Source organism: Pseudarthrobacter phenanthrenivorans (assembly GCF_036455295.1).
Taxonomy (GTDB): domain Bacteria; phylum Actinomycetota; class Actinomycetes; order Actinomycetales; family Micrococcaceae; genus Arthrobacter; species Arthrobacter phenanthrenivorans_C.
Genome location: NZ_JAYXNX010000024.1, coordinates 1 through 50440, shown reverse-complemented (window position 1 = coordinate 50440; position 50440 = coordinate 1). Strand labels below are relative to the sequence as shown.

The following is a 50440-nucleotide window of genomic DNA, read 5'->3' as shown; positions in this document are numbered from 1 at the left end:
ACGTTAAATCCGGCAAGTTCGGTCCTCTCGACTGGCAACACGATGCCACCATTCTGCGCCGTCCAAGCAAAAACAGACAGCTCCCCAAAACATGATTGCCCCGGCCCATCGACAGAGGACCACAGGGAACTCGAGTCATCGGCCCATGCCAGCCTTCGCGTGCCAGCGCTAACCGACTAAGCGTCACCTACGCTCATATCGGGACACCCCTGCTGCTACTTCTTACCAGCAGTGGGTTAACCGCCGATCTCTGATGCCAGGAGATCTGGTACTTTGACAAACCGAACCCGGTCTTGAGCCAATCTTGTGCTGATCCTCGAAGGCCATTGGGGGAACAGCTCCTACCGTAGAGATCAAGATCCTGCCGCTAAGGCAGGGACTTACAAATGGGGGTAAGGGCCGGTGGCCAGGGCATCCCGGAGATCTGGATGCCGCATGGGACGGCCGCCGGCCCACCGCCCCGGTCCTCGTCCGCCCGTACCAGCCGGATCCTGCCGGAGCGGCGGCCGAGGATAATCCCCGCCTGCGGGCGAAAACTTCGCCGTGGTTGCTGCTTCAGGCCGGCGTGTGCGGATTAGAGTGACAAAGACCTGCTACCTCCTACCAAAGGACCGCACGTGCCAAAGCCAACCATCGCTCCTGGCGATCCCTGTTGGATCGACCTCACAAGCTCCAATATCAAAACCTCCCGCGCGTTCTATTCCAGCCTGTTCGGCTGGACATACGAAACAGGGGACGATGAAACCTACGGCGGATACGTCATGGCCTACGCCAAGGGCGCCCCGGTGGCAGGAATGATGCAAAACGAGCCCGGCTCCGGCCAGCCCGACGCCTGGACCACCTATCTGCGCGTGGACGACATCCACTCGACCCAAAACGCGGCCGTGGCAGCCGGCGGCCAGGTCCTGATGCCCGCAATGGAAGTACCGGAGCAGGGCCACATGGCGCTCTTCACCGACGCCGGCGGCGCCGTCGTCGGTGCCTGGCAATTCGGCGGACACACCGGCTTCCAACTGGCCGGCGAACACGGCGCCCCGTTCTGGCACGAGCTGCACACCCGGGCGTACGAGCCATCGGTGAAGTTCTACCAGGACGCCTTCGGCTGGGACACCTCCGTCATGAGCGACACCAACGACTTCCGCTACACCACCCTCGGATCCGGATACGAGTCCCGGGCCGGCATCATGGACGCCTCCTCCTACCTACCCGAATCCGTGCCCTCAAAATGGCAGATCTACTTCGGGGTAGACGATGCCGACGCCGCGGTCGCCACCGCTGAATCCCTCGGCAGCACCGTCATCCACGCCCCGGAAGACACGCCGTTCGGGCGGATGGCTACCCTGACGGACCCCACTGGTGCCGTCTTCAAAATCGCCCAACGACTCACCCAGCCTTAAACACAACGAGCTCACCAGGTAGCGTCCCTGCCGGCAGTCTTCCTTCCGCCCGACAGGGAGGCTGCCGGCCCAACCGACGGGTTCGTGTTATGCCGCACGGCACGGTCGCGCCGGTGGTAAATCCAGTTTGGCCGCACGGTTGTCTCCCCCTGGCGGCAGCAGCCAGGCGGCTACAGCCTCCGTCAAGGTCCGTGCCCTACCATGACTTCCATGGTGCTGACCCGGCTTTACCGCAACGGCGAACTTGAACGCGAGGATGTCGCCCTCGACGAGCTGGATGACCTCATCCGTCAGGAAGGCGTCACAATCTGGGTCGATTACACCTCCCCCACGGCCGAGGATCTGGCAGGGACCGAAAAGGTATTCGGCCTGCACCGGCTTGCGGTGGAGGACTCAGTTCACGAGCATCAGCGGCCGAAGCTGGACCGGTATCCCACCCACCTGTTTCTCGCCGCCTACCACGCAGAACTCGGCAGCGACTCCAAGGAACTGAAAGTCTCAGAGATCAAGGCCTTCATCACCAAACGCGCCTTGGTGACAGTATACGGGCCTGACATGGACCCCAGGCAACTGACCGCGCACTGGGACGCCGAACCCGACCTGACCCGCCACGGTACCTCGTTCCTGCTGTGGGGCCTGCTGGACCTGATTGTGGACGGGCACTTCGACACAGTCCAGGAACTCGATGCCCGCATCGATGCCCTCGAAGAAGTCCTGTTCGATGACGCAGCCCCAGACCATAACCTGCAGCGCCGGTCCTTCGAACTCCGAAAATCCCTCGTCCAGCTCCGCCGCGCCGTGCTGCCCATGCACGAAGTCCTCAACACGCTCCTCCGACGCGACCTTGAAATCCTCGACACAGAAATGCAGCCGTTCCTGCAGGACGTCTACGACCACGTCCTGCGGGTCTCAGAATGGACCGAATCCCTCCGTGACCTGGTCACCACCATCCTTGAAACCCACATCAGCATCCAGGGCAACAGGATGAACCTGGTCATGAAAAAAGTGACCAGCTGGGCAGCAATCATCGCCGTGCCCACGGCCGTCACCGGCTTCTTCGGCCAGAACGTCCCCTTCCTGGGCTTCCAGGCACCACTGGGCCTCGCCCTCTCCCTGGGCCTGATCATCGTCGCCTCAGCCGCGCTCTACCTCACCTTCAAAAAGAAGGAATGGATCTGACCCCACATGAGGAAGGAGCCTCCTCATCGTTATCCCTCCGCCGGAGCAACATCGAGTGAAGAGAGCCTATTCCACGAGGAATTCTCACCGACCAACTTCTCGCGGCTACGTGCCTCCGACGACAACTGCCGCATCGGCAGGGTCCCAACCGCCACCACACAAACGGCATCACCGTGCTTCCGCCCTGCACCGATGCCGGAGACGGGCCAGCCAGGGCCCGTGGTCAAGAAGCGTAAGGGATAGGCGCAGCCTCCTCCCTGTTCACTCCTCCTACTTGAGGAGGCACACAATCTCCGTTTCAGTTTTGGCCGGATCCGGCGTCGGATCTCCGTAGATCTCCCAGGAGTGCCCGGCAGCCTCCCGGCGATTCGTCACCATCCACTCGTCGATCGCGCTGTACGCCTCGCTCAGGAGATCGTGCTGGCCGTGAACCGCCACAGCAGCCCCGGCGCCTGGTGTTCCGGTCGCACAGGCCTCGCCCGCCGTTTCAAAGGTACGCGTGACTTCAACGCCGAAGTCACTGCATGTTAGTGCTACGCCTTTTACCTTTGTCCACGAGTGGGAGGGCCAAGTCGCTGGTCATGTCTTTATTCAGTGGGCTTCTCCACCAGATGCGCGACTCTCGGTGCTGAGAGTAGCCCGCCACTCGCGGAGCCAGGTGGTCACCCATGATCCGAGGCTTACATCCGCGTCATGCCAACTACCGGAGGCTTGTCTTCGGCTCTTCAGTAGCCCCTAATCCCTGATTAGGGGCCCCTTGCGCTCGATCTGCCTGTCCTAGTGCCCCTAGTATCGGAACAAGTCGCACGAGAATATTCCCGATCTGGGTGGCGGGTCTGGTTGTGACCGGCGTCGAGAGGGTTCCTGTTGAGATTCGTCTCCGGAGACCCAGGGCCCCACCCCCAGCTGGCGCCGGTCACCTTGGGACCGGTTGAGCTGACGCACCCGCAGAAGTCAACAGGGCGCGGAATTGCTTGGGCGCGAGATCGGTCCGACTGTGACGATCGTCAAAACCCTCAGCCGATCCATACGCAGCCGCACGCGTTCGCCCCTCCCCTGCAGGTGCAACACTCCCGCGTGACCGATGTGCCGGCAGGGTAATGGCTGGTGGTCGCGGGCAGCCTCAAGGGCGCTTTGGCGCTGGCATCTGTGGACCTGTAGGTTCTGAAGCCGTGAACCTCACGTACAAAAGTTGGCATGATGGTAGATACGGATACGGTGTGGTTCTAGTCCAGGTGGCGTGCGGGAAGCGGAAAACCCTGACCGGATCGAGGCCGGCTGAACAAAGGATGGTTCAAGAGGATGGCTCTCAAAGAAGAGTGGGACCGCCTTGATGCCGCGACCCGTAAGTGGCTGATGGAAAACCCGGGATGCGTTCTGGTGCCCTCCGCGGTAACCGACGCCATCCAGAGGGCCTCAGCGGGCAAGATCGACGTAGACGTGCATGGGCAGATGATCCTTTCCCGCCAGGACCTCGACCTCATCCGCGTAAAGGGTGCGGGCATCGATGAACGTCAACCTAGCGAGTAATTCCGCTTCTTCGATGCATCCCGGCCCAAATAACACCACGACTAGCTACATGGCCAGCGAACCGGGATAAATTCATCCTTGGGTAGCCGAAGACTGACGCTTCGCTCCAGAGTCCTGGGCTATAGCCTGAAGGCCGCCGCATTGGGTCGACGCCACCCTTTTGCCGACGCAGGATCCGTGGTTTACCCCCGCAGCAACCCGGACGTCTAAAAGGTGATGTCGGAGATGGGACAAAAGGCAGGACGTTAAACACTGCCGTCGCCACCTTTGCACATCTTTACTATCGGCTTTCGATAGCAATGCGGTATGCCTGCACCAGTGGTGGCTTTGCTGACTTCGGCGCCGAGTTATCGGGTTAGACGGCGATAGTGGTGGAGGTGGTCAGCAGGGCTCCGTTCTTGTTCAGTGCTTGTACGGCGAGGTACGGGGCTGCGGCGATCGCCGTCGACGTCTCGAATCCGCGTTTCGGGAAGGTTCCGGCCTCATGGAGTTCGTCGGCGGTGGTTCCCGTGAGGAACCGCCAGTGTGTGACTTCCGTGGCGCCGTTCCAGCTGGCGTACACCTGCATGGTGGATCCGTTTCCTGGTACGGCTGCCAGGTCTGGGAGCGTTTCGGGTTGGGCACTCCAGGGGCTGCGGTGGGCACGGTATGATCCGGTGCCTACCCTGGTGGCTTCGTAGACGGCGGTGCCGTCTGCTGTGAATTCTGTGACGGCGGGGTCTGTTCCCCAGCCCACCAGAACGTTTCCGTTGGGCAGGTGCTGGACGCTGCCCATGGCGTTGCCGCGGTGACCGGCATGGGTGAACTGCCGCTGCAGCACAGCTGTTCCTGTTGTTTCGCTGACGGTGAGGACCAGGCCGCGGGAAGTTCCCGTGGTTCCGGAGTCGTAGTGGTTATCGAACATGCTGATCGAACCGTCTGGTTGTCGGCGCGCGTCGTGCTGCCAGGCGAATTGGGCGTCCGGTCCAAGGCTGAAGTCGCTGTGCTTGCCACCCATGCGCCATCTGACGGTCCCCGTGGTCCGGTCCACCAGATAGAGGGCGTGTGTGTGGCGTGCGGAGATCAGCAGCGAGGCTCCGTCCTCGTCCACGGAATTGAGGTGGTAGGGATCGTACGCTTTCGCCGCTGTTGTTCCGTCGCTGTTCGGGTCGTCCTGTGGGCGCAGGTAAGAATCGGTCAGCGGTATGTGGTCCTGGGCATTCCAGTCCAGCAGGACTGTCCCGGTGCGCACGTCCACTTCCTGCACATGGCAGTTGTACATGTAGCCGGCCGAGGGGCCACCTACCGCCCCGAGGTCCTGCTGGATGGTTGGGTAGGACGTCAGAAGGGCTGTCCCGTTGGAGGTCAGGGTGAATTCGTGGAGGTCTGCCTGAAGCCCGTTTCCCGTGCGGACTTCGTGGATTATGCGGTAGGCGGTGTCCATGATCACGCCCTTGCCAAGCCCATGGCCACCGATTCCTGTGCCGGTCCAAAAGGTGAGCACAGGCTGGCCTTTGAAGGTCTGCACCCTCAGGTCCATGACGCCTGCCCCTGTTGGCTCCATCCACACCGGTTCACCGGCATCATTCATGATCAGGCCGTTGGAGCCATGCCCCATAGGGCCGGTAAACAACAGGCCAGGTGCGGGGTCGGCAGTCGACCAAGCGGTGACATGGGGTGCTGTCAGGTGGGTGCTAAGGAACGTTCGGTCAGGTGGGGCGGAGGCTACTTCTGCAGTAGGCGAAGGAGCCGGGGTGGCAGGAGTACTGGGGGCTGCTTGGCTCACTGCGCCACTGGTTAGGGCAGGGAGCAGGCCCGCCTTTGAGAATCCTGCGCTGACCAACGCCCCCGTTCCGACAAGACCAGCGCCGTGAAGGAACCTGCGCCGGCTCAGGCGCGGCCAGCCTCTGACTACTTTTCCAGCCGGATTGGGGAAAGATCTCCCGTGTCCGGTTTCGCTTGCCGGATCTTCTTCCACATCCACGCGCTCAACGTACGCTGCAAGGCTATGTCGGAGCCTCCGACAACCTTTGGATTCCCTGTGACGTTGCGGGGCTGATTCCATCGAGCGACAGTCGCACGCCTGGTTGCCGGCGATGGTCCGGGATGTAGGTTCTTCTGCTGGGGTCCTGCCAGCCAACCCCCGTCGGCTCCGGACCGTCTTGTAATCCCTGTGCCGCGGTGGCCCCCTCAAGTCGCTGGCACAGGGGTTACAACCCAGCAGGCGATCGCGCCGGGGACAAGCCGGGTCGGATGCCCACTTTCGGCATGTTCCCGGCGTCGTCCCAAGTTATAGCCCGCCACATGGTACTGACAGAGTCTTGATCCACTGCATCGCTCCCTGCCCGGTTGGGGCTCGGAGGTTACCGAGGGTGACGTGGAGGATTTGCACTCATTGTCATCGCTGAACTGTGATGACTGCTGCCGTTCCCGGCTGACGCTCCCTGGGCGACCGGGCTGCTGGGTCACGGACGTGGATGGTCGTCCCGGTGGGCAGGGCTCCCTGTATCAGAGGACGATCCAAGGTTTGCTGCCGGGTCATGAGTCGGGAAAAACGTCGCCCGTCACGGCCCCAGTGATCTGGTGGATGATGTCGGTGCGTTCCCCGACGCTGCCCAGGTCATCGCCCTTGGTATAGACGACGAGGGCGTAGGCGCGGCCGTCCTCTTCGAGGATGCCGGCATCGTGCAGCTCCCCGCCCAGCTCCCCGTACTTGTGATACACGGTAACGCCCGCCGGAACGGCGGCCGGGATCAGCGTTTCATCGTTCGTGTCCTGCATGGTGGACAACAGCTGCTGGGTGTCCGCAGCGTTCAGCAGGGTACCGGAGTAAAGTCCTGCGAGGATGCGGGCCATGTCTGCCGGGGCAAGCGTGTTGCTCTCAGGGTCGTACTGCACGCCCATGGAATTCGCGTAGTCCGTCAGCTCCTGATGGCCGACCGCGTTCATGATCAGCGACCACGAGTCGTTGTCGCTCTGCTGGATCATGGCCTGCAGCTGGAAGGACGCGGGATAGGCTCCCAAGAGCTCGTCCAGCGAGGCCGCGCCAGTTTCCACGAGGTGGTAGTACGCTTCCGCTGCAAGGACCTTGGCCGTGCTGGCGGCCTCAAACGGGTTCCCGACCCCGTACTGATGAACCTCTTGGGCGCTCCCTCCGGCCGTCACATCCATGAGCGCCACCCCGATCTGATACTCGGGGTAGGCGTCGATGATGCCATTAATTTTCGTGTCCAGATCCGGACCGATTACCTTCGCCGACCCGGCGGCGCCTGAGGCGGCGGACCCAGTCCGCGAAGTCCCCTTACGCCTCGCGGCAGGCATTTTCGTCGTGCTGCCGGACTGGACGGTGGACGGCGAACCCGCCTGCGCCATGGAATGGACGCCGACAGGCAGCGCCACGGCCAGGAGGCCGACGGATGCTGCCATGATGAGCGCGCGGCGGCGTCGGAACGCCCGGGAGCGGACCCGGGCGCCCCCGGGCCCAAAGGGTGGTCGCTCAGGGAGCCGGGGCCTGCGTATTTGCATAGTTCGTCATGCTAGCCCCAGAACCTATGCCGAAGCTTTGAACCCGCTGTACCGGGGTCCGACAAAAGAATCCAATTGCCGCACCCGCTGCCCGGCGGACAAACCCGTTGGCCCGGCTTATGCTTCCCGCGGCTCCCTTCGGAGCGGCTGGCCCATCCAGGAAAAGAAAGCCTTTTGAGGACTTCTCGTCCGGACGTTCAATGCAAAACGTGGCAGGCCGGCCTCAGAAGCCACGGGCGGGGCGTTGAGACAGACGACCGGCGATTGACGGCTACACCTGGCCGCTCAGCTGTGCCGTCACATTTCGTGAGCGGTCCCCCCGTTGGCCTGCGTATAGCTCGCGAGGACTGATCCTTTATCGAAAACAGAAATCGTTGCAGGGGAATACATCAACGTGGCACGGGTGCAGTCGAGGCCCTGCAGAGCCGCATTCGCCTTGGCAAGGACGCTACTGAAGTCGAGACCTTCCACGATGAAACGTCCGGCACCTATCCGGCTGACGTACTCCAGGACGTAAGTCATGGGCACAGCATCGCAGACCGCAGACCTCTCAACTAAGGCCAAAAGACCCCCGAGCTCGGAAGCGCCTTGACAGGGCGACTGGGCCACAAGACCTTGGTGGCCTGCGCCGTTAGAGACCGCTCCGGGCCTCCAGGACTACCTCTCAGCAGAGTCGTCCCCACCACGCGGGTCGCACAAGACCCTGACGCCTGACATGACGCAATTGGGGCAGCGTGTCGACGGACAGCTCCTGCCACCCCTCAAACAGCTGGACCGGCGGCTTTCTTGGGAGAACGTCGCGGGGGACCGCACCCCTGGCCGATAGAGCTGGGCGGGTCTTGCTCGTTTGGCCTGCTCAAAAGACGGCGTAGGCGGGGGGAGATCCCCGAAGTGGTGAGGTCAAGGGGGAACCTTTGAGCACGAACGTTACAGGTGGGGCTAAAGAAACGTCGTCCGGGGGTGCCGTGCCTGTTCCCTGTCCACCCAAGACGCGATTGGCAAGACCTCGTTTTGTAACCCAAGCTCCACGCTCGGCGCGTCGGGAACATGAGATGCAGCGAGTAATGCGCGACCTCGCAGACCTTGCAGCTGCTCGCCGCCCTCACGTCCCGTAGGGGCCGCCACAATTCCAGAGGCGATTCGCCGCTGCTCGCTGTTTGACCGTCCGCCCAGGGTCGACAACACCGCCACGCGGCGCTGGACGTCGTCCCCCGGTCATCGCCCCGAGAGGCGGGACACGATACATCATCATGATGCCGCGCCACGCCCATCATGGGAGCCTTCTCGCAGGCGGCAGACGCGGAAGTCAAGTGCCGCGTGGTGTGACAACGCTAGACTCACAAGCAATTACCCATGATCCGGGTGCCGCGGTGGTTCTGAGGGGACGCAGCATGACAAGTGAAGTTAATGGGCCAGGATCACCACCGGTCCTTCAAGTCCGGCAGCTGAAGGTGGCCTACGCCGACCGCACGGTGGTCGACGGAGTCAGCTTCACTATTCACCGAGGGGAGATTTTCGGGCTGCTGGGCCCGAACGGTGCGGGGAAGACCAGTACCCTCAGCGCGATCGAGGGACTGCTCCGCCCGGCTTCAGGTGCCCTGCTGGTGGACGGGATCAATGCCGAACAGCAGCCGCTTGCGGTCAAGGCCCTCCTGGGTGTGCAGCTGCAGTCCTCCAGTTTCCAGGCGGAACTGAACATCGAGGAGATCGTCAGGTTGTATGCAGGCCTGTATGGGGTGAAGCTCTCCCGAGCGCAGATCCGCGAAAGCCTGCACGTTGTTGGTCTTGGCGAGGAATGGGGTAAGAAATTCAAACAACTCTCCGGCGGCCAACAGCAACGACTCGCGCTGTTCATCGCCACCATCCACAAGCCCCACCTGCTCCTACTGGACGAACCGACTGCCGGATTGGACCCGCAGTCACGCCGAGGATTATGGCGACGCATCGAGGAACTCCGCGCAGAAGGCAGCAGCATCGTTCTGACCACCCACTCCATGGAGGAGGCACAGGCCGTCTGTGACAGGGTAGCCATCATCGACCACGGGGTGCTGCTCACCGAGGGAAGCCCGTCGGACCTCATCGAGAAACACCGGGAAGACCTAGGGTGCTCTCCGTAGCTCATGGGGCGCCGACTTTGGAAGACGTCTTTATCGGACTGACAGGAAGTGAGATCCGTGACTAAAGCCCCCATCCAGGCCGGCCGGCCGCCGCTGGGCCTGGTCATGAAATCCCTGCTCCGGGCTGATTTCATGGTGCTGTTCAACAGCAGAACATCACTGTTCCTGAGTATGCTCCTGCCAATCGTGATCCTGCTCGCCAACACCTTCGGAAAAAGCCAAGGCAGGCTTGGCGGATCCAGCATGGTCATCGGCCTGGCCCTGACCTTGGGCCTGCTGACCTCCGGGCTGTTCGGATACACCCTGGCCCTGGCCCACGACCGCGACGTCGGGGTGCTGCAACGGCTGCGGGTCACCCCCTCACCGGCATGGACGATCATGACAAGCGGCGTCCTGGTCCAGGTAACCGTCAACCTCATCGCTTCCATCATCGTCATCATCGTGGCGGCGACAGCGTACGGGCTGAGCCTCAAACCCTGGCAATACCTCTTGGTCATTGCGGTCGCTATCCTCGGCGCGGCCATGTTCCTCGCGATCGGCCAAGCCATTGTCGGATTGATTCAATCCACCAGCGCCATCAACGCGATCAGCCGCATCCTCCTGATCATCCTGCTCCTCCTCGGCCTCCTGGGCGGAACCGGCATCCTCGGTGACACGATAAAGTCCATCGCGTCCTGGTCACCCGTCGGAGCGCTCATGACACTCTTCGCCGACACACTGAACGGCACCGCATGGAGCGCACCGGACACCAACGCACTCCTGGCCTGCATTGGTTACATCGCCGTGTTCTCCCTGATCGGCGTCCGCTGGTTCCGCTGGACCTCGCGGTAACGCTTAGCCTCCAACCTAAGGACTTATTCCTTCTGCAGCCCCTCCACTGCCGACAGCATGCAGGTGGCGTGGTTCGTGGAAGCAACTTGCACATGCTACTCAGAGCCGGACGTCTTGAAGACGCAGTACATCCGGTGTGGAGAAGTCCACCCGGATTGGGCGTCGAGATAGGTGACTGCTGGGGAAAGCTATCATGTCGGGTTTCGCCGACAACCCCTGTTTTGCAAGCCACCCTCCTCTGCGACTATCAGCCTTAGCTGGAGACCGTTTACCAAAATTTACCTGCGCCAAGACGGTTACCGTGCTCCGGCGGGCTGACAGAATCTCGTCTATCGGCTCTCCAAATCGGCTGGCGCAGTGCGCACTTTGTGGCTGTCAGGGCTGCCCCTGGGGCTCCTGAACGAACGACTTTCGCCCGCACTTAATGGCATTTAAGGATTCTCCAGCCTTCATCTGCCCTGCAGCCGGGGGTGGCGGCCGGCAAGGAACGGGCCGCTCGGGCGGCTGTGATTGATGTGATTCCCCAGGCTGGCTGGCAATCGTGGGCTGCCGACACCACCGGACGGTCCGTTCGTACCGAGGAGTAACATCCCGGGCCTTCCGGCCCTAACGCGAGGCGCCGCGCCAGGTGGACGTTGGAATTGTGCATTCCAAATTGGTCAGCCTGCCAGCCACGCGCGCGGGGCAGTTGCCGTGACAGAGGCTCACTGCCCTGAGTGCGGAGCGCCGGTCATCACCAGGACCCTCGAGAAGCACACTTCGGATGACGGGCTCAAACTCGTGGAGGTCCCGAACCGCAGCAGCAACCCCACCTGCCCTTATCACCACGGGCCGTTCCCATACGGCGCCTTCAGGTTGCGGGACCACCAGGAGTAATGGGCGCTCTATTCTTGACGCGTGGAGACCTACCGGCTCGCATACACGAACGGCGCCGACATAACGATCTTTGATGCAGCCGACAACGTGGAGGCCGTGTCCCTCGCCGATGACTTCGACAAGCGCCACGGCGCCAGCGCGACCACCTTATGGCTTCGGCAAAGCGACGGGAGCTGGGCCGCCGTGGAACGGTCACACTAAAGCGGCAGAGACCCCCCAACTAGGTCCCTCTGCCGCCGAGAAACGCCCAGCGCACGCTGGGCAGTTCCTGGCGCTCATGCCAGCGAACGGATCAGATAAGCAGAAGACCCCGAGTCCTTGGGGGTGGCTCGGGGTCTTGCCGGCTTTCCAGACACCGGTGACCGGTGCCGTACTCGCCTCATCAGGCTACCGCTGAGTATCCCCCTTGGCCAACATGCATATTTGCAGGGTTCACCTGCGCCAGTGCAGAGACGTGGCTGCCGCTTCAGAGCCCGACGCTTGGGGCGAGGGGGTAGGAGGGATTCTCGGGTGAGTTCGCCGCCTCGACCGACAGCGCGCTCCCGGCGCCAGTAGACCAGCGTCCTTGCCGGGACGGGGTGTGCGATCGACAGACGCCCTCCTGCGGCAGATCCCGCGATAACCGGGAAGGCCCCTCGGACAAGCCTTCCAAAATAGCCGAGCAAGGTTGACGGCAACAGGGATGGGTCTCAGCGTGACTGCCGGCTGACTGCAGATCCGGGGAAGCTGATGGGACCGACTCATTCAGAAATATGCCGGCAGCTGAGCCGGTGGAATGCTCCCAGGAGCATTCCACCGAGGCAGGGCGTTGCTAGAGTCGTGATGCCGTAGCTGCCGTTGATAGTGCCAGGGAGGTCAGCAGTGTCCGAGGACCGTGTTTCCTACGGCTTTCCGCTGCCGGAAGGGGAAGTGTGCCCTACCGGCTCGTTTTTGTTGTCGCTGGAGTCGGGCCGCAGCGAGTGGTCTGACGGCCTGTACAAGATACACGGTTATGACCGCGGCGAAGTCGTTCCCACCCGGGAGCTGGTACTGGCCCACATGCACCCAGAGGACCGGGACGCCGCACGACGGCTGATTGAGACCCTGGCCCAGGGCGGCGGGATCTCATCAAACTTCCACCGCATCCTCGACAGCAAGGGGCAGGAACACCGGGTCCTCACTGTCGCTGAAGCGGACCGGGACGAGGCAGGGCACGTGGTTGCCATCCACGGCCTGACCGTTGACCTGACCCGATCCATAGCCATCGAGAGCGGCCACGCCGCTGCCTCGGCGTTGGTCAACGCCTACGCCAGCCGCAGTATTATCGAGCAGGCCAAGGGTATCCTTATGGGCCACTTCCAGATCAGTCCGACCGAGGCGTTCGACCGGCTCGCGGCCTACAGCCAGAACATGAACGTCAAGGCAGCGGCCCTGGCCGCTCAACTCGTCAATGCAGCAGAAAAGCGGTCGATTCCCGTGATTCTCGACGAATGGACAAGGCGTGCAGGCAGAGCCTGAAACCCGTCAGCGGGGGCCCGGCTACACCTCCTCGACGGCCCAGGACAGAATCAGGTCGTCGTACTCGTCGAGCTCCAAAAGGCCGTATATGTAGGCCTCAAAGTCCAAGGGATCGGCGTCGCCGCCGTTGGCAAAGTATCTGAGCCAGAGACAATCGATGCTGACGTGGTCCTGCTGCACCATTCCCCGGGCTGTTTCGCGCGGATCTTCCATGACGGTCTCGTTACTGCCGCAATGACGTTCATGCGGCGGCTTCTGATGTGGTCCTTATCCCCACTGTTGGAGCTACCGTCCACACTAAATATTGCGCGCACCAAAAGTCACCCCCTCCCCTCACCGCCTGCAGCGAAGTGCAGCGGTACAGCCAACAGTCAGCCCGACACCTCTACTACGGCATCGACCAGCCGCCGCTTGTTGGACATGTCGTCCCGGGACGCTTATCCGGCCGACCGGCGGACCGCCCGGGAGGCAGCGACGGCTCCGGCAGCGTCCGGGCGATGGGGTGACGCAGGTTGGGCCGGTTGGGTGAGACGGGGCGGGGGTCCTGACGGGTCGGAGATCGCCGACCGCATTCGCTCCCGGCCCAGCCGGTTCCCTGACGCCTGGGTGGATGTGGTCTACGCGACTGCGAGGCGCTCTGATACCTGGACGGCCCACCACTAACTCGGCCACGGTGGACTCCGCAGGTGCGCCCGCTCGCAAGGAGATGTTCTTGCGTTCTAAGAATCGAAGTTGCGAATAAGAATCCGCATGCAATTTAACTTGCGCCGCGTCCTGATTCGGGGTTGTATTGGCGAGGGCCAGTTACCTGGATCACATCTTTTGATGAAAGTAGGACATTGTGCCAACCTCGGCTCTTTCCTCGAATGCGCTGAAGCACTCGATCAACACCCGTCAACTCACAATGATCGGCATCGGGGGCGTCATCGGCGCCGGCCTCTTTGTCGGCAGCGGAAGCACCATTTCCGGGTCCGGTCCCGGTATTGTTCTTGTTTATCTCTTCGTCGGCCTGGTGATCATTCTTGTCATGCGGATGCTGGCGGAACTCGCCACCGCCAGTCCGGAAACCGGGTCCTTTTCGACCTATGCCTCTCGGGAACTGGGCTCGTGGGCTGGTCTCGCGGTCGGCTGGCTTTACGCCTTCCACTGGTGTGTGACGGTGGCCTTTGAAGCGATTGCCGGAGCCGCCGTTGCCGCACAACTGGTGCCGGGGGTCCCGACGTGGGTTTACGCGCTGGTCTTTATGGTGATCCTCACGGCGGTGAACCTGGCGGCTGTGACGTCGTTTGCCCGCTTCGAATTCTGGTTCGCCATGATCAAGGTTGCTGCCATCGTCCTCTTCATTGTCGTCGGCATCGCAGCCTTCCTCGGTCTGTTCCCCGGTTTCCAATCCCCCGGGGTCGACAACCTGCTGGGACACGGCGGCCTCTTCCCCAAGGGCATGACCCCGGTACTGCTGGCCACGCTGACGGTCTTCTTTTCGTACTTCGGCACGGAACTCGTCACGATCGCCGCCGGCGAAGCCAAGGACCCTGTGCTGGCTGTCCGACGGAGCATGCGGAGCGTCTCCTGGCGGATCCTGATCTTCTACGTTGGCTCGATTCTCATTGTCGTGACCCTGCTGCCGTGGGACGCCACCGAAGTAACCAAAAGCCCGTACACGGCGGTGCTCAACGAACTCCACGTGCCCGGCGCCCAGCTCGTGATGAACCTGGTCGTCCTGACGGCCGTCCTGTCATGCCTCAACTCCGGCATCTATTCTTCCTCCCGCATGCTGTTCTCCCTTGCCCGCCGCGGCGAAGGCCCGCGCGCCCTGGGAACCACCGGGGCGAACGGTGTCCCGGTCAAGGCCGTTCTGGCCGCTTCCAGCGCCGGGTTCCTGGCCGTGATCGCCAACTACTTCCTTCCGACCGGCACCGTCTTCACCTTCCTGCTCAGCTGCTCGGGTTCGGTGGCCATCGTCGTTTACCTCACGATCTGCGCAACGCAGATCGTCGGACGGCTCAAGAAGACGCCGGCCGAGCGGGATGCGCTTCCCGTGAAGATGTGGGGCTTCCCGTACCTGTCCTACCTCGTGGCCGCCATCCTGCTCGTCATCATCGGCGGAATGGCCCTGACCCCGGCCTCGCAGACACCGTTGGAGCTCACTAGCCTCATCACCGCCATCGCGGTGGCCGCAGGTGTGGTGCACCAAAAGAGGACGGCGCGGACCGTCGCCGCCCCGGTCGGCGCCGGTCGTCCCGAACTGGATGACGTTCTCACCAACGACCACTAGCGGCCGGGCATCCCGGCAATCCTCACCTTCGACTTCCAACAGGAGACATCATGACCATGCACTCGGCCACCCTGGCCATCAACGAAGCGATGCAAAAACGCAAAGCCAACGGCGAAAAGCTTCTCCACCTCGGCTTTGGGGAGTCCGGCCTGCCGGTCCCCGAATTCATCACCCAGGTCCTTCGGATCTCCGCTGACCAGAACAGCTACGGAGCCGTCGTCGGCTCTGTAGAGGCAAGAAGCGCCGCCGCAGGCTGGTTCAGCCGCCGGGGACTTCCCACGGACGCAGACCAGATTCTCCTCGCTCCAGGCAGCAAGTCGCTCCTTTTCGCCGCACTCGCCTGCGTTCCCGGCGACCTCATCCTTCCGCGCCCTTCATGGGTGAGCTACGCCGCCCAGGCCGCGCTGCTGAACAAGCCAATCATTGACGTCCCGATCCCCGACGACGCCGGCGGCATCCCGGACCCGGACCTCCTGGAGGCCGCCATCATCCGGTCGCTGTCGAGCGGCGGAAACCCCGGCGTCCTGCTGCTGACCGTTCCTGACAACCCAACGGGAACGATGGCCCGTCCGGAAGCCGTCCAGCGGATCTGCAGTATCGCCCAGAAGTACGAACTGGCGATCGTCTCTGACGAGATCTACGCGGAAGTGGTCCACTCCGGCTCCGCGCCGTCCGCCGCCTCCTACCTGGAATCGCGAACCATCGTCACGACCGGCCTGTCCAAATCCCTCGCCCTGGGCGGATGGCGGATCGGCTTCGCCCGGGTCCCCCAGAACGAGTGGGGACACAAGATCCTCGACGACATGATCGGGGTCGCCAGCGAAGTGTGGTCCAGCCTCGCCGCCCCCATGCAGGCGGTCGCCGCGTACGTCCTGAACGAACCGGAAGAAGTCACGGAGCACATCAGGCGCTCGGTCCGTCTGCACGCCATCGTCGCCAACGCCGTGTATGAGGAGTTCATCGCCGCAGGAGCTGCGTGCCGCAAGCCCACAGCAGGTTTCTACCTCTACCCGGACTTCGAGCCGTTGCGGGACCGGCTCGAAGCCAAAGGCATTTGCTCCGGCAGCGACCTCGCGGGCGTCCTGCTCGACCAGCACGGTGTCGGTGTCCTCGCCGGCGAAGCGTTCGGTGATGACCCGTCGGGGCTGCGGGCCCGGGTGGCAACGAGCCTCCTGTACGGCACCACCCCGGAAGAGCGGTGGGAGGCCCTGGCCTCCGACGACCCGCTGACCCTGCCCTGGATCGCTGCAGCACTCGACCACCTGCGCTCTGCCCTGCACGAACTGACCAGCTAGGACTGCAAAAGCACAAGGGGTGAGGAATGATCGGCTTGCAACTAGAGTTGCGTGCAGACCATTCCTCACCAGGCGGGAGAACCCATGACCGTGGACACCTACCGGGAACTGACACGGGTGCTGCAGGAACGGCTCCCTACCCTGGCGCCGGGTCAACAACGGATCGCCAAGGTCCTGCTCGACGATCCCGACGGTACAGCGTTCCGGACCATCGCCGAAACTGCGGACATCGCCGGAGTGAACCAGTCCTCCCTGGTCAGGTTTTCCGCGCTTCTGGGTCTGAAGGGCTATCCGGCCCTCGTCAAGCTCTGCCAGCAGAACTTGGCCAAAGAAGCGAACCTCATCAACCGGCTGGAACAGTCTGAGAAACACGCCGAAAGCCAGTCGCTGTTCGACGCTGTCCTGGAGCACGAAAAGAGCAACCTGCTCCGGACGTATGCACGGATCGAGGAGGCCGACTGGTCGCGGACTGTCGACCAGCTCAGCCAGGCGCCCCGGATCTATGTAATGGGTTTGCGGAAGTGCTCCGCCATTGCCCAGCTGTTCACTTACCTGCTGCACCTGGTGCGCCCGGGTGTTGAGCAGATCGCCCCTGCAACCGGTGTCATCATCGATCAGCTGCGCGACCTCGACCCGGAGGGCGTCTTCGTCGCCATGTCTATACGCCGCTACACGGCCGACACGGTAAGGGCCCTCAAGCATGCCAAGGACAGTGGGCTCAAAACCATCGCCCTGACCGATGATCCGTCTTCCCCTCTCGCGCGCCTCGCAGAAACCACGTTCTACATCGACACCGAAGGCGTCACCATACTCCGCTCGATGTCAGTCTTCACATCGGTTGTCCAGACACTCGCCACCGCGGTCACCATCCGCAGCGGCGCACGCAGCCGGAACGAACTCATGCTCGACGAGCAGCTCCTCGAGGACTTCAACGTCTACTACAAGGACTGACGGGGCAGCCCGCACCGTTCACCGGGCACCGGCTTCATAGGGGCCGAGTTGCTCGAAGCGACATGCACGCTTTTCCTGACGCCTGGGTCGACGTCGTCTACGCCACCGCACGGCGGTCTGACACTCGGACTGCCCACCACTAGGACGGAGCGTTCCCGCGTTTCTCGGCGCGGCTGATGAGCTTGCTCGGGGCGATCCCAAGGACGGCGGCGACTTTGATCAGGGTCGTGAGAGGGATGGTGCGGTGGCCATTCAGGTATCTGTTCAGAGCGATTGCCCCGACCCCGACGGCGTCCGCCAGGTCCGCCTGGGACATGTTGACCCTAGCGAGTTCATCTCGAATCTGTTCGTTCAGCGCGGGGAGAAGACCAGCCCAGGTTTTGTCCATTTGGATAAGTCTAGTGACGGCGTCCCCCTACTCCAGTGCCCGCCCCTCCCCCAGTTCGGCGTTGGCCATCTCGCAGACGTCGAACCAACCGCGGGAGGTACTGACGAGGACCTTGGTGTAAGCGTCGAGACCGTACCGGCCCATCGCGCTGTAGAGCGCTTCGCATACCTGGGTGCGGATCCAGGCGTGCTCAATCCCTGGGGTAATGGAGGGTTCCCGGCCGAGGTCGATAAGGCCGTGCCACTTCCGGGCGAGGCCGTTGATGTGGATGGTCAGCTCGCCCTCGTCGTCCTTCCAGACATCCACAGCCGCGGCCGGTGTGCGGACCTCGGCGTGGGCGATGACAGAGCTGCTCACAGTCCGGCCGCCTCGTGCAGCTGGACCCATTCGTCCATGGATTCCGGGACGGGCAAGGCCATCTTCAGCGCCGTGTGGTCGTAGGAACCCAGGCGATCGGCGACCCGCATGATCTGGTTGGGCCGCTCTTCGTGCTCCAGGACGATCATGGCCCCGGCGCAGTGCATGGACTGTCGGTGGTCTCCCCGCCGCCGTCCTCGGAAGAATAATCCAAGGTCTTGTGGCAATGGAATGAGTCCCCGGCGTGCAGGTGGCCAGCGATCTCCCGGGCCCGGTCCGGGTCCAGGAACAGGGACCGGTCGGTGCGGAACGGGCAGGCGCCGCAGGGCTGCTTGAGGTTGAAGGCGGTGACGGGTGAGGTGGCCATGGTTCCTATGTGTGCGGAACCGGCCCTAGCCTGCGCCACACAGCTTATGCTTTCAGCCATGGGGGACGCAGAATCAGGTGCCGGGACCACTCCGGTGCTGGGGCGGGTCGCGGTCGGGATTTGCGCGGCGGCCGTCCTGACCATCGTGGGCGTACTCACCGCGGACGCCGCGTCCAGCAGCACCGCCGCAGTGCTGACTGCCACGGCGCCACCATCGGGACCCCTCGGGCTGCTGGCGTTCGGGCTCGGGGCTTCCGTCATCCTCGGACTCATCGTCGCGGTGAACTCCCTGACCGCGCCCGATCCGGTCTACGGGAAGAATCTCTTCAGACGCAACGACCTCAGAGGGTTGGGCGAAGCTGCGCCGGCCATGCCGCTCTTGGGTATTTCGTTCGTGATCTACTGGCTCGGGTTCAGCGGAGTCACCTGGTTCGGGTGGAGGCGCGACGAGCCCGCGTCTGCCACGGCCCAGGTAAGTGCGGACCTGGCACTGGTCGGTGCTGCCGGCTTGGCTCTGTGGATGATCCTGGTTGCTCTCGGCAAGAGATCGCGGCCCGCGGCCGGAAGTGGCGCGTAGAAGCAGCTCTCTTCGCCCGGTCCTAGAAGGGCGCCAGTCCCCCGGAGCGGATGGCCCGACGTCAACGGGTTTGGGCTATTTGTCCTGGCCCTTGCCCAAGCCGCCCTTGCCGTTCCCGTTGTTGTCTGCCGGCTCGGGTGACGGTGCCGGTGCTTCCTGGATGACGACGGGATCAGGTGCCGGGACAGGCTCTGCGATGACGGACGCTGGCGCGGGCGCGACTGGGGCGTCCAACTGCACAGGAGCCCCAGTCGCCGGCTGCGGCGCCGGCTCGGGTGCGCTGTCCGCAGGGGGAGATGCGGGCTCGGTGGGCTTGACGTCGCCGGCCTTCGTCACCGAGGCTGCTGGGGCGCTCAGCTGGACGGTGGACAGGTCGGCGCGCACCGCTGCGATGACCGTGGAGATGCTCCGCTTCTTGTCCGCGGACAGCCTGCCCCTGGCTGACGTTGCTTCCAGGTCGGCTGTTATTTCGTCCAGAGCCTGCAGGGCGGCACCGGTATCGGCGGCGGCCGCGGCCCTGGTCACGTCCAGGACCTTGGCCTGCAGCTGCCGGGCAGCCTCTGCCTGAAGGCCGGTCTCGGCCCGGGGCGCACCCGGTCAACAGCCCCGCCAGCAGTACCGCGGCAACGCCAAAGGCCGGTCCGAACGACCTCATGCGTCGGGCACCGCGGGGCGGAACAGAAGGCATACTTCCACATTCTTCAATTGATCTGGGGTGCGAGCTTTTGAGGTGCGGGCCGCGCCATTCCTGGCCGGCTGCTCGCTACCGATAATCTACGGCCGGGTAGCCTATGCCCCGGTCAGGCGCCGGATCTGCCCGGTGGGGAGCTGGATGTGGATCGGCAGGACCAGCTGGACCGGCTGAGTGCCGACCGGTTCGTCGAGAAGGTCGTTGATCGACGTCTGCCCTTCCAACTGTTTCCGCGCTTCCACGCCACCAACCTAGGCGGGATCAATGGGCCGGGAGTGGTGACACGCAGAAGCCCCGCCCGGACGAACCGGCCGGGGTCCTGTGGGCTGATCTCAATTGTCCAGACACCCTCTGGACAATTGGGGCCTACTTGCGGTGGTCAGCCGAAGCGCCGTGCGGAGCTGCGGCGTGGCTGGCCTGCGGAGCGGCGGTCGCCGGTACGGCAGGAACAGCCTGGCTTGCTGCGGTGGAGGTCGGTGCCGTGGACGGGGCCGGAGCGGCGTGTGCCGGGTCCTGGCGGTGCTCGGCAGCATTGGCGTGCGCCCACACACTGTTGCCCGGCTCGGCAGGCTTGCCGGTCTCGGTCGGTGCAGGCTCAGACGGCTCCGTGGTGGCGGGGTCCGTCGGGTCGGTGGTCGCAGGTGCACTCGGGTCCGTCGTCGCCGGCGCGGAGGGGTCCCTGGTGGCAGGTGCAGACGGATCGGTCGTGGCCAGCGCGCTCGGGTCCGTGGTCGCCGGGGCGGTCGGGTCAGTCGTCGCGGGTGCCGAGGGATCCGTGGTGGCCGTGACCGTGGGCGTGGTCGTTGTGTCGGCTGCGACGGTGGCGGCTACTGCGGCTCCGGCGCCGCCAGTGGCAACGACAGAGGCGACGACGACGGCTTTACCGGTGGTGCCCAGGGCACCGAGAAGGGCGGAGATACTTGGCATGTTGGTCCTCCCAGAAGCAACAAGAAAAGGCGGTTGGGGACAGGCGGGACCCATCGGCGCGCGACGTTACCTGCAAGATGGAAAAACCTCACCTCCGAAAAGTGATGATCGAAGCCAGCGCCCGTGGGCCTGACGCGGACGTATAACCAAGGCCCCTGATGGTTGCCTGGAATAACCATCACCGTCACCTGGATTTCATTCGGCGCCCTTAGTTTTGCCACCATGACACCAGTCACGAACCCCATCCCTGAATCCAACAATGAAGAACAGCCCAGCCGCTCGGTGCTGCGTAAGCTGTCCCGTTCCGTCCGCACCCATAAGCCGCTGGCCATAGTTGCCGCCGGATGCACGCTCGCCATCCTGGCCGGAGCCGGCGTCGCTGCCGCCTCGACGATCCCCTTCGGCCAGCAGCAGGTCGGTTCCGAAAACGAAAACGGGGAGCAAATCTCCTCGGACCAGGAAATCAAGCCCATCGGTGACCGCCTGATGACGCCCTTCGGCAAGATCATGGGCTCCACCCTCAGCCCGGACGGCCGTTTCCTCGTCGGAACCAGCGCCGACCGCTCTGTCGATCTGCAGGTCTTCGACCTCAACACCTACAAGCCGGTCGCCGCGGCAGGCACCCAGGCAGCCACGGCCTTCGCGACTGCGGCAACCAACGCCGGCTACGGGAACATGGCCTACCAGCACATCACGGATGGATCAGTGGGCCAGGAGGGCCCGGTCTTCTCACCTGACGGCAAGTTCCTCTATGAGCCCGTCGCGACCGGCATCGTCCGCTACCCGTTCAACCCAGACGGGTCGCTCGGTACCGGCACGAAAATCGACATCCCCACAGCCGGTGACAAGCAGGCCCTAACAGCTGGCATGGCCTTCTCCTCTGACGCTTCCACCCTGTACGCCGCCGTGAACGGGCAGAACACGGTGGTCGCGATCGACGCCGCTGCTGGCACCATCAAACAGACCTTCAGCACGGGCATCGCCCCGCGCCAGCTGAAGTTTGTCGGGACCAGGCTTTACGTCTCCAACGAGGGAGGCCGTCCGGCCGTACCTGGCGAGGCAACCATGAACTCCTACGGCACCGATGTCCCGGCCGACCCCAAGCTCGGCACCTCAAAGACCGGCACCCTGAGCGTCATCGACACGGCGAACCCCGCCACTCCGGCGACTTCCATCGACGTGCAGCTGCACCCCACCGCCATGTACCTTGACGGCGCCACCCTCTACGTGGCGAACACCAACAGCGACACCGTCTCGGTCGTGGACACGGCCAGCAACAAGGTCCTCCAGACCATCGCCACCCAACCGTGGTCCTCGTCCCAGGTCGGCTACGAACCGACAGGCATCACCATGCAGGCCGATCACCTCCTGATTTCGCTGGGCCGCGCGAACGCCGTCGCCGTCTACAAGGTCAACAAGCAGGATGCCAAAGACCCCGCCAGCTACATCGGCCTCCTGCCGACCGACTACTACCCCGGAAACGTCACCGCGGTGAACGGCCAGATCGTGGTCACCAACATCCGCGGCGTCGACGCCCGCGGCCCGGAAGTGACCATCAAGGAGGGCGCCGGAACCGATGCCGCGACCGGACACGGAACACACTCCACCACGGCTTCGCTGACCAAGTTCCAGATGCCCGACGACGACCAGATCCGCCAGTACACCGAAACGGTCTTCGAGCAGAACGGCTGGGACGGCGGCTCCGCCAAGCAGGCAACCCAGGGCCAAACCGACCATGACCCGGCCGTCGCCGTACCAAAACGGGTCGGCGAACCGTCAGCCATCCAGCACGTGTTCCTGATCGTGAAGGAGAACCGCACTTACGACCAGGTCTACGGCGACATGCAGAAGGGCAACGGCGACGCTTCCGTGGCCCAGTTTGGGGCGAAGGTGACCCCGAACCAGCACGCTCTCGCCACCCAGTTCGGCCTCTACGACAACACCTACGACATCGGCACCAACTCTGCCGAGGGGCACAACTGGATGATGCAGGGCGATGACCCCGCCTACACCGAAACGAGCGCCGGCGAATACAAGCGCTCCTATGACACTGAGGATGACGTCCTGGGTCACCAGCGCTCCGGCTTCCTCTGGACCGCGATCCAGGATGCCGGCAAGACCGCCAGGAACTACGGCGAGTTCGACTCCGAAGAGGGCAAGCCAGCCGGTGCCACCTGGCAGCAGTACTACTGCGCCGCCACCAGCACCATGGCCGGCGGCGACCCCGCCCAGCTGTTCACCCCGGCGCTGCAGATGCACGCCAGTTCGTCGATCCCCTCGCTCAAGGACATCACCGACCCGAACGCGGCACCGTTCGACACCGCCGTACCTGACATCTACCGCTACTCGACCTGGAAGCAGGACTTCGAGAAGAGCGGCCCGAAGAACTTCCAGATGATGTGGCTCTCCAGCGACCACACCGGCGGCACCGCCGACCCCCGGGCCCAGGTCGCCGACAACGACCTCGCCGTCGGAAAGATCGTCGACGAAATCTCGCACTCCCAGTACTGGAAAGACTCCGCGATCTTCATCGCCGAGGACGACAGCCAGAACGGCGCCGACCACGTCGACGGCCACCGCGCCCCCGTCCAGGTCATCAGCCCCTACGCCGTCCACGGCAAGACCGTCAGCACCTTCTACTCGCAGATCAGCATGGTCCGCACCATCCAGCAGATCCTCGGCGCCCAACCGCTGAACCAGAAGGTCGCCGCGGCCACGCCCATGTTCGACGCCTTCACCAACAAGGCTGACCTGACGCCGTTCAGCGCCGTCCCGAACCAGATCCCGCTCACCGAAGGCGTCAAGACCGCCCCGGAATGTGGGCTGGATACGCTGGGCCAGACCGGGCCCGCCGCGGCCACGGTCAACAATGAGGCCGCCAAGGCCGTCGCCGTCCCGGCGCCGATGAAGGACACCGCCGAGAAATGGGCGGACTGGTCAGAGAAGCAGCACCTGACCGGCAACGGCGCGAAGGAAGACGCCGCGGATCCCAACCTGTTCAACCGGTGGACCTGGTACCAGACCCACAACTGGTCGGACGCCTACCCCGGGGACGAAAGGATCTACGGACCCGACGAGGTCCCTGGCATTTCCGCCGGCTCAACCAACCACGAGGACGACTGACCGTCCCCTGACCGACAGGACTCCCGCCGGCCGCGTCCGCATCCAGGACACGCAATGACAGGGTCCCGGCTCCCCCTCGGGGCCGGGACCCTGTCACGTCCTGGGCGCAACCTTAGACCGTGGGCGCGTCGGCGGGCGTTTGCTTCCGCAGTGCTGACTGCTTTCGCTGCCCGTAAGGGGTCAATCCCCGGGGCTTGTATATGGCCAGCACCGTCGCTACGAGCAGCACCACAATAGCCGCGGCTGCTTTGGTCGCAAGGTCGCCCCGCAGCCCGGCGGACGTGCTGTTGGACCAGATGGGCGCCAAAGCTGCCTGGGAGAGCCGGCTGGTCGGACCGAGGTGCAACAACAGTGCGGCGGTACACAGGACATTGATCACGAGCTTGATGACGACCCAGTAATGCCGGAAAAGTCCCCAGGCGGTCCCCAGCGACGAAACCAGCCCGGTCAGGAGGGAGGCCAGGCAGAGCGGGAGGATGACAAACCATCCCGTCGGCCCAAGCGCGGCGTCCGTTGCCCGCGCCAGCTGGTCCTCGGAGGTGGTCAGTCCGACGAGGGTGAGAACGAAGTAGACGGCTACTGCGCCGATCCAGCCAACTGAGGACAGGACGTGAACGGTCAGCGCGAGCTTCCGCACCGAAGGGGCCAGGAGCATCAGTGTCCGCCCATGTTCATATGGGCCATTCCGCCGCCAAGCAGGTGCAGGCCCAGGAAGGCCAGGACCGCCACAACGCCAACGACGATGAACCCTTTCACCCATCGGGGCATGGCCCCTCCTCCGCTATGCGGACGTTCCGATGTGGTCCGCGGATCCTGACGGGGAGTTTCGCTCATGGTGTTTCTCAATTCTTCGCAACGGGTCGTTCAGCCGAAGTTATCAATACAGACTGTATTGATCAAGACAGCTTGTCGCCGTGTTGTCCTCGTGTATTGTTTGAAGGTGCCCAAGCTCTGGAATGAGACCATCGAAGCGCACCGCCAGACGGTGCAGGATGCCATACTGGACGCCGCCCACACGCTGGCCAGGGAGCGCGGGATCACTTCCGTAAGGATGTCTGAGATCGCGACCACGGTGGGTATCGGCCGCGCCACGCTTTATAAGTACTTCCCGGATGTCGAATCCATTCTGGTTGCCCGTCATAAAAGGCATGTGGCCATGCAGCTTCGGAAACTGGAAGAACTGCGCGACCAGACCCAGGATCCGTCTGGGCGCCTGCGCGTCGTCCTCACGGGGTACGCATTCATCGCCCACCACCGGAAGGAGCACGGCGCTACAGACACATCAGCCCTCGTTCACCGTCCTGAGAACATCTCCGGCATCGAGCAGCAGCTGACCGATCTGATCGCCGGGGTCCTGGCCGATGCCGCCGACGCAGGAATCGTCCGGGTGGACACTCCCAGTGAGGAGCTCGCAGCCTTCGCACTTCATGCGTTGACAGCAGCCGCGGCACTCCCGGACGCACAGGCGATTCACCGTCTTGTTGCTGTCGTGACAGCCGGCCTCAAATAAGCCGGAGCGTGGGGTTCGGTCTGCGTGCCTCGGTCCGCACGGCTGAATTCTGGACGGGCCGGTGCCCGGACCGCAGCCACACTATTCTCCTTCTCGCATCGGAGCTATCTGCCGCCCATGACTCTGTGAGTCTGTTGCCCCGTGACCCTGCGGGTGCTGTAGTCCCGGACGTGCCGGCCGCTGGCCCGGCCAATCCCTCCCGGGCAGTGTCGTCTTCTCGACGTACCGCGACCTGCTCGTCCCACGCTTGGGCCGCACGGCTTCCCTGGGCGCCGGTGCCCCGTCGTAGGTCTTCATGTACCGGTAGAGTGTGGCCTTGGACCAGCCGACTGTCTTGGCCGCGTGCTCCGCGGTCTTGCCCTGGGCCATCAGCTCCTTGGCCGTGTTCACCCGGTCCCGGGCAATGGTCTCCTCCATCGGGGCCGGCCCGAACCGGACCCCGCGCTTCTGTGCGCTGATCACCCCGGCCCGCACCCGCTCATTGATGAGTTCTCTCTCGTACTCGGCCAGGGTGGCCATGATCGCCAATTGCATACGTCCCTGCACGCTCGTCGGGTCCAGGTTGTCCATGATCGAATGCAGCCGGGTACCCCGGGAGGTGAACTCCGTAACGGTGTTCAGAACGTCGATCACCGAGCGCCCGATCCGGTCCAGCCGCCAGAAGTAGATGTCGTCTTCCTCGCGGGCGTAGTCCATGAGCGCCTTCATGCCCGGCCGCTCCTTGGCCTCCCTGGCGCCGGAGAGTTCGTCGGTGAAGATCCGGTTCGGATCGACGCCGACCGAGATGCGCGCCTCGATCTGCATGCTGGCGTCCTGGTCCGAGGTGGAGATACGTGCGTAGCCGAGTTTCATCAAATGCCCCTGTCGTCGCAGTCCGGGTTTCCTCGAGGATTCCTGAGACAACAACTTGTACCGGGCTGGTGAGACATTTTTCGCCCAGAAACCGCGCGGAAACAGGGATTAGAGCATCGGTGTCATTACCTATAGTTCATGAGACGCAGGGAGGCATCGTTCACTGCTCCTTGAGCCGGCGGTCGCCCTCCGACGTCTTGCCCTCCAACAGAGCGGTCAGATTCAACACTTGTGCGGTGAGTTTCTGCAGTTCCTGCTGGACGGGCGCCTCGGCTGCGTCCAGTTCGGCCTGGGTTTCTTCGGCCACGGCCTGCACCATCCATGAGGCGACCGAGGCGGTCACCACGCCCAGGACGGCGACACCGCCGATCATGAGGCCCGCGGCGACACAGCGGCCCAGCACGGTGATTGGGTAGTGGTCGCCGTAGCCGACGGTGGTGATGGTTGTCAGGGCCCACCAGATCGCATCACCGAAGGTCGTCAAGTTTGAGCCCGGGGCGTTCTCTTCGACGTCCAAAACGGCCAGGGCGCCGGCGTAGATCAGCAGCGCGGCTGCGCCGAGGACGTAGGTGAGTACCTTGCCGCGAAGGGCGTTGCCGCCGAAGCGGTGCATGACCCGTAGCAGGGTGACCAGCCGCAGCAGCCGCAAGGGCCGCAGGGCAGGCAGAGCCACGATAGCGAGCTCGTGAAGATTCCTGAGGAACCAGCGCCAGCGCTGCGGCGCCAGAGCCAGGTTGACCAGGTAATCGATGACGAATACCGCCCAGGTCACCCAGATCAGGACCTCGATGAGGAGGGATTCCGTGTTGGCGATGACTTGAATGGAGTAGGCCGCCAGGAAAATCAGCGATGCAACGGTCAACGGCCATTCGGAACGACGGTTCCATTCCTGCTGGGTCATTTTTGAAGTCTAGGACGTCGGCAATCCGGGTAAGAAGCCAGACGTCACGAACACAGCAGAAGTCGCTTCGCTGCCTTCACCCTCTACGTGGTTGGCCTGATAGCTGTCCCCCTAATCAGTCTGGCCACGCTCAGGAAAACGCTGCACAGGCACCACTCACGGAAAGGGGAAAGATTCCAGATAAGCACCCCACCCTGGACCGGCGGGATTCCGGAACGGCAGACCATACGGGGGCCCCGCAGACGAGGGTGCCTCCGCGCTTCACTGCGTTAGGACCCGGGACCGGACCTTCGCCGAAGTCTCAGGCCGGTCACGAACCAGTGGCCGCCCGCGAGCATCAGTACGAAGCCAACCCCGCCGATGATGGTGAGCCTCGAAATGATCCCGGAGATGACTACTGCCATTCCGACCATCACCGCCAAAACACCACAAACGGAATATAACCGTGCCCGGTCGACTAACGCTCCGGAACGCAACTTCCGGTCCAGACCAGGGTCAGCCGCCGCCAGTTCCTTCTCGAGCTTTTCAAGGCGCCGGCGCTCATTCTCAGAGAGAGACATACCCCGCCTTCCTGCGTCCACCGTATGCCGGAGAGCAAGGTTGCCGGAACAAGGCGCGTCCCGTCCTACCAGCGATGCTCCGACACCGGCGGCAGCCTCATTGGTTGCGATGATCTCCTACCCCAAATCCACAGCCCCATACCTACTTAGGCCAGAAATGAGATCAACGAGATCAGGTCCGTTGGCCTACCACGAACCCCAAGAAGAACCGGGTCTTGAAATCCGACTTTCATGCATGCTTACTGGAGATACAGCCGTAGTGAACGGTTGTGACGATGCAGGAGGCAACGCCATGGGACTGGGAGATAAGGTCCACAACGCCGCTGAGAAACTTCACGGCAAGGGCAAGGAAGCCGCGGGCGACGCCAGTGGCAACGACCGGATGAAAGCCGAGGGTAAAGGCCACCAGGTCAAGGCCGATCTCAAGCAGGCCGGCGAGAAGATCAAGGACGCCTTCAAGAAGCACTGATCCAAACCGCGAAAGGGCGCGCCCATCTGGGCGCGCCTTTTTCTGTGCCCGATGAGGGTCAAAGAGACATTATCTTTCTTCTCCCGAGATCAAGGCCCAGGCACAGTCAGCGCCCCGGCGGTTCATCGAANCAAGGACGCCTTCAAGAAGCACTGATCCAAACCGCGAAAGGGCGCGCCCATCTGGGCGCGCCTTTTTCTGTGCCCGATGAGGGTCAAAGAGACATTATCTTTCTTCTCCCGAGATCAAGGCCCAGGCACAGTCAGCGCCCCGGCGGTTCATCGAAGACAACTGGCACACCGGCACCATCGGCGACTCCTCAGCCGACGCCACCGCCGGATCCATGAACTCCATGTTCAGCTTCCACCACGAACGCAACGGCAAGGTCCTGCTCAACGAACAGACCGGCGCCGTCGCATCCATCAGCCACAACGGGCACCCCAGCTCGGGAGACTAAGGCACCGGACCGTCAAAGGGGACCAACCAGTCCCCCAGAAATGCCCGGGCTCCTGAGACACCGTCAGGAACCCGGGCATTTCCATATCCCGCTTGATTATCGGCAGCCGGGGTGACGTCAGGCGATGCACGCACAGCAAAACAGTGGCCGGTAATCGTGCCTTGCAATCCCCTGTTCCAGATAATGCATGCTCTTCTTCCTGACCCGACATTCATACCGTTCCGATGGGAAAAGCGTAGATTGTGGGCATGAGACGCACCTCCACCCTTCGTCGTGAAGTTCTCGCGGACCGGCTCCTTGATGTCGCGGAGTTTACGCACGCGCACTGGTTCTTCGGGAACCTCTACGAGGCCCTCGTGAAAGTGCCTCATCGAGTGGCTGCATCGGAGGCAAGCCAGGAACTGCCCCGGACCCCGTTCGGGGCAGGCAGCCCGGGGCGCTACTACGTCCCGATAGCCCCGCTCAACACCCCAGCAGCCTTCGGCGCCCTTCTGGCTGGCTGGAACCGGCCACGCACCAGGGCCTCCCTGGTCGTGGCGGCCACCAGCTCGGCCGTGGGCGCTGCTGCCACCGCGTACGTGCTCCGGTTCCTGAACCCGAAGCTGTTCTTCAGCCCACAGCCCCTCAATGAGGACCAGCGCCGCCCCTTGCTGGCACAGTGGTACAGGATCCACGCCGTACGGCTCACTGCCAGTGCTGTTTCCTTGGCCGCCGTCCACCACGCCCGGACCATCAGGCTCAGGAACCACTGACCCCGAAAGAAAACGCAGAGCGGGTTCGGTGGGTGGCCGGACATCCCGACAACTCCCAGCTACGCCGCGCGTGTGTTGTACGTTGGAACCCATGGGAAGCTTGTCCCCCAGAACAGTCCGGGGTCCGTATGGCTGAGGAATTTACGGTGGCCGGAGGCAAAGCGGTTCTCAGCCTCCGTACGGACGGGATAATGCACCTGGTATGGGCCCCGGGCTCCCATGTTAGTGAAGAAGACGCCGACTCAGCTGTCACGATGATGAACCAGATCTGCGCCGGAACCGGCGGGGGCAAGCCATTGCTTGTCGATATGCGGAACGCCGGTGTCACGTCGTCGGGCGCCAGGGACGTGTTCGCCATGCCGCACGCCGCGTTACGAGTAGCGTTGCTCGGTGAATCCCCTGTCGACGAGGTGATTGCCAGTTTCTTCACCCGCGCCCACCGGCCCGCGCGCCCCACCCGCTACTTCACCTCTGAGTCCGAGGCCATCATCTGGCTCTCCCGCTGCTGACTACGCGGCCACATCATGCTTAGAGCATGCCGGGATAAGGCGCCACGCCTTTGCTGGCTCTGCCAGCAGCCGACGCGCTAGGGATGGTCAGCCGTCGAGCTGGGCGCGGCGGAACCGCAGCTCTCGAAGTGCCCCGTTCAGGGGTGAGCCGGTGAAGGGCAGTGCCCCCAGATCTATGGCCTGCGTGGCGGCCGATGCGACCTTATTGGCAGCGGTGGCCGCCCGTGCGGGGAGCCCGATGCTGGCTGCGAACTCCTGCCAGTGCTTGGCCTTGAGGTTCTTCTCCCTGCCTGTGACAGTGAGGGCCATGGTGTCGTCGCCGTACAACAGCGTGCAGGGGATGTCATAGACGGGGGCCACCACCCAGCCGCCGTGCCGACCTTCAAGGACAGAGACGTTCTTGGCATGCAGATCCCCATTGCCTGTCAGCCAGGCGAAGACGAACTGCAGGTAGAGATTCCTTACCGCGACAGCCTTGGCCTTGCACAGCCCGGCCAGTGCCAGCACGACATCCTCCGAGCTCACGGCATACTTTGAGGCCGGCGGGAGGTCCAGGACCTGGGCGGCGTCCTCCAGCGCCAGGCGGAGGGGTTCGCCGTCGGCGCCACGGTCGAACCGTTCAACCAAGAGCCCGGGCAGGCCGTTGCGGTCCGTGACGATGCTGTGCCTGGTGACCGGGATCTTCAGGGCCTTCGCCCCGGCAAGGTGCGCTGCTTCGTTGAGAACCAGATGCGGGTGCTGCGGCGGATCAAGCTTGAGCAGGTACCGGCGGCCGGCAAGGGCAAGCGGGGTGGTCAGCATCGAGGCACTGGCCTTTGTCTGGACACCGGGCAGCCCGTGCGGATCCACTGCGTCGGCGAAGGCGGCGAAGTCAAGGTCCTCCGGGCGGGAAGTGTCCGCCAGCGGCGGCGGCTCCTCCGGCGCCTCCCCTGCGGGCACGATCTGAACATCGCCGGGCACATCCGAACCGACAGCCAGGAGAAGGCTGAGTTCATCGCCCAGGCTCGTCTTTACTGCATCCTTCAGAACCGTAAGGCGGTGACCTTCGGGCAGGAGACCGGAGAAGAAAGACGGCAGCGCTCCGCTGGGCGCCTCTAGGGGGTCCGCGCTGAGGGGCAAGGTGGTGCTGACAGGGCGCCCCCCTGATGTGCGGTAATCGGACGCGTAAGAGAAGGCGACCGTCCCCCGGTCGGTCCTGTCCAACTGCCCGGCCAACGAGCCCGCCTTGTATACGTCCGCAGTGCGGACAAACTTCAGCCGATGCAGATCCTCACTCATCGGATGGCCTCAGGTGCAAGCCGACCGCGTTGGCGGCGGCCACGACCGTTGCAAGTGACGGATTGCCTGTCCCTGTCTCGATCGCGTGGATGGTTCGAGAGGAGGTCCCGATCAAGTCGGCCAGCGTCGCCTGCGTGATGCCGGCTTCCCTCCGGGCCCGCCTGATGCCGGCACCTATGGCAGCGACGTCTTCCATGCCGGGCCCTTTCTGAAATATATTGCCGATCAAGTCCTCGATACCCACCAATATGCCAGAGGCCACATCCAATCAGCAACATATTTCCGAAATACTCCGTTGAGGGCTACAGGGGACCGTCATTTGGTCAATTCGGAACGATATTGCAGATTTCAAGCGGCCAAAAGCAACCGAATTGGGGGTTCAGCCCACGCCAATCCTTGAGGAGGTTTACCGGCGGGCGTGAGAACGAACAAACGAGCAACCACGGAATCCCGAGACCAAGAGTGGCTGGCCGGGGTGCGGGGACTATGGTGGTGACGTGGACGAAAGAGTCGATTATCCGGGTCTCATTTGGCTCAAGGACCCCATTAACCCGCAGCGAAGGCACTATGAAGATTGCTCGCACTTCGACCGGGGCAACGACGGGTCGATTCTCGGTCCGGCGCCGTACCGGGCCTAGGAGCAGCAGATGCATTCGATCCTCCCGTGCCAGACATGCGCCGAAAGGTCGGGTGGATCAGGCTCCCCCGGCCGTGAGAAGGATGGCCGGCACGGAGATGTCTGCCCGTCGTGTTTCATGGAACGGCCCCTGATTGGTGTATGCCCCAACTGCGGAGATGAGTGATTTCCGATGGGACTTACTTCATGGCTTCGTGAAGCGTTCGGCAGAAAGGGACTGGAGGCCGCGGGCTCTCCCGATCCGCGCACCTACGGCCACAGCCAGCCATCCATAACCAGGACGCTGACCATCAGCTACAGCGCCTGCGTTGAGGTCGCCGGGACGACCACTTTCGCGAAGGACGCCGTGGCCGCTTTGGCGGACCGCCGCGGCCTTGGTGGTCGGGGCTACTTCGTAGGCCAGGCGCAGCTGCAGCGGGAGCCGGAGAACCCTGTCGACCCGCAAGCAGTCGCCGTCCTGGTGGACGGAGAGCGGGTCGGCTGCCTGCCCTCGTATGCGTCCGAGGATGTACACCTGCCTGTCGGGGTCAGCCACCCGGTCCCCTACCAGCTGCACATCCTCCATGAGGACAAGTTGCGCGCCAAGGCGTTCGTGTGGCTGGGCGACGGTGACCCGGAGTGGGCGTACACGGCGCAGAACCCACCCGCGCTGGCGCCCACAGAGCGCGTCAACGACTCCCATGCGGCGAAGTCCGCCATGGTCCGCGAAGCCCTGGCAGAAGGCGGAGCCCGGGCGGAGCAGTTCAGGCGCGGCATGGTCGACGGAGTGCATTACCTGGAGCTCATTGAGCCGATCAAGCAACTGAAGCGCGGAGGCCGGCTCGAAGAGGCGTTGGTCCTTTACTACAAGGCCATCGCGGGTGCGGAGGGTGACGCGCAGGGTGGCGTGCCTGCTCCCTGGTACACGGAGCAGGCTGCTATCGTCCACCGGAAGCTTGGGCAGAGGGACGAGGAGATCGCTGTGCTGGAACGATGGCTGCAGCAATACCCCGAGGAACGCCGTGCCGGCAGCCGGATCGGTGAACGCCTCGCGAAGTTGGAGGCTCGCTGATGTCGAAGTCCGGCGCCTCCCGTCCGCTGGAGCACCGGTCTCCGCCGTGTCCGGAGGGGCTACGCCGTGTTTCCCAGGGCGTTGGCGACCAGCCGGCGGTATGTTGCCGGGTTGTTCCCGTGCACCCGGCTGTTAGCGGCTGAGTAGTGAGGGACTGTCACTGACCGCAACCTGGCCATGTTCAGGGCGCGGGCCAGGTCCCGCTCGTGCTTGGCGAAGGCTTCGCCCGTCTTTTTTCCGATCACGATGAACAGCGGGTCCGCAGCCTGAAGTGCGTGAAGCTGTTCCGTCAGGACAGCCACGTCGCGGCGGATGGTGCCAGGGCTCAAGTCCAGCGTCTTTGACTTCGAATTGACCTCGGTCAGTAGGTCGGTCATGTAGGCACCCCAGTGGGCGGTGCCGCGAAATGCCTCCGCGAGGAAGTGGTCGTTGTGCCGGGGGCCGGCGTGGAAGTTGTGCCAGGGCAGCCGCTCCACGAGCGAGTCGCCCGGGTTCAGTCCGAGGATGATGGATCGGGAATGCAGTGCCCCGTTGAGCCCTTCCGTCGGGAACGAGATGTCGCTGGCACGGTTATACGAGTCGGCTGGCGGCCAGACCGCCCATGAGGCGGTCATTTGGTAGGGGGCCATGGTTTCCAGCAGTGACGTCACCGAGAAAGTATGACATTGCAACTGCCCTGGCAGGCCTCACGCGCCGCACCCTTAGACAGGGACGGGTGAGAATCCGGCTTGTCGACCGGCCCGAGCGCGGTGCCGTCAGGAAGTTCAGCGGAGAAGCACGTCGGCCCACATTACCGACCGAAGTCTCGACCATCGATTTCAGCCGTCGAAAAATTCGGACCGGACTCCGCCGGCTCATCGCGTTCGTGCGTTCGAGTCGCCACTGCTTGATCTGCTCAGGATGGGGTGTGCTGAACGTCGATCTGAGGGTATGGCGAGTGGCCGGTCAGCAGCGGTTCGGGCCGGCCCTGGGTCACGTGGTCGACGAATGCTGTCAGGTAGGCGTTGGTGATGGTGAGCGCTTCGGTACCGTCGATAGGACCGAGCGGGACTTGGGACCTGATCGGTGCGGCAAGGTAATAGCCGCCGTAGTCGCTGAAATTGAAGTGCCCCGCTCCGGTGATCTGGTAGCACCAGACGTCCCCGGTGCTGGCGACCAGCAGCGTCCAGGCTGTGTCCCGGCTGGCTTGGTCGCCGGCGTCGACCGGTTGGCAGGTACCGGTGATACAGGAGTTCCGGCTCCCGATGAGCATCATCGGCTTGGCGAGCCCGGAACGGACGACCGTGCCGTACTGAGTGCCGTCGAGGTCGACCGCGCCGGCACAGCGGGAGTCGGTGCGGCACGCCTCCAACGCGGCCGCCCCACCGAAAGAGTGCCCCGCATAGACAATTGTGCTGGCGTTGATCTGCCCGGCGAAGCGGCCACTGGTGTTCAGCCCCGCGACGTGCGTAGCGACGAACTGGCCGTCCGCCGCCCAGATAGCGACCAGCCTGTCCCCGGCGGCCTGCGCGTCGCCCGCGTGCTCGTTCGTAGTGTCAATCGCCGATGGTTTACCCGCCTCCGTGGCGGACACGGTCTGACCGTCGAGGACCGTTAGGTTCGCACTGTACGTAGGGGTGACACCGGCGACCAGATAACCGTGGCTCGCCAACTCTTCCGCGAGCGTCGCATATTGCGGCGCGGCGAGACCCATGCCCGGCTCCAGCACGACAACGGGGAACTGGCCCCCAGCGACCGGAACGTCGGCGTACGAATTGTCACGAACATCTGCGAACCTGGTTTCGCCAAGACCGGCCGGACCGCTGAGATGCAATCCCGCCCAGGCGCCCGGAGTGTAAGGTGCGTGCTGCGCGCCAGGGCCCGGGACACCCGGGTACCACAGCCAAACGGACAGCTCCCGTGGCTTGCCCGGTTGTGGGGCGAGCTGATCGGTACGGGCGCTGTCGGTCCATTCGACAAGGGTCCGACCGACCTTGTAAGGGCCGGTCGGACTCGGCAGCGTTACCGGCTGCGCAGCCCGGCTCGCGACGTAACCGGTGTAGCCGCTGAGCGCAACAACGAGTACGAGCCCGATCCAGAGAACCCACCGCACCCACCGGCGTTTCTGCTTTCCCCGTGCGCCTTCGCCCATGCCTTGATCGTAGGGGACGCACGGCCTGCGCTCCCGATCACCGAGTGAAGTTCCCAGGTCACGGCCCGTCGGGTTGCCTACGGTACGTTGGGGCAATGAGCTTCTTTGTCCCCAGGAACAGCCTGACAACGCTGCCGAGAAGGCAGGTGGCAAAGCCAAGGAAACGGCCGGCGCCGCAACAGGTGACGAGAGCCTGAGGACCGAAGGCCAGACAGACCAGGCCAAGGGCGACTTGAAGCAGGCCGGCGAAAAGGTCAAGGACGCCTTCAAGGACCGACAGGCATCACGGGAAGGGCGCGCTCAGCGAACGGGGCGCGCCTTTTTCGTGCCCTCGGCGCGGTTGACCTTGAGAGGGGTCAGCTCCGGCAGCTCGCCCGTGAACACTGTCCGCGGATCCAGGCCCACCGCTTCGAGGATCGCACGCGCCAAGGCCGGGGCGTGCTCGGCCCGGTACGACACGGCCGCCGTCACCCCGTCGGCCTGGTCGATTTGGATCGTGGCGTCCTTCTCTCCCCGCGGAATCGGCTTCCACACGGCGAGATGGTCTTCCTTGATCACGGTGTCCCGGTGACGGTGAACGAAGTAGTCCTCGGCGGCCATGGCAGTCCTCTCCTGAAAATGGGCAAGAGGGCAGTATAAGCACGTCGGATGCCCTGGTGGGCTCGTCCGGACAGTTCGGCTAGACGTTTCAGCATCAAAAAGCGCAGACCGGGCCCTTTTTGAATGTCCCTGCTGTAGGCTTCGGGCATGTCGGAGCCAGAGGGGCAAAAGCATCTCCAGGCGAGAACGACGCATGGCTCCTGGCTCGCCTCAATCTGGTCATCGGGCCTTGCGGTCATCTGCTTCTCACCCCTGATGATTAGCAAGTTCAACGTCAGGAACGGCTGGGATGTGGCAACACTGTCGATCCTTGTCCTGGCCGTTCTGGCCAACGCGGTCAGGGTCCTGTACCTACTCCGAGCCCGCCGCCGTGACGCAGCATTCTGGAAAGAAGAAGAAGCTAGAAGGGCCGAATGGGACCGCCGAGGCAGGTCACTTTAACCCGCCACCATGGACCTCGAGTGGCTGGATGTCATAGCCCGTTGCACGAACAGGATCCGCTTCACGTTGCCCACGAAGTGCCGGAGCTGAGGGACGGGTGGGTGAAAGCTGTTTTAGTCTTTGACGGAGCGGGCACGTATAAACGTCCCCGATTTGCAGCAAGGAAACTTGGGGGACGATGTGGGGGCTCACATGCCTGGGGACCAACGGGGAGCCTGGAAAATAGGGGGCGCCGGGCTCTTCGCGGCGTCGGCAATGCTGCTGACATCTTGTTCCTATTCAGAGCCGGCACCCTCCCCTACTACCTCCAGTGCTTTCGCAGTAGCCGAGGCGGCGGAGGTTACTGCCTCCAGTTCCAGCGCTCCCACGCTTGATGTGGCCGGCAAAGTGGGGCTGAGCTCATACGAACTCCCAATAACGTACACAACTGTCCCAGGGGACACCTGGGAATCCATTGCAAAAGCGTTTGAGCTCAAAGAAGCGAGCCTCAAAGCATTTCAAGTGACGCCTGCGGACGCAGAGCCCGCGCCGGGAACTGTCGTGGACCTGCGAGGGGTCGACTACCCGCGCCCAGGAGCGGCCGGCGGTTACCAAAAGGACGCGTCGGGACGCCCAGGCGTTTATACCGTTGTCGAAGGAGACAACCCAGGGGCCGTAGCCGCACGCTTTGGAATACCAGTTCGGCAGTTGGTAACCGATAACAAGCTCCCCGGAATGTGGTCATTGTCCCCAGAGGCCACCGCATCCTTTACGCCCGGCATGAAACTCAAGCTGCAAAACCCCTCCTAAGAAGCTCCAATGGATCATTAGCCAAAGTGAGAGGCACCGCACCAACCAGTGGGGCTCGGGCCATGAGTGATGTGGCTTTCCCGTGTGGGTTTTAGTGGATGAGGCTTTGGAGCAGTGCTGGCTCCAGGGCGGCGTCGATCAAGATGTGGGCGATGATGCAGGGCCACAGGCTTCGTCTAGACATCAGGTAGAGGGTAGCCAGGGCCCATCCGAGCACGGTCGTCGCGGCCTGGGCCAGGAGTGCGGCGGGGAGGCCGGCGAAGGCGTAAAAGTGCAGGCCTCCGAACACGAGCCCGCTGATAAGGACCTGGAGTGCCGGGCTGCGGCCGGCGGCCGCCAATCGGTCCATCAGGACGCCTCTGAAAAGGGACTCTTCAAAGAAGCCAGCAATCACTGCGGCCACGACCGCGACGAGCTTCAACGGGGTCAGGTGGCTGACAGCCCCACTCACCATCGAGTTCCCGCCCAAGGTAGCCGCGATGTAAGCGAAGGCAATAACAGCGGCCCCGACGAAGGCATATCTTGGGGTCTTTCTCCGAAATCCCTCGATCGGTCCGCGGGTCCGAATTGCCAGCAGGCCGCCGAACTCGACGGCGGCGACCCCTGCGAGCATCATTCCCACCCGGACCTCCGCGGCTGCCTTGACCGTGAATGCCCCTATCAGGGCCGCCAGTCCCATGAACATGAATGCGCGGGCGAGGCGCCGAGCGCTCACCGAGCCTAGCCACCCCTGCACAGCCGAGAGCGGGACCAGACGCACCCCTTTGCCGCCCGCACCTATGCGGCGTCCCATCCCGTTCGCGATACGCGCCATTTCCGATCCCCCAACTTACGTCAACGACACTGACCCCGGACATCACAGACGATAGCCTTCAAAACCAGGCCAGTCTTCGGGGAAGGATTGCTGCTCGCGATCTAATCGCCGGACGCCGGGTGGACCGCTGAAGACGCGTTTACGGGTCGGATGAGTTGGCAAAGACAGGTCAAGCGTCGTTGCAGGTCCCGTCGAGCCATGCGAGGGCCTCGGCCTCATCCACGAAGTACCTGACAGGGCAATGAGGCCAGTCAAGTCCGCGAAGACTGTGGGCGATGACCTTGTCTACAGCCGTGCTGCCGAGGAGGGCGAAGGCTGCCACGTGGGTCGCTTCGCTGTAAAAGGCGACAGCTTCCCTGCTCACCTCTCCGACGCCCGTGACGTCGAGGAGCACACATACTGGTTTGCCGTTCGCCAAGGCAAGTAGCCGGGCACGTGCCAGCTCACCATCTGCCTTGACGATGTGTGTTTGCGGCTGCAGATCAATCCGGAGTATTCCGGGCTTAATGTGCTCAATGGTGACCCGCGGAGACGACTCACCATCCAGCGGCCGCTCGTGTCCGAAGAAATCCCTTGCCCCCGCGCTGTCAGCGCTTTTACATGTTCCCAGTGCCATGTCGCCTGCTATCAGTCCGGCAGCCACGCAATCAGATAGAGCGGCGGCGCCTCTGTCCCCGTAGCCCGGTTGCTTCAGGCTGTCCGCCACGGTACGGGAAAGGTGTCCCGGCGTCCAGCATTAAGTGTCGGCTCCACGCGAGGTTTCGTGTGCCGTGTTTACGGCTGCAAGCCGTAGAGGTTACAGCCGAACCGCGACCCGGGTGCGCGAGAACTTCCCAGAACTTGATGCTTTCTTGAGCAAAATGAGCGGAAACCGGCATCCGATGGGGTCAAAATAGTAGCCGTTGTGTAGCAGAACGCGACGTCCCTTGGATCTGATGTGGCTGACGCTCCTCGATCTCAGGATTCAGGCAAATGCCTCGAGCCCCGCCGCCGGATCGCTCCCCGCGGCGGGGCTTTCCTGCACCCGGCCGTCGTGACGTTTTACGGCGCCGGCGGTTCGGGATGCACATAATGGGATTCCAGTCTTCAGCCAAGAGATGGTCAGGAGCGTCCGGGAGGGTGAGAGGCTGCTGATGACTGTGGAGCTGGACACTTACCTGTTCCCCTTGGTGGCCAAGGGCGCATGCCCGGCCGGCACCTTCGAGTTGAACTTCGGGACAACAGACCAGGATGCACGTATGCTCTCGGACAAAATATGAATTGCATGTGGTCAGGGCCGAAGGAAACGCCTATGTGGGAGAAGCTGCGTGGCAAGATCAAGCGTTCAGTTCGCTTCCCGAAGCGCTCGACCGGCGATCTGAACTCCTTGAAGAACTTCTGGTTTTTATTCGGACTGATTTGGATCTTCCTTGGACTTTTTGGCCGACCTGGATGGGCATCCGCGGGGCTCGTCCTCCTCGGTGTGGCGCTGATCTCTCAGTTTGGCCTGGCCGTGAGAGAAGTTCGTCGAAGAAGAGCAGAAGCTACCCATGAGGACCCGCGCACATGATGCCTTTGAAAGCTGAAACTGGCTTCCGGATTGCTGGCGGGCTTGTCGTCATCGTTCTGGGTGTCTTGTCCGTTGTCCTTTCGTGGACAAGGCCAGTCAATTTCTGGTTATCCTCTCTGGAATCCATTTTCGGTGTCTTGGTCGTGGCCGCAGGTTCGCCTGTCTTATTCGGACGGAGCCGCAACGGTCCGCTGAGGCTGACGAATCGCCGGTGGAAGTACTTTTCCGTGATCGGCTTCGTGATACTCATCGTCGTTTTTGTCACCCTGACCGGGTCGGACTTTTTTCGCACTCCGACCCTTCCCCTGTTTCCGTCTCTCATGGGACTGCTTTTAGCGCAGGTGTTTGAGGCAGGGGCCGAGCCAGGGTAGAGCGCTTGCCCAACCGAGCAGCAGCGATCTGCGGATTTGGAAACGGAACATGATTGCATCGGCGATAGCAGCTGGGCTCTGCGGTCTGCTAGCCATCATCTCTGCACGCGGACCTGACCGACGTGGTCCGTCACAGCGTCGAGGCCGCCCAGCCCAAGGCGGCCGCCGCCGGGATTACCCTGGAACTGCTCCCCACGGGGCCGCCACGGGTTACTTTGATCCTGACCGCCTCGGCCAGGCCGTTGACAACCTCGTCTCCAACGCCATCAAGTACACTCCCAGCGGCGGTACGGTCACCGTCGAGGTAGGCGCCAGCGGCAACGAGCTTCTGTGCAAGGTCACCGATACGGGGGTTGGCATGACCGAAGAAGAACTGGACCAGGCATTCACCCGCTTCTTCAGGGCCGCCACCGCTCACTCGTCCACGATTCCCGGCGCCGGGCTGGGTCTGGCCATCACCCGGTCCATCATGGAGAACCACCGCGGCCAGATCAGGCTCTCCAGCGCTCAAGGACACGGCACCACAGCGGCGCTGGCCCTGCCGGCAGCTGAGGCAGATGTCCCGTTTATAGTGTCCGCATAGCGCGCTCCCTGCGGCAAGAAGGTGGCGGTGAGACATTGGAGCCGCTCAAGCGCCGCCTCGGCTTGAAATCCCTGTCGCTGGTCGACGGTGCCCCTACCATGGGCACCCCTCAAGGACACTTTGTGGCGCTACATTCCGCTCAACGCTCGGCTGGCTCAATGGCACCCATGGAGTGAGCGAGGCAGCAACGAGTGCTGTTGTGGAGCAATTGCTGCCCGGCTCGCATGTCCTCGGCGCCGCGAAAGGTCGGCGAGGTGCTCATGGACATCAAGCCCGGGCTTCATGCGACGGCCAACGTCCAGCACTTGGATCCTTCGGCCTATGGTTGTCAAAACCGCTTACTCGAGTGCACCGGAGGCACATTGGTGATGCCGATGACCCTTGCGGCTTGTCCGGTGATGGCGAGGTTGGCCCGATATAGGGGGAACTTTATCGCGGAGCCGGTTCACGCTTCACCTATAGCCTGCAACTCTTCGCTGACTCCCTTCGGCAAATCCTGCCCCTTCCACCCGAGTCCACCTGGGCAGGGCAATACTGACGTCCCTCACCGGGTGTACTCGCTCGAGATAGGCCATGCAAGGTGTCATGATTGGCGCCAAAGGCTCCTCCGCGTAGTTCCCCTCGTAGGACCTCAATTTGGGTTGCAAGAGTCACAGCTGAGGTTGTTGGCCCTCGGGGTCGTCGTGAGCAGAACTGTTAAGGCCCTCACATACGGCGACTTCGCCGGTTGTATCCGGGACCCCAGGGAACTGAACTTGTGCAACTTCGGCACCGGCAGACCCAGAAGTTCCTGAGCGCATGCGAAGTAGGGCCACCGCAGATATGAGAAGCCACGCGATATTCGTGGTCACTGAAGGCCATGCTTCGTGGAATGCGCCATTAACGATGAAAGCACTTGCGCCGAGGAGATTTGCCGTCTGGAAGCCCCTGCCTGGCTTCACCCAGCCCATGGACACAACGAGGTAGGCAGTCAGGATCGCAACGGCGCCTGCCCAGCCGGCTAATTCCCACAGCAGTTCCATGGAGTCCTTTCAACAACGTGTCTTGCTTCTTTATGCGCTCGGCCGGAAGTCTGCAGTGGTGGGTGTCGTTGGTGCAGCGGTAAGCAGTCATAAACGTCCTGGGGGTCTGCTCACTCTCCTCCTGACGATGAATGACGTGGGTGTGGTCTAGTAGCGTCGGCTACGCATCGGCGTGCCATGCGGCGAGGCCGAGCTGGCAACCGGAGCCGAGGAGGGACCTTTCTTTCAGCGCATCAACCAGGTACGTCCTGCCGGAAAAGCTGACCATAACCATGGAGCCGAGGTAGACCACGTCGGTGAGTATCTGGTCCCAATGCCGATATTGCACGTCGTGTCCTTCGCCGCCGTAGATCCGCTGCACAATCTCCCGTCCTGACGTCTTGGCGTCTAAAGATCTTTGCCACCGGTTGATGTGTTCCATCGGAACAAGGCTGTCTTCGCTGCCCCAATACGTGAAGACCGGAGCGTCCACTCTTCCGAGATCAGGCAGGGGCGATCGAGCATAGAAGTCAAAAGCCTGCTTTAGCCCCGCTGGAACCGTCCGCCTGCCCTGTGCGAAGACCGCGCGAGTTGCCTCTTCTATCGCGGAATCGACGAAGCCGGGTATCTTGTGGACGCAACTGCTGGTGGGGAACGTCCACCATGACACTGGATCGGCAGCTACTTCACTGGCGTCGAAGGTGATACCGGCGGTCCCGATGGATTCGGAGTATGCGCACGCCAGGTGCAGCGACCGTACCCGCTCGGGATAAGCGGCTGCGAGATGTGCGGCGTAGGGCCCCCCGCCGGAAATTGCGACGATTGACGCGCGGTCAATGTCCAGGCTGTGGAGAAGGGACCACACGTCTTCGGCGTACGCCTCAAATCCAACGGCTGGGTTGAACGGCGTCTGCCCCAAGCCGTTGCGCTCGACTGAGATGATCCGGACGTTCAGCTGCTCCTGCAGGGAACGCGCGAATTCCATGAGCCGGAACGCGCGGACACTGGTTCCTGCACCTCCCAGGAAGATCAGCGGCACCCCATAGCGCTGACCTTCATCGATAAAATGGACGGTCCGTCCGGAGGACACCTGGGCACTTCGCACCACTGGCCCCAGCGGGTCGAACCCGACCTGTCCGAGCTCACGATGAGCGAGGGACTCCATTCGAACTTCCATCCAATTTCCCTTCATCCATGAGTCCCCTTGCGAGCACTCGAAGGAGTAGCTGGCAGCTAAAGAAAGCCCTACATCGGTACGGAGGTCGAAGGCTTGAAGTGATATTGAGGCTTTCTGCACCAGCGAGGCATTAGCCGGCCACGGAAACGAGCGCAGTCAAAGACACAAGCTCTCGCCGCTGCTCTGGGATTGCCTGTCTTCTTGTGGAGCATCTTATCGCAAGTTTTCTTAAATGTAAGTTAAAGCTCTTGCCAAAGTCGCAAGTCGTTTATAACGTCTAGCCATGGCAACACCCACTTCAGAAAATATGGAGCTCGCCGAGCGCGCCCGCCTCTCTATTCAGAATTCAGGTTTGGTTCAAAGGGAAGTCGCTCGGCACGTTGGACTGGATGAAACGAAGCTCTCCAAGTCCCTTGCCGGGACGCGCCGGTTCCAGCCTTCGGAACTGACCAGTCTTGCTGATGTTACGGGTGTCACGGTGAACTGGCTGATGTCCGGTTCGGACCAGACACTGGGTGTTTCTGTACCGCCGCCGGCCATGATCCTGCCCACCAAGCACGCCGAAAACAGCGATCATGCTCGAAAACGGCGGACCATCGTTGAATCCGCCTGGTGGCTGCTGGCGCGGCGCGGCTATTCGGCAGTGCGCATCGTTGACATCGCTTCTGCCTGCGGCGTAAGCACTGCAACCGTGCACTATTACTTCGCGACGAAACGGGAAATTTTCGCGGAGGTTCTTCGCTACTCCGTGAAGCTGGCTTTTGACCGACAAATCGCCGAACTGCACGCCATCAGTGAGCCCGTAAGCCGGCTCAAGCGACTGATCGAGCTTCAGCTCCCCGCGGGGGACCGAGGCCGTGCGGAATGGTCCATTTGGCTGCAGACCTGGTCTTACGTCGCCGTGGATGAGTCAGGAAGGGAAAACCACGCCCAAGGCTACCGGCGCTGGATACAGACAGTGGAGGACGCCATTGTTTTCGGCCAGCAGGCCGGAGTGTTCGTCGAGGTGCCATCAGCCGACCTCGCGATTGAGATCACTGGCCTCGTGGACGGCCTGGGCATCAAAGTGCTGACAGGAATGCTGACTTCTGATCAGATGCACCGACATATCGAAAGTTTCATAGACCGCAATATCGTCAAACCATAAGGGAGCAATTAATGAACCGCAAGGTCATCGTCACCTGCGCGCTTACCGGCGCCGGTGACACCACCGGCAGGAGCGAGCATGTTCCTGTCACACCCGAGGAAATCGCGCAGGACGCCGTTGAAGCCGCCCGCGCCGGTGCCTCGGTGGTCCATATTCATGTCCGGGACGTCGAGACCGGCCAGGGTTCGCGGGATGTGGCCCTGTATCGGGAAGTGGTCCGGCTGGTCAGGGAAAGCGATGTAGATCCCGTCATCAACCTCACCGCCGGAATGGGTGGTGACCTGTTCCTGGATCCGGGCGAACCGACCAAGCAGATGCCCGGAACGGACCTCGCCAGCGCGTTGGAACGCTTGGCCCACGTCGAGGAACTGCGGCCGGAGATCTGCACCATCGACTGTGGTTCGCTGAACTTCGGCGAGGGTAGCCAGCTCTATGTCAGCACTCCCGACATGTTGCGCGAAGGCGCGGCACGGATCAGGGAACTCGGCGTGAAGCCTGAGATGGAAATCTTCGATACGGGCAACCTGTGGTTCGCGAACATCATGGTTGAAGAAGGCCTCATCGCCCCTCCCCCGCTGTACCAGCTGTGTATGGGAATCCCATACGGGGCACCCGTGAACGCCGGCCTGCTTCAGGCAATGGTGCACATGCTCCCGCAGGGTGCGCAATGGACCTCCTTCGCCATCGGCCGGGACCAACTGCCGTGGGTGGCCCAGTCCGTACTCCTGGGCGGCCACGTTCGGGTAGGGCTGGAGGACAACCTCTACCTCAGCAAGGGCGTCAAAGCCACCAATGCGCAACTCACCGAGCGCGCCATCCAGATCGTCAACGACCTCGGATCGTCGGTGGCCACACCGGACGAAGCCCGCGAAATACTCCAACTCGAGAAGAAGGCATAACCCATGACAACCGTTGATTTCACACCCGTCGACATACATGACATCGACACCGTCGCTTGTGTAGGCATCGGTACCATCGGCGGCGGGTGGGCAGCCTACTTCCTCGCTCAGGGCTACCGCGTCAAGGCGTGGGACCCGGCCCCCGACGCCGAAGCAAAGCTACGGCGCCTTATCGATGCGGCGTGGCCGGCGTTGACCAAGCTGGGTCTGGCCCCTCATGCCTCAAAGGACAACTTCACGGTCCACACCGATCTTGCCGAGGCTGTCGACGGTGTCGGCTTCGTCCAGGAGAGTGCACCCGAGGTCCTTGACCTCAAACGGTCACTGCTTGCCCAGATCGATTCCGTCACGGCACAAGAGGTCGTGATCGCTTCCTCCACCTCCGGGTACGGCATGACGGAGATGGCCACCGAGGCCGCCAATCCGTCCCGGCTCGTCGTCGGCCACCCCTTCAACCCGCCGTATCTCATTCCCCTCGTGGAGGTCGTCGGAGGCGAAGATACGTCGGCAGAGGCAGTGAAGTGGGCTGCTGCCTGGTACGAACACATCGGTAAGTCCGTCATCACGATGGACAGGGAGGTACCGGGTTTTATTGCAAACAGGCTCCAGGAAGCCCTTTGGCGGGAAGCGCTGCACATGGTGGACAACGGCGAGGCGACTGTGGAGCAGCTTGATCTGGCCATCACCGATGGACCCGGTCTGCGCTGGCCTATCCAGGGACCCATGCTGACGTTCCATTTGGCGGGCGGCGAAGGTGGAATGGCGCACATGCTCGATCATTTCGGTCCGTCGCTGAAGTCACCCTGGACCCGCCTTGACGCCCCCGAACTGACACCGGCGCTGCGGAACGCTGTCATTGCCGGGTGCGACGAAGAAGTCGCCGACAGGTCCTTTCTGGAACTCGTTGCCGAACGGGACGAAGCAATCATCGCCATCCGGAACGCTGTGGCCGCCGTGAAAGCGGCACAAGAGTAATGGCCACAACAACGCGGGCCCTCCCCGCGTACCGCTGCGACGTTCTGCCCGAATGGATCGATTACAACGGACACATGTCAGAGGCCTTCTATGTGCTGGTCTTCGGGTTCGCTACAGACCAGGTCATGGATGAAATGGGAATGGACCAGGTCTACCGTCAGGACACAGGCAATTCGCTCTACACGGTCGAAGGCCACATCCGGTACCTCATGGAAACAGGACAGGGTGCTGAGCTGACCGTGACGACGGACATCGTCAACTCAGGCCCGAAGAAACTCCACTTGGCCCACGAGATGCGCTCTGGCGGCCAACTCATTGCAACCGAGGAAATCCTGGCCCTCCACGTCAATCAGGTCACGGGGGGCACGGAAGCATTTCCCAGTTCCGTCAGCGAAAACATCACCAGAATCACCCAGTCCGGCGAGCATCAAATGCCCGAGTGGGTCGGACGGAAAGTGACTGCCTAGGCCACGCGCATCTGCAGAAAGAAACAGTAGTGAAATCAGCATCATCGCCCACAGACACAGGTGGGTGCGTGTCAGTTCACTACGCCTGTTAACTGGGCAACTACTATCACTTCATCGAGGACGGAAAGCGGAGTAAAGAGACTGCACCCCGGTTTCCCGAGCACCTACCTGAGCCTGGTCGCAGGCTTATGTTCTGCGGCCAAAACTCGAAGTTAACCCACATTATTGACGCGTCACTCCACGACGCACCCTCCCCCGTTTGTACCGCATCCACTTCCTTACACCGCCGTAGGAGGCACCGCTTATGCCCGCCCAGAATCGCCACCGAGTCCGCCTAATCACTGCTTTGGCCCTGAGCGCCTCGCTCATGGGGCTTTCAGCCTGCTCCACCGGCGCGGCGGACCCCGCTACCGCAATGTCCACACCCAAGCCCGGCGGCAACCTGCGCGTCGGAATTGTTGGTGGTTCTGCCAAGGACAGCCTGGATGCCCACGCACCGGTGACCCATCCGGACGAAGCCCGCGCCATCCAGCTATATGACACGCTGGCCGGCTACGACAACGACCACAAGATCCAAATGTCACTGGCGGACAAGATCACCCCGTCAGCCGACGGCAAGACCTGGACCGTGCACCTGAGGGACGGCCTGAAATTCAGCGACGGAAAGCCCATCACAGCAGACGATGTCATCTTCACCTTCAAACGCATCACCGACCCCAAGGCGCCCATGGCAGGCGCTGCAGCGCTCTCCACACTGGACCGCGACGCCCTTAAAGCCGCCGATCCGCAGACCGTCGTCTTTACGTTCACCAGCCCGTACGCCATCTTCCCGGACACCGTGGCCCAGTACAATTCCGGCATCGTCCCGGTCGGCTACGACCCTAAAAAGCCGGTAGGCTCCGGGCCGTTCATGCTGGACAGTTTCACTCCTGGTCAGCAGAGCGTGTTCGTGAAGAACCCGAACTACTGGCGCACTGGTGAACCGCACGTTGACAAGGTAACCATCATCGACTTTCCCGATGACACCGCACGGGTCAACGCGCTCCTCGGCGGTCAGGTAGACGCCATTGACCAGCTGCCGCTGGGCCAGGTCAATGTCGTGAAGGCGAACCCGGCTGTCAAGGTGCTCGAATCGGCCACCGGTTCCTGGCTGCCGTTTACGATGCGAGTAGACCAGGAACCATTCAACGACCCCAAAGTCCGTGAGGCCTTCCGGCTGATCGTGGACCGCAAGCAGATGGTGGATCAGGTGCTCGGCGGCCACGGCACCATCGGCAACGACATGTATTCCCCCCTGGATTCCTGCTACCCCTCCGACGTTCCCCAGCGCAGCCAGGACATAGAAAAAGCCAAAGCCCTGCTGGCCGAGGCCGGCAAGAGCAACCTCACTGTCGACCTGGTCACGTCCCCGGCAGCGGCCGGCCTCGTCGAAGCCGCGCAGGTCTTCGCCCAACAGGCCAAGGCTGCCGGAGTAACAGTCAACGTCAAAAAGGTGGACCCCGGCGAGTTCTACGGGGACCAGTACCTGAAATGGAACTTCTCCCAGGACTTCTGGTTCTCCCGCGACTACCTGCCCCAGACGGCAGCATCAGGCTTCACCGCATCGCCCTACAACGAGACGCACTGGAACGACCCGGAATGGTCCGCCCTGGTCACGAAGGCACAAGGCACCACCGATGAAACCGCTCGTTGCGGACTGATCAAGCAGGCTCAAAAGATCGAGTTCGACCGCGGCGGCTACATTATCTGGGGCTTCCCGAACAGCGTTGATGCCTACGGCTCCACCGTTCAGGGCCTCACCCCGGACAAGAGCGGGATTCCGCTGACCTCCTTCGGCTTCCGCAACGTCTGGCTGAACCAATGACGAAAGCCAGGAACGGCGGCATACGCCGACTACTGTTCCGGCGATCCCTGTTCGGACTGTTCACCCTTTGGGTGGTATCCCTTGTGGTCTTCCTGGCCACCCAGGCACTGCCGGGCGACGCGGCCCAGGCCATCCTGGGCCGCGAGGCCACCCCGGACAGGCTGGCGGCGCTGCGGGAACAACTCCATCTGGGAGGATCCCTGCCGGAGCAGTATCTCAGCTGGCTGGGAAATCTCCTGACCTTCAACCTAGGAACCTCGCTTGCCGGAGGTGTCCCGGTCAGCGTCGCAGTGGCCCCGAACCTGATCAACTCCAGCATCCTGATGATCTGTGCCGCGCTCATCGCCATCCCCCTCTCCATCGGCATCGGTACGTGGAGCGCCTTGAGGAAGGACACCGCCGTGGATCACGTGACCGGCATCATCACCCTCGTGCTGGCTTCACTGCCGGAATTCGTCGTGGGGGTGCTGCTGGTCCTGCTCCTGGCGACCGGCCTCTTCCACCTTTTCCCGGCCGTCTTTGTGCTCGTCCCGGGACAGCAGGTCTGGGCCAACCCGGCCCAGCTGGTGCTGCCCGTCCTGACTCTGGTGCTCGCAGTCTCCCCCTACATCATCCGGATCATGCGGGCCACGATGCTGGAGGTCCTGGACACCCAATACATCCAGCAGGCCCGGCTGAAAGGCCTGCCGGAACGCACAGTGATCATCCGCCACGCCCTCCCCAACGCCATCGGCCCGGTGGCGCAGGTCATCGCACTGCAACTGGCGTGGCTGATAGGCGGGGTGGTGATCGTGGAGTTCCTCTTCCGGTTCCCCGGCATCGGCTTCCAGCTGATTGACGCCGTCACCAACCGGGACCTGCCCGTAGTGCAGGCTTTGACCATCATCATCGCTTTGTTCTACGTCGTAGTGAACCTGTTCGCCGACGTCATCACCCTGGCCGCGAACCCCAAAGTAAGGACGGCACGATGAGCAGCACCCTCACAACCCGCTACCGCCCCGCCACTGGGCGTGCCACCGTCAAGCAGGGCTTGTTTCGGCGGGCCCTCAAATCCAAGCGGACCGTCCTTGGGGCGGTACTCAGCGGCTCGGTGCTGGCCCTGGCATTCGTTGGACCCTACATAGCGCCTCATTCGCCCACCGATGATTTCGTAGCCGCCCCCTTCTCTCCGGCAGGAATCGGCGGCCCCTTCGGCACCGACAACCTGGGCCGGGATGTGCTGTCGCGCTTCCTGGCCGGCGGCCAAACGCTCATGATCCTCTCGCTCGTCGCCACCGCGCTGGGCGTGGGCCTGGGCGCGCTTGTCGGGGTGCTGGCCGCCTACCGGCGCGGCTGGCTGGATGAGGCCTTGATGCGCACAGGCGACGTGGCCCTGGCTTTCCCCCAGATCGTACTCGCGCTCCTGTTCCTGTCCATCATGGGCCCCCAACTATGGCTCCTGGTGCTCATGGTCGGGCTCGGGCACCTTCCCCGCGTGGCCCGGGTTGTCCGCGGAGCCGCACTGTCAGTCGTCGAACGTGACTTCATCAAAGCAGCGGAATCCGTCGGCATTCCCCGCTGGCGGATCATGATCGGCGAAATCGTCCCCAATATCAGCTCCACCCTGGCCGTGGAATTCGGCCTGCGCCTGACCTACTCGATCGGTCTCGTGGCCGGGCTCAGCTTCCTCGGCCTCGGCATGCAGCCCCCGGCTGCGGATTGGGGCCTGATGATCAACGAAAACCGGATAGCCATGACCGTTTCTCCGTGGTCTGTAGCCCTACCCGTCATCGCCATCGCAGTACTGACGGTCGGCACCAACCTCGTCACAGACGGACTGGCCAAGGCATCCATCGGCAGCGACCAAGGAATCACGGCATGAGCACAAGCATCAGCAGCACCACTCCCGCCCTGGTGGTGGATGATCTGAAAATCACCGGCATCCCCTCGATGGCAGCCATCATTGAAGAACTCTTCCTCGAGGTGCTTCCAGGCGAAATTCTGGGGGTGGTCGGCGAATCCGGTTCCGGAAAAACGACGCTGGGTCTGGCACTGCTTAGTTACTGCAAAGCCGGCACACGCGTCAGCGGCGGAAGCGTCAGCGTGGCCGGCCAAGAACTCGCCGGGATGCACTGGCGCGCAGTCCGGGAACTGCGCGGGCAAACCGTGGCGTACATCCCGCAGTCACCGGCATCAGCGCTGAACCCGGCGCTGCGGATCGGAACCCAACTGAAGGAATGCCTCCAAGCCACCGGCACCGAGGCACTCCTGCGCGTCCGCGAAGTCCTGCGCGAGGTGGCCCTGCCCGACGACGACGAATTCCTGGGCCGCTACCCGCATCAACTCTCCGGCGGCCAGCAACAACGAGTAGCCATCGCAATGGCCTTCACGACCCGCCCCGCCCTCATCGTCATGGACGAACCCACCACAGGACTGGATGTCAGCACCCAGGAACACGTCCTCGCCACCGTCCGGTCGATGTGCAAAACCTACGATTGCGCCGCCGTTTACATCAGCCACGACATGGCAGTCGTGGCTGAACTCGCCGACCGCATCGCGGTGATGTATTCGGGCCGCATCGTCGAGATCGGGAGCACGGCGCAGGTGCTGGCCAACCCGAGCCACCCCTACACAGGCCGGCTGCTGCTGGCTGTACCGGATCTGGACGCTAAGCGGCCCATGATAGGCATCCCCGGCCACGCCCCCTCACCCCTGGCACGACCTCAAGGATGCGCCTTCGCCCCGCGATGCCTCCTTGCGGACGACTCCTGCAGGGCTGCGCCGCCAGGCAGTAC

At 63.0% G+C, this 50440-nt stretch carries 54 protein-coding genes and 1 pseudogene; 30 read left to right on the top strand and 25 right to left on the bottom strand.

What is annotated here, in order from left to right; translation table 11 throughout:
* Positions 1-617: 617 nt before the first annotated feature.
* Both VXJ37_RS20125 and VXJ37_RS20120 read left to right on the top strand, forming a co-directional pair.
* On the top strand, positions 618-1397 hold the full coding sequence (locus VXJ37_RS20125; RefSeq protein WP_331324779.1) for a VOC family protein: 780 nt from the start codon (positions 618-620) through the stop codon (positions 1395-1397).
* A 201-nt stretch (positions 1398-1598) separates the two neighbouring features.
* Positions 1599-2576, top strand: coding sequence for a magnesium transporter CorA family protein (locus VXJ37_RS20120; protein WP_331324778.1), 978 nt, complete (start codon positions 1599-1601; stop codon positions 2574-2576).
* Positions 2577-2846: 270 nt separating this feature from the next.
* Here VXJ37_RS20120 and VXJ37_RS20115 read toward each other — a convergent pair whose 3' ends face one another.
* The gene (locus VXJ37_RS20115) at positions 2847-3014 is read right to left on the bottom strand and encodes a hypothetical protein (RefSeq protein ID WP_331324777.1); all 168 of its coding nucleotides are present in this window, start codon (positions 3012-3014) and stop codon (positions 2847-2849) included.
* A gap of 864 nt (positions 3015-3878) precedes the next feature.
* Between VXJ37_RS20115 and VXJ37_RS20110 the strand changes: the two genes are divergently transcribed.
* Entirely contained in the window at positions 3879-4106 is a 228-nt protein-coding gene (locus tag VXJ37_RS20110; protein ID WP_331324776.1) for a hypothetical protein, read from the top strand.
* A 355-nt stretch (positions 4107-4461) separates the two neighbouring features.
* On the opposite strand, the gene VXJ37_RS20105 is transcribed toward VXJ37_RS20110, so the two are convergent.
* The 3 genes from VXJ37_RS20105 to VXJ37_RS20095 all read right to left on the bottom strand — a co-directional run bounded on the left by VXJ37_RS20105 (position 4462) and on the right by VXJ37_RS20095 (position 8132).
* A complete protein-coding gene (locus VXJ37_RS20105) occupies positions 4462-5676 on the bottom strand; it encodes an arylsulfotransferase family protein (protein ID WP_331324775.1) in 1215 nt (404 codons plus the stop codon).
* Positions 5677-6623: 947 nt separating this feature from the next.
* Positions 6624-7511, bottom strand: coding sequence for a serine hydrolase (locus VXJ37_RS20100; RefSeq protein ID WP_331324774.1), 888 nt, complete (start codon positions 7509-7511; stop codon positions 6624-6626).
* A gap of 396 nt (positions 7512-7907) precedes the next feature.
* Positions 7908-8132: a hypothetical protein gene (locus tag VXJ37_RS20095; RefSeq protein ID WP_331324773.1), complete on the bottom strand. Its 225-nt coding sequence runs from the start codon at positions 8130-8132 to the stop codon at positions 7908-7910.
* 869 nt (positions 8133-9001) lie between these two features.
* Here VXJ37_RS20095 and VXJ37_RS20090 point away from each other — a divergent pair.
* The 4 genes from VXJ37_RS20090 to VXJ37_RS20075 all read left to right on the top strand — a co-directional run bounded on the left by VXJ37_RS20090 (position 9002) and on the right by VXJ37_RS20075 (position 12931).
* A complete protein-coding gene (locus tag VXJ37_RS20090) occupies positions 9002-9727 on the top strand; it encodes an ABC transporter ATP-binding protein (protein WP_331324772.1) in 726 nt (241 codons plus the stop codon).
* 57 nt (positions 9728-9784) lie between these two features.
* Positions 9785-10558, top strand: coding sequence for an ABC transporter permease (locus VXJ37_RS20085; protein ID WP_331324771.1), 774 nt, complete (start codon positions 9785-9787; stop codon positions 10556-10558).
* 897 nt (positions 10559-11455) lie between these two features.
* Entirely contained in the window at positions 11456-11635 is a 180-nt protein-coding gene (locus VXJ37_RS20080) for a hypothetical protein (RefSeq protein WP_331324770.1), read from the top strand.
* A 660-nt stretch (positions 11636-12295) separates the two neighbouring features.
* The gene (locus VXJ37_RS20075; RefSeq protein ID WP_331324769.1) at positions 12296-12931 is read left to right on the top strand and encodes a PAS and ANTAR domain-containing protein; all 636 of its coding nucleotides are present in this window, start codon (positions 12296-12298) and stop codon (positions 12929-12931) included.
* A gap of 21 nt (positions 12932-12952) precedes the next feature.
* Here VXJ37_RS20075 and VXJ37_RS20070 read toward each other — a convergent pair whose 3' ends face one another.
* Complete coding sequence (locus VXJ37_RS20070) at positions 12953-13144, bottom strand: hypothetical protein (RefSeq protein WP_331324768.1); 192 nt, start codon at positions 13142-13144, stop codon at positions 12953-12955.
* A 628-nt stretch (positions 13145-13772) separates the two neighbouring features.
* On the opposite strand from VXJ37_RS20070, the gene VXJ37_RS20065 reads away from it, so the two are divergent.
* The 3 genes from VXJ37_RS20065 to VXJ37_RS20055 are packed head-to-tail and all read left to right on the top strand — an operon-like array spanning position 13773 to position 17452.
* A complete protein-coding gene (locus tag VXJ37_RS20065) occupies positions 13773-15206 on the top strand; it encodes an amino acid permease (protein WP_331324767.1) in 1434 nt (477 codons plus the stop codon).
* 50 nt (positions 15207-15256) lie between these two features.
* Positions 15257-16501 (top strand): pyridoxal phosphate-dependent aminotransferase, encoded by a 1245-nt coding sequence (locus tag VXJ37_RS20060; protein WP_331324766.1) that lies wholly within the window; start codon positions 15257-15259, stop codon positions 16499-16501.
* Between the two features lie 51 nt (positions 16502-16552).
* On the top strand, positions 16553-17452 hold the full coding sequence (locus tag VXJ37_RS20055) for a MurR/RpiR family transcriptional regulator (protein WP_331324765.1): 900 nt from the start codon (positions 16553-16555) through the stop codon (positions 17450-17452).
* A gap of 139 nt (positions 17453-17591) precedes the next feature.
* Here the strand turns inward: VXJ37_RS20055 and VXJ37_RS20050 are convergent, their stop codons facing one another.
* Genes VXJ37_RS20050 through VXJ37_RS20035 form a run of 4 tightly spaced genes read right to left on the bottom strand, consistent with a single transcriptional unit; the run spans position 17592 to position 18564 of the window.
* Positions 17592-17840: a helix-turn-helix domain-containing protein gene (locus VXJ37_RS20050; RefSeq protein ID WP_331324764.1), complete on the bottom strand. Its 249-nt coding sequence runs from the start codon at positions 17838-17840 to the stop codon at positions 17592-17594.
* Positions 17841-17867: 27 nt separating this feature from the next.
* Positions 17868-18197, bottom strand: coding sequence for a hypothetical protein (locus VXJ37_RS20045; RefSeq protein ID WP_331324763.1), 330 nt, complete (start codon positions 18195-18197; stop codon positions 17868-17870).
* A complete protein-coding gene (locus tag VXJ37_RS20040) occupies positions 18194-18364 on the bottom strand; it encodes a hypothetical protein (protein WP_331324762.1) in 171 nt (56 codons plus the stop codon). The genes VXJ37_RS20045 and VXJ37_RS20040 overlap by 4 nt, the downstream gene beginning before the upstream one ends.
* Entirely contained in the window at positions 18343-18564 is a 222-nt protein-coding gene (locus VXJ37_RS20035; RefSeq protein WP_331324761.1) for a hypothetical protein, read from the bottom strand. The genes VXJ37_RS20040 and VXJ37_RS20035 overlap by 22 nt, the downstream gene beginning before the upstream one ends.
* A 58-nt stretch (positions 18565-18622) precedes the next feature.
* On the opposite strand from VXJ37_RS20035, the gene VXJ37_RS20030 reads away from it, so the two are divergent.
* A complete protein-coding gene (locus VXJ37_RS20030) occupies positions 18623-19141 on the top strand; it encodes a hypothetical protein (RefSeq protein WP_331324760.1) in 519 nt (172 codons plus the stop codon).
* 75 nt (positions 19142-19216) lie between these two features.
* Here the strand turns inward: VXJ37_RS20030 and VXJ37_RS20025 are convergent, their stop codons facing one another.
* The 3 genes from VXJ37_RS20025 to VXJ37_RS20015 all read right to left on the bottom strand — a co-directional run bounded on the left by VXJ37_RS20025 (position 19217) and on the right by VXJ37_RS20015 (position 20759).
* Positions 19217-19666 (bottom strand): hypothetical protein, encoded by a 450-nt coding sequence (locus VXJ37_RS20025; RefSeq protein WP_331324759.1) that lies wholly within the window; start codon positions 19664-19666, stop codon positions 19217-19219.
* 264 nt (positions 19667-19930) lie between these two features.
* The gene (locus VXJ37_RS20020; RefSeq protein WP_331324758.1) at positions 19931-20074 is read right to left on the bottom strand and encodes a hypothetical protein; all 144 of its coding nucleotides are present in this window, start codon (positions 20072-20074) and stop codon (positions 19931-19933) included.
* A 124-nt stretch (positions 20075-20198) separates the two neighbouring features.
* Positions 20199-20759, bottom strand: a complete 561-nt coding sequence (locus VXJ37_RS20015; RefSeq protein WP_331324757.1) for a hypothetical protein — start codon at positions 20757-20759, stop codon at positions 20199-20201.
* A 222-nt stretch (positions 20760-20981) separates the two neighbouring features.
* Between VXJ37_RS20015 and VXJ37_RS20010 the strand changes: the two genes are divergently transcribed.
* The gene (locus VXJ37_RS20010) at positions 20982-23882 is read left to right on the top strand and encodes an alkaline phosphatase family protein (RefSeq protein ID WP_331324756.1); all 2901 of its coding nucleotides are present in this window, start codon (positions 20982-20984) and stop codon (positions 23880-23882) included.
* 112 nt (positions 23883-23994) lie between these two features.
* On the opposite strand, the gene VXJ37_RS20005 is transcribed toward VXJ37_RS20010, so the two are convergent.
* The gene (locus tag VXJ37_RS20005) at positions 23995-24537 is read right to left on the bottom strand and encodes a DUF2269 domain-containing protein (protein ID WP_331324755.1); all 543 of its coding nucleotides are present in this window, start codon (positions 24535-24537) and stop codon (positions 23995-23997) included.
* A 285-nt stretch (positions 24538-24822) separates the two neighbouring features.
* On the opposite strand from VXJ37_RS20005, the gene VXJ37_RS20000 reads away from it, so the two are divergent.
* Positions 24823-25392, top strand: coding sequence for a TetR/AcrR family transcriptional regulator (locus VXJ37_RS20000; RefSeq protein ID WP_331324754.1), 570 nt, complete (start codon positions 24823-24825; stop codon positions 25390-25392).
* Between the two features lie 81 nt (positions 25393-25473).
* Here VXJ37_RS20000 and VXJ37_RS19995 read toward each other — a convergent pair whose 3' ends face one another.
* The 3 genes from VXJ37_RS19995 to VXJ37_RS19985 all read right to left on the bottom strand — a co-directional run bounded on the left by VXJ37_RS19995 (position 25474) and on the right by VXJ37_RS19985 (position 27705).
* Positions 25474-26244 (bottom strand): recombinase family protein, encoded by a 771-nt coding sequence (locus tag VXJ37_RS19995; RefSeq protein ID WP_331324753.1) that lies wholly within the window; start codon positions 26242-26244, stop codon positions 25474-25476.
* 160 nt (positions 26245-26404) lie between these two features.
* Complete coding sequence (locus VXJ37_RS19990) at positions 26405-27145, bottom strand: potassium channel family protein (protein ID WP_331324752.1); 741 nt, start codon at positions 27143-27145, stop codon at positions 26405-26407.
* Between the two features lie 269 nt (positions 27146-27414).
* On the bottom strand, positions 27415-27705 hold the full coding sequence (locus tag VXJ37_RS19985; RefSeq protein WP_331324751.1) for a DUF3040 domain-containing protein: 291 nt from the start codon (positions 27703-27705) through the stop codon (positions 27415-27417).
* A gap of 292 nt (positions 27706-27997) precedes the next feature.
* Between VXJ37_RS19985 and VXJ37_RS19980 the strand changes: the two genes are divergently transcribed.
* The 3 genes from VXJ37_RS19980 (at position 27998) to VXJ37_RS19970 (ending at position 29892) form a co-directional block, all read left to right on the top strand.
* Complete coding sequence (locus VXJ37_RS19980; protein ID WP_331324750.1) at positions 27998-28174, top strand: CsbD family protein; 177 nt, start codon at positions 27998-28000, stop codon at positions 28172-28174.
* A 705-nt stretch (positions 28175-28879) separates the two neighbouring features.
* Positions 28880-29383, top strand: a complete 504-nt coding sequence (locus tag VXJ37_RS19975; protein WP_331324749.1) for a hypothetical protein — start codon at positions 28880-28882, stop codon at positions 29381-29383.
* Between the two features lie 128 nt (positions 29384-29511).
* Entirely contained in the window at positions 29512-29892 is a 381-nt protein-coding gene (locus VXJ37_RS19970) for a DUF7793 family protein (RefSeq protein ID WP_331324748.1), read from the top strand.
* A gap of 87 nt (positions 29893-29979) precedes the next feature.
* On the opposite strand, the gene VXJ37_RS19965 is transcribed toward VXJ37_RS19970, so the two are convergent.
* Both VXJ37_RS19965 and VXJ37_RS19960 read right to left on the bottom strand, forming a co-directional pair.
* Positions 29980-31170: a type II toxin-antitoxin system HipA family toxin gene (locus tag VXJ37_RS19965; protein WP_331324747.1), complete on the bottom strand. Its 1191-nt coding sequence runs from the start codon at positions 31168-31170 to the stop codon at positions 29980-29982.
* The gene (locus tag VXJ37_RS19960; protein ID WP_331324746.1) at positions 31163-31366 is read right to left on the bottom strand and encodes a helix-turn-helix transcriptional regulator; all 204 of its coding nucleotides are present in this window, start codon (positions 31364-31366) and stop codon (positions 31163-31165) included. Before VXJ37_RS19960 ends, VXJ37_RS19965 begins: the two co-directional genes overlap by 8 nt.
* Positions 31367-31979: 613 nt before the next feature.
* On the opposite strand from VXJ37_RS19960, the gene VXJ37_RS19955 reads away from it, so the two are divergent.
* The gene (locus tag VXJ37_RS19955) at positions 31980-32858 is read left to right on the top strand and encodes a hypothetical protein (RefSeq protein WP_331324745.1); all 879 of its coding nucleotides are present in this window, start codon (positions 31980-31982) and stop codon (positions 32856-32858) included.
* Between the two features lie 59 nt (positions 32859-32917).
* Here the strand turns inward: VXJ37_RS19955 and VXJ37_RS19950 are convergent, their stop codons facing one another.
* Together VXJ37_RS19950 and VXJ37_RS19945 are read right to left on the bottom strand one after the other, a co-directional pair.
* Positions 32918-33508, bottom strand: a complete 591-nt coding sequence (locus tag VXJ37_RS19950; protein ID WP_331324744.1) for a hypothetical protein — start codon at positions 33506-33508, stop codon at positions 32918-32920.
* 245 nt (positions 33509-33753) lie between these two features.
* Complete coding sequence (locus VXJ37_RS19945; RefSeq protein ID WP_331324743.1) at positions 33754-34989, bottom strand: alpha/beta hydrolase family protein; 1236 nt, start codon at positions 34987-34989, stop codon at positions 33754-33756.
* Positions 34990-35113: 124 nt separating this feature from the next.
* On the opposite strand from VXJ37_RS19945, the pseudogene VXJ37_RS19940 reads away from it, so the two are divergent.
* A pseudogene (locus VXJ37_RS19940) lies at positions 35114-35260 on the top strand (CsbD family protein); the annotation flags it as partial.
* A gap of 29 nt (positions 35261-35289) precedes the next feature.
* On the opposite strand, the gene VXJ37_RS19935 reads toward VXJ37_RS19940, so the two are convergent.
* From VXJ37_RS19935 to VXJ37_RS19925, 3 genes are all read right to left on the bottom strand, one after another.
* The gene (locus VXJ37_RS19935; RefSeq protein WP_331324780.1) at positions 35290-35589 is read right to left on the bottom strand and encodes a hypothetical protein; all 300 of its coding nucleotides are present in this window, start codon (positions 35587-35589) and stop codon (positions 35290-35292) included.
* Between the two features lie 1321 nt (positions 35590-36910).
* A complete protein-coding gene (locus VXJ37_RS19930; protein ID WP_331324742.1) occupies positions 36911-37534 on the bottom strand; it encodes a CPBP family intramembrane glutamic endopeptidase in 624 nt (207 codons plus the stop codon).
* A gap of 268 nt (positions 37535-37802) precedes the next feature.
* Positions 37803-38249, bottom strand: a complete 447-nt coding sequence (locus tag VXJ37_RS19925) for a DUF7793 family protein (RefSeq protein ID WP_331324741.1) — start codon at positions 38247-38249, stop codon at positions 37803-37805.
* A 517-nt stretch (positions 38250-38766) separates the two neighbouring features.
* On the opposite strand from VXJ37_RS19925, the gene VXJ37_RS19920 reads away from it, so the two are divergent.
* Genes VXJ37_RS19920 through VXJ37_RS19905 form a run of 4 tightly spaced genes read left to right on the top strand, consistent with a single transcriptional unit; the run spans position 38767 to position 40136 of the window.
* Positions 38767-38892 carry a hypothetical protein gene (locus VXJ37_RS19920; RefSeq protein WP_331324740.1) on the top strand — a complete coding sequence of 42 codons (126 nt, stop codon included), beginning with the start codon at positions 38767-38769 and terminating at the stop codon, positions 38890-38892.
* 32 nt (positions 38893-38924) lie between these two features.
* Positions 38925-39182, top strand: a complete 258-nt coding sequence (locus VXJ37_RS19915) for a hypothetical protein (protein WP_331324739.1) — start codon at positions 38925-38927, stop codon at positions 39180-39182.
* Positions 39179-39553: a hypothetical protein gene (locus VXJ37_RS19910; RefSeq protein ID WP_331324738.1), complete on the top strand. Its 375-nt coding sequence runs from the start codon at positions 39179-39181 to the stop codon at positions 39551-39553. The genes VXJ37_RS19915 and VXJ37_RS19910 overlap by 4 nt, the downstream gene beginning before the upstream one ends.
* Positions 39554-39602: 49 nt before the next feature.
* Positions 39603-40136: a sensor histidine kinase gene (locus VXJ37_RS19905; protein WP_331324737.1), complete on the top strand. Its 534-nt coding sequence runs from the start codon at positions 39603-39605 to the stop codon at positions 40134-40136.
* 650 nt (positions 40137-40786) lie between these two features.
* Here the strand turns inward: VXJ37_RS19905 and VXJ37_RS21200 are convergent.
* Together VXJ37_RS21200 and VXJ37_RS19900 are read right to left on the bottom strand one after the other, a co-directional pair.
* Positions 40787-41158 carry a CBU_0592 family membrane protein gene (locus tag VXJ37_RS21200; RefSeq protein ID WP_440589837.1) on the bottom strand — a complete coding sequence of 124 codons (372 nt, stop codon included), beginning with the start codon at positions 41156-41158 and terminating at the stop codon, positions 40787-40789.
* Between the two features lie 160 nt (positions 41159-41318).
* The gene (locus VXJ37_RS19900) at positions 41319-42302 is read right to left on the bottom strand and encodes an alpha/beta fold hydrolase (protein ID WP_331324736.1); all 984 of its coding nucleotides are present in this window, start codon (positions 42300-42302) and stop codon (positions 41319-41321) included.
* Positions 42303-42597: 295 nt separating this feature from the next.
* Between VXJ37_RS19900 and VXJ37_RS19895 the strand changes: the two genes are divergently transcribed.
* The 8 genes from VXJ37_RS19895 to VXJ37_RS19860 form a co-directional block, all read left to right on the top strand.
* Entirely contained in the window at positions 42598-43461 is an 864-nt protein-coding gene (locus VXJ37_RS19895) for a TetR/AcrR family transcriptional regulator (RefSeq protein ID WP_331324735.1), read from the top strand.
* An 11-nt stretch (positions 43462-43472) separates the two neighbouring features.
* Positions 43473-44360 carry a 3-keto-5-aminohexanoate cleavage protein gene (locus VXJ37_RS19890; protein ID WP_331324734.1) on the top strand — a complete coding sequence of 296 codons (888 nt, stop codon included), beginning with the start codon at positions 43473-43475 and terminating at the stop codon, positions 44358-44360.
* Positions 44361-44363: 3 nt separating this feature from the next.
* A complete protein-coding gene (locus VXJ37_RS19885) occupies positions 44364-45335 on the top strand; it encodes a 3-hydroxyacyl-CoA dehydrogenase NAD-binding domain-containing protein (protein ID WP_331324733.1) in 972 nt (323 codons plus the stop codon).
* Positions 45335-45802 carry a thioesterase family protein gene (locus VXJ37_RS19880; protein WP_331324732.1) on the top strand — a complete coding sequence of 156 codons (468 nt, stop codon included), beginning with the start codon at positions 45335-45337 and terminating at the stop codon, positions 45800-45802. The genes VXJ37_RS19885 and VXJ37_RS19880 overlap by 1 nt, the downstream gene beginning before the upstream one ends.
* A gap of 304 nt (positions 45803-46106) precedes the next feature.
* Positions 46107-47666 carry an ABC transporter substrate-binding protein gene (locus VXJ37_RS19875; protein WP_331324731.1) on the top strand — a complete coding sequence of 520 codons (1560 nt, stop codon included), beginning with the start codon at positions 46107-46109 and terminating at the stop codon, positions 47664-47666.
* A complete protein-coding gene (locus VXJ37_RS19870; RefSeq protein ID WP_331324730.1) occupies positions 47663-48637 on the top strand; it encodes an ABC transporter permease in 975 nt (324 codons plus the stop codon). Before VXJ37_RS19875 ends, VXJ37_RS19870 begins: the two co-directional genes overlap by 4 nt.
* Positions 48634-49527: an ABC transporter permease gene (locus tag VXJ37_RS19865; RefSeq protein WP_331324729.1), complete on the top strand. Its 894-nt coding sequence runs from the start codon at positions 48634-48636 to the stop codon at positions 49525-49527. The genes VXJ37_RS19870 and VXJ37_RS19865 overlap by 4 nt, the downstream gene beginning before the upstream one ends.
* The coding region (locus VXJ37_RS19860) for an ABC transporter ATP-binding protein (RefSeq protein WP_331324728.1) at positions 49524-50440 on the top strand (917 nt) is incomplete at its 3' end. The genes VXJ37_RS19865 and VXJ37_RS19860, both read left to right, overlap by 4 nt.

What these genes read in the sequence shown, in the direction of transcription:
- VXJ37_RS20120 (WP_331324778.1), top strand. Translation starts at nt 1,599, where the DNA reads ATGACTTCCATGGTGCTGACCCGGCTTTACCGCAACGGCGAACTTGAA.
- VXJ37_RS20110 (WP_331324776.1), top strand. Translation starts at nt 3,879, where the DNA reads ATGGCTCTCAAAGAAGAGTGGGACCGCCTTGATGCCGCGACCCGTAAG.
- VXJ37_RS20105 (WP_331324775.1), bottom strand. Translation starts at nt 5,676, where the DNA reads ATGAATGATGCCGGTGAACCGGTGTGGATGGAGCCAACAGGGGCAGGC.
- VXJ37_RS20100 (WP_331324774.1), bottom strand. Translation starts at nt 7,511, where the DNA reads ATGGCAGCATCCGTCGGCCTCCTGGCCGTGGCGCTGCCTGTCGGCGTC.
- VXJ37_RS20095 (WP_331324773.1), bottom strand. Translation starts at nt 8,132, where the DNA reads ATGACTTACGTCCTGGAGTACGTCAGCCGGATAGGTGCCGGACGTTTC.
- VXJ37_RS20090 (WP_331324772.1), top strand. Translation starts at nt 9,002, where the DNA reads ATGACAAGTGAAGTTAATGGGCCAGGATCACCACCGGTCCTTCAAGTC.
- VXJ37_RS20070 (WP_331324768.1), bottom strand. Translation starts at nt 13,144, where the DNA reads ATGGAAGATCCGCGCGAAACAGCCCGGGGAATGGTGCAGCAGGACCAC.
- VXJ37_RS20060 (WP_331324766.1), top strand. Translation starts at nt 15,257, where the DNA reads ATGACCATGCACTCGGCCACCCTGGCCATCAACGAAGCGATGCAAAAA.
- VXJ37_RS20050 (WP_331324764.1), bottom strand. Translation starts at nt 17,840, where the DNA reads ATGGACAAAACCTGGGCTGGTCTTCTCCCCGCGCTGAACGAACAGATT.
- VXJ37_RS20040 (WP_331324762.1), bottom strand. Translation starts at nt 18,364, where the DNA reads ATGCACTGCGCCGGGGCCATGATCGTCCTGGAGCACGAAGAGCGGCCC.
- VXJ37_RS20035 (WP_331324761.1), bottom strand. Translation starts at nt 18,564, where the DNA reads ATGGCCACCTCACCCGTCACCGCCTTCAACCTCAAGCAGCCCTGCGGC.
- VXJ37_RS20030 (WP_331324760.1), top strand. Translation starts at nt 18,623, where the DNA reads ATGGGGGACGCAGAATCAGGTGCCGGGACCACTCCGGTGCTGGGGCGG.
- VXJ37_RS20015 (WP_331324757.1), bottom strand. Translation starts at nt 20,759, where the DNA reads ATGCCAAGTATCTCCGCCCTTCTCGGTGCCCTGGGCACCACCGGTAAA.
- VXJ37_RS20010 (WP_331324756.1), top strand. Translation starts at nt 20,982, where the DNA reads ATGACACCAGTCACGAACCCCATCCCTGAATCCAACAATGAAGAACAG.
- VXJ37_RS20005 (WP_331324755.1), bottom strand. Translation starts at nt 24,537, where the DNA reads ATGCTCCTGGCCCCTTCGGTGCGGAAGCTCGCGCTGACCGTTCACGTC.
- VXJ37_RS19995 (WP_331324753.1), bottom strand. Translation starts at nt 26,244, where the DNA reads ATGAAACTCGGCTACGCACGTATCTCCACCTCGGACCAGGACGCCAGC.
- VXJ37_RS19990 (WP_331324752.1), bottom strand. Translation starts at nt 27,145, where the DNA reads ATGACCCAGCAGGAATGGAACCGTCGTTCCGAATGGCCGTTGACCGTT.
- VXJ37_RS19985 (WP_331324751.1), bottom strand. Translation starts at nt 27,705, where the DNA reads ATGTCTCTCTCTGAGAATGAGCGCCGGCGCCTTGAAAAGCTCGAGAAG.
- VXJ37_RS19980 (WP_331324750.1), top strand. Translation starts at nt 27,998, where the DNA reads ATGGGACTGGGAGATAAGGTCCACAACGCCGCTGAGAAACTTCACGGC.
- VXJ37_RS19975 (WP_331324749.1), top strand. Translation starts at nt 28,880, where the DNA reads ATGAGACGCACCTCCACCCTTCGTCGTGAAGTTCTCGCGGACCGGCTC.
- VXJ37_RS19970 (WP_331324748.1), top strand. Translation starts at nt 29,512, where the DNA reads ATGGCTGAGGAATTTACGGTGGCCGGAGGCAAAGCGGTTCTCAGCCTC.
- VXJ37_RS19965 (WP_331324747.1), bottom strand. Translation starts at nt 31,170, where the DNA reads ATGAGTGAGGATCTGCATCGGCTGAAGTTTGTCCGCACTGCGGACGTA.
- VXJ37_RS19960 (WP_331324746.1), bottom strand. Translation starts at nt 31,366, where the DNA reads ATGGAAGACGTCGCTGCCATAGGTGCCGGCATCAGGCGGGCCCGGAGG.
- VXJ37_RS19955 (WP_331324745.1), top strand. Translation starts at nt 31,980, where the DNA reads ATGGGACTTACTTCATGGCTTCGTGAAGCGTTCGGCAGAAAGGGACTG.
- VXJ37_RS19945 (WP_331324743.1), bottom strand. Translation starts at nt 34,989, where the DNA reads ATGGGCGAAGGCGCACGGGGAAAGCAGAAACGCCGGTGGGTGCGGTGG.
- VXJ37_RS19935 (WP_331324780.1), bottom strand. Translation starts at nt 35,589, where the DNA reads ATGGCCGCCGAGGACTACTTCGTTCACCGTCACCGGGACACCGTGATC.
- VXJ37_RS19925 (WP_331324741.1), bottom strand. Translation starts at nt 38,249, where the DNA reads ATGGCACTGGGAACATGTAAAAGCGCTGACAGCGCGGGGGCAAGGGAT.
- VXJ37_RS19920 (WP_331324740.1), top strand. Translation starts at nt 38,767, where the DNA reads ATGACTGTGGAGCTGGACACTTACCTGTTCCCCTTGGTGGCCAAGGGC.
- VXJ37_RS19915 (WP_331324739.1), top strand. Translation starts at nt 38,925, where the DNA reads ATGTGGGAGAAGCTGCGTGGCAAGATCAAGCGTTCAGTTCGCTTCCCG.
- VXJ37_RS19910 (WP_331324738.1), top strand. Translation starts at nt 39,179, where the DNA reads ATGATGCCTTTGAAAGCTGAAACTGGCTTCCGGATTGCTGGCGGGCTT.
- VXJ37_RS19905 (WP_331324737.1), top strand. Translation starts at nt 39,603, where the DNA reads ATGATTGCATCGGCGATAGCAGCTGGGCTCTGCGGTCTGCTAGCCATC.
- VXJ37_RS21200 (WP_440589837.1), bottom strand. Translation starts at nt 41,158, where the DNA reads ATGGAACTGCTGTGGGAATTAGCCGGCTGGGCAGGCGCCGTTGCGATC.
- VXJ37_RS19900 (WP_331324736.1), bottom strand. Translation starts at nt 42,302, where the DNA reads ATGGAGTCCCTCGCTCATCGTGAGCTCGGACAGGTCGGGTTCGACCCG.
- VXJ37_RS19895 (WP_331324735.1), top strand. Translation starts at nt 42,598, where the DNA reads ATGGCAACACCCACTTCAGAAAATATGGAGCTCGCCGAGCGCGCCCGC.
- VXJ37_RS19890 (WP_331324734.1), top strand. Translation starts at nt 43,473, where the DNA reads ATGAACCGCAAGGTCATCGTCACCTGCGCGCTTACCGGCGCCGGTGAC.
- VXJ37_RS19885 (WP_331324733.1), top strand. Translation starts at nt 44,364, where the DNA reads ATGACAACCGTTGATTTCACACCCGTCGACATACATGACATCGACACC.
- VXJ37_RS19880 (WP_331324732.1), top strand. Translation starts at nt 45,335, where the DNA reads ATGGCCACAACAACGCGGGCCCTCCCCGCGTACCGCTGCGACGTTCTG.
- VXJ37_RS19875 (WP_331324731.1), top strand. Translation starts at nt 46,107, where the DNA reads ATGCCCGCCCAGAATCGCCACCGAGTCCGCCTAATCACTGCTTTGGCC.
- VXJ37_RS19870 (WP_331324730.1), top strand. Translation starts at nt 47,663, where the DNA reads ATGACGAAAGCCAGGAACGGCGGCATACGCCGACTACTGTTCCGGCGA.
- VXJ37_RS19865 (WP_331324729.1), top strand. Translation starts at nt 48,634, where the DNA reads ATGAGCAGCACCCTCACAACCCGCTACCGCCCCGCCACTGGGCGTGCC.